This is a genomic window from Bradyrhizobium sp. LLZ17, assembly GCF_041200145.1.
Lineage (GTDB): Bacteria > Pseudomonadota > Alphaproteobacteria > Rhizobiales > Xanthobacteraceae > Bradyrhizobium.
On the sequence record NZ_CP165734.1, the window covers coordinates 4161337 to 4219007 of the forward strand.

A 57671-nucleotide genomic window follows, 5' to 3' on the forward strand; every position below is an offset into this window, starting at 1 on the left:
GGCACTGCAGTTCGGTCCACAACTCCTGCTGATGCCGTGGACTGGTTTTGCGGCCGATCACTTCAACCAGCGACGACTTCTGATCGCGACGCAGGCCACGATGGGCGTACTGGCGCTGGTCCTTGGCCTTCTCACCGTCAGTGGGTTGGTGCAGCTCTGGCATGTCTACGTGTTTGCCTTCCTGTTCGGCTGTGCCGCGGCTTTCGACGCGCCAGTGCGCCAGACATTCGTTGCGGAGCTCGTCGGCGACGGCGACCTCTCCAATGCCATCGCGCTGAACTCGACGTCCTTCAACGCCGCGCGGATGATCGGGCCCGCGATCGCAGGGGTCGTGATCGCTTCGATCGGCACCGGATGGGCGTTCCTGATCAACGCCGCATCGTTCATGGCGGTGCTCGGCTCGCTTTGTCTCCTGCGCAACTCGGAGCTTCGCCCGAACGCACGGGCTCACCGGGCCAAGGGCGGCATGACGGAGGGTTTTCGCTACGTGTGGTCGCGCGCCGATCTCAGGGCGATCATGATCATGCTGTTCCTGATCGGCACGTTTGGGCTGAACTTCCCGATCTTCATCTCGACCATGGCGGTCACCGTCTTCCACACCGATGCGCGCGGCTTCGGCCTGCTGTCCTCGACGATGGCGGTCGGCACGATCTCGGGCGCATTGCTGGCCGCAGGGCGCACCCAGCCGCGGTTCGTCTCGCTGCTGCTCGGGGCTGCAACTTTTGGAGCCGGCTGCACGCTGGCCGCGGTAGCACCCAGCTACTGGCTGTTCGCGGGCGCGCTTGTCGTGATCGGCGTTGCCGCCCTGACGGTCACCAACACCTCGAACAGCCTGATGCAACTCTCCACCGAGCCGAGGATGAGGGGACGCGTGATGGCGCTGCGCCTCGGCGCCGCGCTTGGCGGCACGCCCATCGGCGCGCCGATTGTCGGATGGGTGGCGGACAATCTGGGCCCGCGCTGGGCGCTCGGTGTCGGCGCGGCTGCCGGTTTTGCGGCAGCACTCGTGGCGGTGGGCGCGATCTATGCGCGCGCCTCGAGCGATTGCCGCGACCGATAGGCGGTCTTAAGCGATGGCAGGGCTGATTAGTTCGTCCAGCTTCGACTTGAGCACGGAGCCATCGGACAACGCCCGCAATGGCGGGCGTACGCGCAGCCAGCCTGCGTCGCCGGTCTGTGCGGCGAGAATGGCCTTGAGCGTCGCGAGGAAGGACGGGCTCTTGACCACGATGTCGACCGCGGCCTGCATGCGCGCTTCGACATCCCTGCCGTCGATCATCGCCTTGACCAGCTCCGGCGCGATGTTGGCCATGCCGCAGATCGTGCCGGCGCCGCCAGCGGCGATCGCGCGGGCGATGTCGGTTTCATTGCCGACGGTGATTGCGAGCTCGGGGCTAGCTGCGCGGAAGGCCTGGAACTGCTTGAAGTCGCCGCTGGAATCTTTCAGACCAGCAACCAGCTTGCCGTAGCGCTGGCGCAGGTTAGCTGCAACGGTTGTCGGGATCGCAACGCCCGAGATCTGGGGGATGTGATAGAGCACGGCGCGCAGACGATCATCGGCGACGCGGTCGATGATCGCGGCGAAGGCATCCTCGATGCCGGCAGGCGTCACGTTGCGATCGAAGTAGGGCGGCAGAAACAGCACGTGGCGCAGGCCAAGCCCGAGCACCGCGCGGGTCAGGGCGATGCTGTCGCTGATGGCGGGAAAGCCGCCGCCAATGCCGATGCGCTCGGCCGGGACGCCCGCCTTGAGCAAAGCCTCAACGGTCACGACGCGTTCTCCGACATTGAATGAGGCGCCTTCGCCGGTGGTGCCGAACAGCACGACGCCATCGATGCCCTTCCCGAACAGCTGCTTTGCGTGAGCGGCGAGCTTCACGGAATCCACGCTGCCGTTTGACGTCAGCGGCGTCGCCGACGCCACCCAGAACCCGCGAATTGCCTCGGTCATGACACCACCCATTGCTGCGGCTTCGGAATAAGCCCCTGATCCATAACAATCTTCAGGGCTTATCGAAGCCTTGTTTTTGCTTTACTTTTCATCTTGTACCTTACATACAAGAAGGATGCAATTCCCAGCCGCGACGGCGCGCAACAGGCGCCCGGCCAGATCTGCAAGAGGTCTCACATGGATATGGTGACCCCCGCTGGACACCCCGACCAACTGCTCGGCGCCCTGCGCGACAGGCTCGGCGCGGCCGCGGTGTTGACCGGCAGCGACGTGCCCGCGCGCAATGGCAACGACTGGAGCGCGAGCCTGCCGCAAACGCCGCTGGCGGTGATCCGGCCGCTCGATGCGCAAGGCGTGGCCGATGCGATCGCGACTTGCCGGCAGGCGAATCTGCCGTTCGTGCCGCAGGGCGGATTGACCGGGCTCTGCCGCGGCGCCTCGCCTGAGCCGGGCTGGGTCGCGATCTCGCTGGAGCGCGTGACCGGCATCGAGGAGATCGATCGCGCGTCGGCAACAATGACCGTGAAGGCCGGCACGCCGCTGGAGACGATTCAAAAAGCCGCCGACGAAGCCGGCTTCTTCTTTCCGCTCGACCTCGGCTCGCGCGGCTCCTGCGCGATCGGCGGCAATCTCTCCACCAATGCCGGCGGCAACCGCGTGATCCGCTACGGCATGACGCGCGAACTGGTGCTCGGCCTGGAGGTGGTGCTGCCGGACGGCACTATCATCACCAATCTCAACAAGCTGATGAAGAACAATGCCGGCTATGATTTGAAGCATCTCTTCATCGGTTCGGAAGGCACGCTCGGCATCATCACGCGCGTGGTGCTGCGGCTCTATCCGAAGCCGCGCTCGACCATGGCCGCACTCTGTGCGCTGAAGGATTATGCCGAGGTGATCGCATTGCTCGATGCCGCCCGAAGCGGGCTCGGGCCGCTGCTGTCGGCTTTCGAGGTGATGTGGCCCGACTATTGGGACGTCATCACGTCGCGCGCCGGGGTCAAGCCGCCGGTCGCGGCGGGCGACAGCCTCTACGTGCTGGTGGAGGCGCAGGGCACCGACGAGAACCTGGATGCGCCGCGTTTCCAGAGCTGGCTCGAACAGCTGATGGAACGCGGGCTGCTGGTCGATGCCGCCGTCGCGCAGTCGCTGGCGCAGACGCAAGCGTTCTGGCGCGTGCGCGACATCTGCGCCGAATTCGGCCAGGTGCTGGGGCCGCACATCTCCTACGACATCGGTCTTGCGGTGGCGCGGATGGACGAGTTCGTCACGCGCTGCAAGGCGGCGCTCGCCGCCAAGATCAGGGGATGCGAGAGCGTCTATTACGGTCATATCGGCGACGGCAATCTGCATCTGGTGTCCTGGGTGACGGGTCTGACCGTCGCGCAGCAGCCGAAGGAAGAGATGGATGCGATCATCTATGGTCTCGTCCGCGAGATGGGCGGCAGCGTCTCCGCCGAGCACGGCATCGGCACGCTGAAGAAGAAGTGGCTTGGACACGCGCGCAGCGAAGCCGAGATCGCGCTGATGCGGACACTGAAGGCCGCGCTCGATCCCGATCATCTGCTCAATCCCGGCAAAGTGATCTGAGCGCAGATGCGATCGCTGAAGCTCGATACGCCGAAATCGCTGTCGCAGCGGGTGATGCAACGCTTGCGTCAGGCCATCATCGACGGCGAGTTTGCGCTGGGCGCGGCGATCTCCGAAGACATGGTGGCGAATTCCTTCGGCGTCAGCCGCACGCCGGTGCGCGAGGCGATGGGCCAGTTGCAGGCGCAGGGGCTCGTGGTGATCCGGCCGCAGGTCGGCAGCTTCGTGTTCACACCTAGCGCCGGGGACATCAACGCGCTCTGCACCTTCAGGATCGCGCTGGAGCCGAAAGCCGCCGAGCTCGCCTTTCGCCATGATCGCGACGGTGCGATTGAAACGATGAACGCGGCGATCGCGGCGATGGAGCCGGCGGTTGCGGCCCGAGACAACATCGCTTATGGCCGCGCCGACGCCGCGTTTCACGAGGCCCTGTTCGCGCATTGCGGCAATCGCTATCTCGTCGAATCCTACCAGCTCGTCTCCGGGCGCGTCGCCGCGCTCCGCACCAACCTGACCTCGCCGATCGACGTGCGCACCCGCACATCCTTCGACGAGCATCGCAGGCTGCTCGATTTGTTCGGCCGCGGCGAGTTTGCCGATTTCGAAAGACTGATGACCACGCACATCACCAATTCAGGCGTGGTCTATGCCAAAGCCTTGAAGGTGGAGGCGCCGAAGGTGGATTGAGCGCGGCTATCGTTCGCCGTTCGATTCCGGCCTGTCCAGAAAATCCAGCGCGGTGTTGATCTGCTCGAGTTGGTGCTCGATCCTGTCGCGCTCCTCGATCGACCGCGTTTTTTCGAGCTGTTCCACGAGCTGCTGTTTCCGCGACAGCAAATTCTCTATGACTGTACTCACAGCTCCCCCATCGGCCGAGGCGGCAGCGGCGCCAACATCGCCATAACGGGCGCGAGCGCCCTGGATTGCGGGCGCGCGCCAACCGGGGTCCGCGTCGATCCCACGACCTGAATGTTCGCGGAGCCGATTGGTTCCGTTTGCAGCGCTCAACGCGTCGCGATGGCGCCGGCGAGTTGCACCGCTGCAACATGGACTTCCATCACAGTCCCCGGCGGAACCGCGACCTGTTCGGGCAGCGCATCCTCGGTTGTATTCGCGGGCCTGCAGGCCTATGCGTAGGCGCCATGAACACCCCAGCCATTGCCGAAACGCCCCTGATGTCGCGGTCGCCTGACATTGCGCGCAGGCCCGCGCCGTTCCTCCCGATGAGCCGCGCCGAGATGGACGCGCTCGGCTGGGACGCCTGCGACATCGTGCTGGTGACGGGCGATGCCTATGTCGACCATCCGAGCTTCGGCATGGCCATCATCGGCCGGCTGCTGGAAGCGCAGGGATTTCGCGTCGGCATCATCTCGCAACCGGACTGGCATTCGGCCGAGCCGTTCAGGGCGCTGGGCAAGCCGAAGGTGTTTTTCGGCGTCACCGGCGGCAACATGGATTCGATGGTGAACCGCTACACGGCGGACCGCCGCCTGCGCCATGACGACGCCTATACGGCGGGCGGCGAAGGCGGCAAGCGGCCGGACCGCTGCACCATCGTCTACGCGCAGCGCTGCCGCGAGGCGTTCAAGGATGTGCCGGTCGTGCTCGGCGGCATCGAGGCCTCGCTGCGCCGCATCGCGCATTACGATTACTGGTCCGACAAGGTGCGCCGCTCGGTGCTGGCCGACGCCAAGGCGGACCTGCTGCTCTACGGCAATGCCGAGCGCGCCGTCGTCGAGGTGGCCCATCGTCTGGCCACGGGCGAGGCGCCGCGCGAGCTCGACGACATCAGGGGTGTCGCGCTGTTCCGCCGCGTGCCGGAGGATTACACCGAGCTGCACGCCGACGATCTCGAGTCCGCCGACGAAGGCGCATCGCGGACGAAGGGCTTAACGGTGATCCGGCTGCCCGCGCTCGAGCAGGTCGAGCAGGACAAGGAAGCCTATGCGCGCGCATCGCGCGTGCTGCACCGGGAGAGCAATCCCGGCAATGCGCGGCCGCTGGTGCAGCGCCATGGCGATCGCGATCTCTGGCTCAACCCGCCGCCGATCCCGCTGACCAGCGAGGAGATGGACGCGGTTTACGATCTTCCTTACCGCGCGCGCCGCATCCGTCCTATGGCGAAGCAAAAATCCCCGCCTGGGACATGATCAAATTCTCGGTGACGATCATGCGCGGCTGTTTCGGCGGCTGCACCTTTTGCTCGATCACCGAGCATGAGGGCCGCATCATCCAGAACCGTTCGGAAGGCTCGATCCTGCGCGAGATCGAGAAGATCCGCGACAAGACGCCGGGCTTCACCGGCGTGATCTCCGACATCGGCGGGCCGACCGCGAACATGTACCGGATGGCGTGCAAGGATCCGAAGGTCGAGGCGGCGTGCCGGCGGCCGTCCTGCGTCTTCCCCGAGATCTGCCCGAACCTCAACACCTCGCATGACGATCTGATCCGGCTCTATCGCAAGGTGCGCGAGACCAAGGGCATCAAGAAGGTGATGGTCGCCTCCGGCGTGCGCTACGACCTCGCGGTGGAGAGCCCCGAATACATCAAGGAGCTCGTCACCCATCACGTCGGCGGTTATCTGAAGATCGCGCCGGAGCATACCGAGCGCGGCCCGCTCGACAAGATGATGAAGCCCGGCATCGGCGCCTACGACAAGTTCAAGCGTATGTTCGATGCCGCGGCCGAACAAGCCGGCAAGAAATATTATTTGATCCCCTATTTCATCGCGGCGCATCCGGGTACGACCGACGAGGACATGATGAACCTCGCGCTGTGGCTGAAGAAGAACCGCTACCGCGCCGATCAAGTGCAGACCTTCCTGCCCTCGCCGATGGCAACCGCGACCGCGATGTACCACACCGGCGTCAACCCGCTGCGCGGCGTGCGTCGCGGCGGCAGCGACAAGGTCGAGGCCATCAAGGGGCTTCGGCAACGACGACTGCACAAGGCCTTCCTGCGCTATCACGACCCCGACAATTGGCCGGTGCTGCGCGACGCGCTCAAGGAAATGGGCCGCGCCGACCTGATCGGCTCGCGTCCCGACCAGCTCGTGCCAGCACACCAGCCGCCCGGCACCGGCAAGGCCGCCGGCACACGACGACCGTTGCGCCCCGGCGACAAGCCGCAGCGGTTCACGACCAAGGGCCTGCGGGTGATGAAGTAGCGGGCCGGATGAGGTCCGGTTCAGATTGAGGCTGTCGTGCCTCTAAGACAAAGAATGTCGAAAACAACCCCATGCACAGTAGCCGGCATGAGCCGGATCAATGGCTTAGGCGCGTCGCGGAAGCGTTGATCCGCCTGATCAAAAACTCGTTGCTCCGTCGGGCAAAACAGGCGCAGGATGGCATCGTCGCGCTCATGGGGTGGGCAGCCCCGACCGCTACTCGGTATCGATATCCTCTAACGCCGATGATGTCGTCGAATAGCACGCCCTACTCGTTGCGGCGTGTTTGTCCGCCTCTGGCGCATAGCCGCGGCCGGCTTCCAAGTCTCAGCACAGCCGCGACTCGGTCAGATTAAAGCGGCCGGCGCGCAGAACCGCGATGGGACGGAAGCCACTCTCGGTCAGGAGCCGGTCATATTCCCTTTCGGTCCGTTCCCGTCCACCTGGACCGCGCAGCATGTTTAGATCGCTCATCGCGCACGACCTGCCCGCGTCATCGGTACCGGGCAATTCCGGCATCGCACGTTCGACTAATAGCAGTCTGCCTTTCTGGGGAAGCGCTTTGCGGCAGTTTCCCAGAATGATCCGGCTGCGCTCATCATCCCAGTCGTGAATAATGCTTTTCAAGATGATCGCATCGGCCACTGCGGGCACCGCATGAAAGAAATCGCCTGCAACAAAATCGACGCGGTCGGAGATTCCGAGGTGCCCGAAGCGCTGGTTGGCGGCGTCGGCGCACCTCGGCAGATCGAAAACCGTTCCTCTGATGGTTGAATATGCCCTCGCCACCGCGCCCATGAGTTCCCCGGAGCCGCCTCCGACATCCATCAAATGGGAGATCGTGCCAAGGTCGTAGGCCTGCAGTAAATCGTGCGTGACCAGCCGTGTCAGGTCTGTCATGGCTTCATTGAATATCCGCACATGCTCTGGCGAGCGCGCCATCAGGTCGAAATTGTCGTCGACGTCCTGAAGTTGGGAAGCCGTCTTGCCCGACATGATCAGATCCAGAAGGCCATCCCACCTCCTGGTCAGCATGGAGCCTTCAAAAATGACCCAGTTCTTGAATGATCGTCCCGCAGTACCGTCGAGTCCGGCCCCCAGTTCGGTTAGCAAGTAGCGGCCTTCACCGACGCGAGAGCAGATGCCGACGGTCGAGAGAGCGACGAGCAAGCGGGCAAGTGCGTCCCGATCCGCGCGGGTTCGGCTCGCAAGTTCGTCGACCGTTCGCGGTCCGTCGCGCAGCAACTCGGCGAGCCCCAGCCGGGCAGCGACATAGATCACTGCCGTCACGCGGTGCGACTGAACAAGATCCAACAACTTTTCGCGGGGATCGGTGGTCATGTGCCGCTCTAGCCTTCGATCGGGAATCCTGACGCCTTGACGATCGGTCCCCAGCGTTCGAACTCGGCGCGCTGAATATTTTTAAGTTCGTCCGATGTCGTTCCTGTCGGTTCGCACCCCATGGCATGAATCTTTGCGCGTATTTCGGGATCGCTCCCGATTGCAATGATCTCCTTTCCCAGGCGCTCAACGAACTGACGCGAGGAATGGGCAGGCGCATAGAATGCGAACCAACCGGCCGCGTCGATATCGATCCCGCTCTCCTTCAGAGTTGCGGTCTGGGGCAGGAAGGAAGATCGCGCAGCCGCTGCGGTGGCGATGATGCGTATGCCACCGCCCCCATGTTGCTCCAGGAGTTCGGAAAGAAACGCCATATACATCGGGACCCGGCCGGCCAGCACATCCGGGAGCGCAGCAGGCGTACCCCTATAGGGCGTGTGGCGCAGGTTTAGGCCTGTGATCCGGCCAAACTCGCCGCAGATGAAATGAGGTGCTGTACCTGCTCCCGGCGAGCCGTACACGGCCTGTTCGGGATTGGCCTTCATCCAATCAATGAGTTCGTGCACCGAATGGATGGGCAGCTTCCCGCTGACCGCCAGAGCCAGATCGACCGTCATCACCTGCGAAAGTGGCACAAAGTCGCGCTCCGCATCATATCCCAGGCTCCTGAACAGATGCGGCTGAAGTGTGAATTGCGAAGCGGAAGCAAACAGCACTGCCTCCTCTCCCGGTGCGGCATTCTTGACCGCCTGTGCGCCGATGCGCCCGCCAGCGCCAGCAAGGTTCTCCACAATCGCCACCTTGCCGAGCCTGGTATGAAGCTGCTCGGCAAACAGCCGGGCGATCGAATCTCCCGACCCACCAGGCGCGAATGGAAACACGATCTTCAGCGGCTGGTCGGCAGCAACAACGGGTAGCGGAAGAGCCATCGCCGAAAACCCGGCCAGTATGGCGCGACGCGAGTAAAGCTGCATGGCATTCTCCAAGTGCTTGGGACAGCAATGCGATGATCCGGCCGGCTTTCCATCTCGCTATTCTGACGCAACAGCGCTATAACCCGAAATTGCATTTTCCTATCGGTCTATAACGTGAGGTGATTGCCCATGCAGTGGGACGACCGCATCGGCCGACGCCTACGTCTCAAGGATCTGCATACGCTGCAGACCGTCGCAGAGGTCGGCAGCATGGCCAAGGCGTCTCGCCGTCTCGGGTTGTCGCAGCCGGCGATCTCCAAAGCCATCACCGATATGGAGCATGCCGTCGGAGCTGCGCTGCTGGATCGCACTTCGCGCGGAGTTGAACTGACTGATTGCGGTCGCCTTCTTGTCGCTCGCGCGCGCGTCGTTTTCGACGAAATAAAGCTAGGTGTTACCGACATTGTGCAAAGGTCAGATCCGGCGCAAGGGCTCGTTGCGATCGGCACAACCGAGCCGGTCACCGCCATCGTTACAGAAATCATCGGACATCTCGTCCGCAGATATCCAGGCATCAGGTATCATATCACGATAGGTGATCGGGATGCGCTGGAGCATGCTCTGCGGCAGCGAATGCTTGATCTGGCCATAACGCGCTGGGCGCCGTTGCCGGTCGCCGATGATTTGTCCGCGGAGGTGCTGTTTAGATCCTCCCTTGCGGTGATGGCGGAGCGACGGCATCCGCTCCTGCGATCGAGAAAGAAGTTGAAGCTCGCAGAACTTATGCAAGAGCAATGGACGCTCTCGCCGCCCGATTCTTTTTTGGGGCGTACCGGCGTCGAGCTATTTCGGCGACATAACCTGCCGCTTCCGCCAACGACCGTCACCACGATTTCAATCTACATGCGGTTGAATCTGTTGGCGAGCAGCCGGTTTATAACCCTATTGCCGATGCAGATACTCAGAATGCGATCGAGTAGCGCATGGCTGCGCGCGCTGAACGTCGATCTTGGCGATACTTCCGCCCCGATAGCCTCAATCACCTTGAAGGGACGACGGGCCGGAGGTGCCGTCAAATTATTCCAAGAGGCCAGCCGGGAGGTCTGCAAGGCGCTGGTTGGAGTGAGTTGATTGGTCCGAGCGGACTGTTCATAAGCGGACCTGACGAATTTATGAGGACGAGTTTATGAGTACGCGCCCTAGCTTGAGGCGTCACGGCTTCGTCAATCCTCGAACGCGCCATGAGCCGTCGCAAAACCCTCACCGCTCCACCGGCACCCCCGCCCCTCGGTGATACCGGCTGGAAAAGAACACCAGCGGCGTTGTATCCCCATAGTCGCCAGTGGGTTGACGTTCAGCATCATGTAACATATAAAGTTACATGAAACGAGACAGCCGACTGTCTGGCGTGCTCCACGTCCTGCTGCACATGGCGCAGCGGCCGGGCCCCTTTACGTCCGAGACCCTGGCGAAGGCCATGGAGACGAACCCCGTGGTGATCCGGCGCATCATGGCGGGCTTGCGGGATCTCGATTACGTCCGCTCCGAGAAGGGGCACGGCGGCGGCTGGACGCTGGCCTGCGATCTCTCGAAGGTGACGCTGCGCGACATTTACGCCGCGTTGGGCAGTCCACCGCTACTGGCCATGGGCAACCGGACGGAGGCGCCGGGCTGTCTGGTTGAGCGGGCCGTCAACGCCGCGCTTGATCAGGCCTTTCACGACGCAGAGGCGCTGCTGCTGTCGCGCCTCGGTAAGGTCACGCTGGCGATGCTGGGCGACGATCTGCGCAAGCGCCTCGGGACCCGAAAGACCGGCGACATTGTCGCGCATCACGTGTGATCGGCTCCATTCAGAAATGGCGATATCATGACCAGCATTCACAACGCGTTCTCCGATCCGCAAGCGGTGGCGAGCTACACAGATGGGCCGCCCCGCTTCGTTCCCGGCTATAGCGCCATGCTGGCCATGGCTGCGATTGTTCTCGCCGAACGCGTTCCCGAGAATGCGCGGGTGCTCGTGCTCGGTGCAGGCGGCGGCCTGGAGTTGAAGGCGTTTGCGCATGCGCATGCAGGATGGAGCTTCGATGGCGTGGATCCTTCGGCGGCAATGCTCAGCCTCGCAAGGCAAACGCTGGGATCGCTCGCGGCCCGAGCGCGTCTTCATCAAGGCTATATCGACGATGCCCCGGAGGGGCCATTCGATGGCGCCACTTGCCTGTTGACGCTGCACTTCGTTGACGTCGAGGAGCGGCGCCGCATCGCGTCGGAAGTCCGCCGCCGCCTCAAGCCGCGCGCGCCGTTCGTGGTGGCCCATTTGAGCGCTCCCGACGGCGAACAGGAACGCCCGCTGTGGCTATCGCGGTACTCCGCGTTCCTGGCGGCATCGGGTGTCGAGCCCGACAAGGCGGCGGCCGCGCGGGACGCCGTCACCAAACATCTGGAAATTCTCGCGCCCGCCCAGGATGAAGCGATTTTGCGCGAGGCAGGCTTCTCCGACCCAACCCTGTTCTACACCGGGCTCGCCTTCCGCGGCTGGGTGGCCTACGCCTGAGGCGCCTCGGCTTGGCCATCACTCGAACGCGCCATGAGCCGTCGCAAAACTCTCACCTTTCCACCGGCACCCCCGCCCCGCGATGATACCGGCTGGAAAAGAACACCAGCGGCGTGGTGTCGCGGTGGTCGCAGGTCGAGACTTCGGCGATGATCAGCGTGTGGTCGCTGACATCGACGTACTGGATGACCTCGCAGGCGAAATAGGCGAGGCATCCCTGAAGGCGCGGCAGGCCGTCGACGATTTCGCAATCCGGAGTGGCGCCGGTGTTCGGCTGGCTTGCGAAATGCCGCGACAGCTCCCGGCCATGGTCCGGCAGGACGTTGACGCAATAGCGTCCTGTCGCCGAGATCGCGCGGTGCACCCGTCCCGGCTTCACCGAGACCAGCACGGTCGGCGGCGACAGGCTGACGGTGACAAAGCTGTTTGCAGTCATGCCGCAGACGCGGCCGTGCTCGTCCAGCGCGGTCAGCACCGTGACCCCGGTCGCAAACCGCGACGCAGCTTCGCGAAACGACGCCGGACTGGCGCGCTGCATCTCAATCTCCGCTCGCATCGGACCTCACGCAATGGCTCTGACGGGTTCTGATGACACCGACATGCGTTCGATCCAGGCCTGGATGCGCTGCGGCGTGGAGATGCGGTCCCACTGCCGGTCCGGATAATTGAAATTCTCGGTGAACTCGTTCGCCAGCGCCGGGTTCTGGCTCATCGCGCCGATCAGCATGCCCAGCGCTTGCGTGGGCGGCTGCAGCATCACATTGGTCCAGCGCGAGGCCGCCAGCACACGATCCTGCCGTTTCAAATCGATCTTCTCGCACAGCCGCGCATCAAGCACATCGGCATTGACGATCTCCTCGCCGAGCACGAAGGCCGCATAGGAGGCGACGTTGGCGCCCTGGCCCATGATGGGATCGACGATCGCGTGAACGTCGCCGAGCGCGATCGCGCATTTGCCGTCGTCGAATTCGACCACCGTATTGCGCACCGTCGGGACCACACCGCCTTGCAGCAGATCCTGCGGCTGGGCGAGATCGAAGCGTGCCGTGTCGATCCGATCGTAGGTCGTGGGATGATGCTTCTCGAGCTTGCCCAGCAGCACCTTCAGAAAGTGCTTCGGGTTGTCGTCGTAGCTGAGCGTCGCCAATTCCTCCATGTCGCCGCCCGGCAAATTCTCCATCAGCAGCGCGCTGGCGATGCCGCCGAAGGTGATGGTCGGGATCACGATCATCTCGCCGTGCCCGGGGGAGACCGAGAGCGTGACATTCATCGGATCGGGCTGCCGCACGCCGGTGTAGAGCCCGACGCAGAGTCTGCGTTGCGGCTGCGAATAGGGCGTGTGCTCCGGACGGTAGGTGAAGAACTGGCCCAGTGGCCCCTTGCCGGTCGAGACGACCAACAGGTCGAAACGCGCGAGCAGCGGACGGATGTCGCGCTCTTCGATGCGGCGATATTCGATCCGGCCGCCGCGGCTGGTGAAATCCTGCATTAGCGCGGGAAGATAGATCCTGTAGTCGACGGCGCGGCTCGGCTTCGAGAAGTCGCCGCGAAAGCGCAGCGGCTGCGGGAAATTGAAGACGTGATCGTGGTAATAATAATGGTCCTTCGGATCGGTCCAGTGATTGACGCCGAGATCGTCCTCGCGTGCGATGGTGACGTGATGATGCGCGACGGTGTTGAGCAGCCGGATATTCCGATAGTCCTCCGGCGGCCGATCCGTAATGATCGTGGCATCCACGCCATGCTTCTGCAAATAGAGCGCGAGATGCAGACCTGCGATTCCTGCGCCGACAATTCCGATCCTGCGTGTCACGTCCTGGCCTCCCCGATGTTCTGATTTGCTTGTTTTGACGCAGCCTAGCGAGGCACCGGCTTGCCCACTACGGAATAGATGGCATATAATTTATTCCGGATAGGAATAGATCATGGACCGGATCGATTGCCTGCGCGCGTTCGTGCGCACCCTCGAGGGCGGCAGCTTCTCGGCTGCGGCCAAGGAACTCGGGATCGGCCAGCCCGCCATCAGCAAGCGCATCGCAATGCTGGAGAGCGAGTTCGGCACGCAGCTGTTCTTGCGCACGACGCGCACGCTGAAGCCGACAGCCGAGGCGCACCGGATCTACGATCTCGCGCGCCAGATCCTCGATCGCTTCGACATGGCGCGGTCGAGCGTCGAAAAGGCGGCGCCGCGCCCCACGGGCACGCTCCGCATCGGCGTGCCGTCGTCGTTCGGACGGCGCTACATGATGCCGGTCATCGCCGAATATGTGCGCAATTATCCGGAGGTTCGGGTCGACATCCGGTTCAGCGAGCGGCTTGTCAATCTGGTGCAAGAAGGCATCGAGCTTGCGCTGAGGATTGGAGATCTGGAGGCGAGCACGCTGGTGGCGCGCCGGCTCGGCACCGTGCAGCGCTATCTGGTTGCGACACCCGGCTATCTGCACGGTCGCCCGATGCCGCGGACGCCGGATGACCTCAGCTCACACCAATGCATCGTCTATTGGCGGATGTCACCGGCCCATCAATGGGCCTTCGAATCCGAGCATGGCCGCCACGTCGCATCGATCAACGGACCCATTCATGTCGACGATGCCGATGCGATGCAGGAGGCGACGATGCATCATCTCGGCATCGCCATCCTGCCGGAGTGGAATGCCGCGAACGGGCTTCGCAGCGGCGAGCTCGAGCATCTGCTTCCGGACTACGCCATCGCAGCGCTACCCCTGCATGCGGTCTATCCGGAGACGCACTGGATGTCGCTTCGTGCGCGAAGCTTTCTGGATCTGCTGGTCGAACGCGCCGAGCACTTTGCTGGTGGCTCGTTTCAAAGTCCCGGCATTGGTACAGGCAACTGACGCGACGCCCGCGCGAACCCCGGGGCATCAATACCTCGCGACCACCGGTCCGGGCGCGAACTGGTAGTTGAAGCCGGCGCGCAGGATGTGATCGTGGAACTTGACCGCGGTCTCGTTGGCTGTGCCACCGAAGTAAGTCGCCGAGCCCAGATCCAAATAGAGATACTCGAGCTTGGCTGACCAGTTGCGGTTGAATTTCTTTTCGATGCCGGCACCGGCGGTCCAGCCCAGGCGAGTCTGGCTCTCCGAGACCGCCGCACCGGTCCGGGTCACCGGCGCTCCGACGGGCGCGTTGCCGCCATCGAACAGCTGCGCGGTCAGCGTGGCCTGCGTTCCGAACTTGACCTCTCCGACCGCGAGCCCCCCGGTCGCATAGAGCAGCAGGCTGGGATCGGCCAAAACTCCGGCGCGACCGCGGAACGTTGCAAACCACGGAAAATCGGTGGTGCTGCTGGCAGTGCCGGTCACGCCGATCGAACCGATCCTAAGCGCCGTCAGCGCGTCGATCGAACGGCCGCGCTCGCCGGTGGCCTGAAGATCGGCCTCGACACCCAGGACCCATTTCGGATCGACCTGCCAGTTGTAGCCGATCTGACCGCCGCCAAGCCCGCCATCGACGTTCTGCCCGATGCCCACCGCGAACGGCGTGGTCGGCAAGACCGTCGCGTTGGAACGGCCCCAGCTATAGCCGCCGTTCAACCCCGCATAAAACCCGGTCCAATCGTAGCCGGGATCGACCATCGGCGGCGCCTTCACATAGGGCCGTGGCACGTTGGTCCCTGGCGCCAGGTCGGCAGCCGTCGCGCCGGTTGCGAGCAGCGACACCGCAGCCATTCCAATCACGATCCGATTCATCAAATCCTCCTCAGCACCAAATCCTGAAAGCAATTACTCCGCACGCTGGCGATCGAATGCACGCCACCGTGCACGTCACCACTGATAGCGCGCGATTCCCTTGCCCGCGTAGCTGCGGGTGACGCTGGAGAACTCGCCCTCGAACGTCGCCGCCGCAGACCAGCCGTTCAGCCATTTCAGCTCGGCCGCGCCCGTGAGCAGCGCGGCATTGTGCGCCTGCGCCGCGCCGTTCACGACGAAGCTCGCGCCCGGCAGGGTCTGGAACGTGGCCGAGATCGCGCGATCCGGATTGACATCGTGCGCCCACGCCGCGCGGCCGCGCAGCGTGAGGAGCGCCGTCTCCAGCGCATAGGAGCGATCGGCGCGCAGGCCGAGTTCGCCGCGCGCAGCGGTGACGTCCCTGCCGGCATAGTTCAGCGCGAAAGTGTTGGCGCCCGAGATCGCCTGCTCGCCATAGCGCGGCAGGTACAGCGTGGTGAACTGCGCCGCGGCGTAGGGCGTGATGCCCATCCAGGGCGTGGCATAGCGGTAACCGCCTTCGAGACGGCCCGACAGCGCGTTGGCATCGAACCGGGCGCGCAGATGATCGACGCCCGCGATGGTCACCGTGCGATCCGTCGTCACGTCCTGCCAGCCATAGGCGAGCGCACCGGCAACATAGGCGTTGCCCATGGTGTGGCGTGCGTACACGCCGGCCTGGAACAGGTCGGAGCTGCCGCTGCCGAGCCCATTGGCAACGCCAAAGCTGGTGCCGCCGCCGCCGAGTGCAAACCCGACCAGGGTGTTCGGCGATAGCTGATAGTCGGCGCCGGCGGCCACGCCGGCGATGCGGCTGGTCGTGGTGTTCGAACCGATCACCGCGTTGCCGTCGGTGGTCTGCGCACCGCCATAGCCGGCCGCCCACACGCTCCAGCGCTGCGCGAACGTCTCCCCGGCGCGCGCCTTGTCGATCGCCGCATAGGCGTCGCGACCGGCGTTGGTGCGCGTGGCGGCGCCGCCCTCGGCATAGTGCGACACACCGCCCGCCGGCGCGCCGCTATCGTTGCGGCCGCCAAAGAACGGATCGAGCATCGCATTGAGGAACTGGCCCATGGCATTGAAGGTGCCTTGCTGCGCGCCGGTTGCGACTTCGCCGGAGGCCTGCGTCAGCCCGTTGAGGAGGTTCTGGCCGGTTGCGTTGAACAGCTTATTGAAGCCTGATGTCATCGAGCCGCCCGCGAGCAGCGCGTTGTCGATCCCTGCGGCCACGTTCTTCTGGTTGATGTTGGCGAAGCCGGGCAGCGATGGCGACAGCAAGCCGGGGTCGAGCGTCAGCAGCTCGTTGTTGCCCGACTGGGTCACCCGCGCGTTGCGGGCGTCGGCCGGATTGCTGATCGAGATCGAACTGAACGTTCCGGTCGTGTTCGACGACGTCGCGATGACGTAGGTGGTGGTTGTCGCGACGCGGCCGGTCATGTTCACCACAAGCGTGCCGGCGAGCTGCGCCGAGCCGCTCACCACGGTCTTGCTCGCGGATGCGCCAGAGACTTCGACCATGTAGGTCGCGGCCGTGGTCAGCACGAGATTGCCCGCTACAGTGAGCGTGCCGATCGAATTGTTGCCCGGCGCCAGGATGCCGCCGTTGACCGTGGTGTCGCCGACGATGCCGGTGCCGCCCAGCGTGCCGCCGGTATTCACGCTCGTGGTGGAGCTCGCGATCGTGCCGTTCACCCACAGCGAACCGCCGGAAATCGTGGTCGGCCCGGTATAGGTGTCGTTGCCGGTGAGGATGGTGGTGCCCGACAATTGGCTGACGGCGCCGTTGCCGACGATATCAGGCGAGAACAGATAATTCGACGAGGTGTGATTGAAATTGATGGCGCCGGTGCCGGCGCCGAACTGGACGGTCGCTGCCGTCAGCGAACCCGGCGCTACCGCCACGGATCCCGGCGCCGCGCCGATGTTGAGATTACCGATCGAGCCGGCCAGCCTGGCGATCCAGAGCTGCCCATTGGCGGAAACGGTGCCGCCATTGGCGATCGTCAGCGAGCCTGTGCCTTGGTCACCGATCGAGATGTTCACCAAATTGGTCCAGGACGAACCCGCGCCATCGACGGTGACGCTGCCGTTTGAACCGCTGCCCTGTCCGATTCCCATGTTGATGTTGGTCAAGCTGCCGCCGTGCATAATCGCAAGCGAGCCGAGCGTGTTCATGCCGACAAAGAGCGTATTGACTGTCCATGACGAGCCAATCCCGTCGATTACGGCCGATCCGCCGCTGCCGCCGATTGTGCCGCCAATCGCAGCAGCGGCAGAGACGACTGTGCCGCCGTTGGTGATCGTCAGTGTTCCCCTGCCGGAGTACCCGAGGAAGAACGCGTTGGCGGTCATCCAACTCGACCCCACACCGTCGACCACAACCGAACCGGTCGCGCCTACCGCCGTGCCGACGAACCCGTTGACGTCAGCGACGGCCCCGCCATTGGTGATCGTGAGTGTTCCGTTTCCGGCTCCGCCGATTGTCAGATTGGCGTTCGACGTCAAGCCCAGACTCGAGCCTGCCCCATCGACCAGAACGCGGCCTGATGCGCCGATGCTATTTCCGATATTGATAGCGCCCGTGCTCGTCACGAGCCCGCCATTCGTGATCGTCAGCGCGCCGGTGCCGGCGTTACCCACGGTCAGGACGCCGGTGTTGATCCAGGTCGATCCCGCGCCATCCACTGAGGCAGTGCCGCTCGAACCGCCATAATAACCAAGGTAAGCGCCGCCGCTGCTGCTGACCTGACCGCCGTTCGAAACCGTCAGCTGGCCGATCCCATCCATGCCGGCGGCCAGCGTTCCCGCACTCAGGGCTGAACCGACGCCATCCACCGTGATGGCACCGTGGATGCCCGTCGCGGAGCCTATCTCGGTGGTCGTCGCGCTGAGCGAGCCGCCCTGTAGCACCTGCAAGGTGCCGCCAACGCCCAGTCCGACGACGAGGCTTGCCGCCGCCGCCGCTCCGCCATTGATGACCGCCGCGTTGGGTGACGTCGTGTCGATCGTGACCGCATCGGCCGCGTTCGGCACGCCCGACGGATTCCAGTTGCCGTTGATGAACCAGTCGCTCGAAACAGTGCCGATCCAGACCGGAGTGCCGGCACGTGCCGGGCTGATCAGCACCGGCGACACCGCCGTCAACGCGGTCGAGCCTATCAGCAACGCCGTCAACGACGCCGCGCGTGACGCAAAGCGGCCTCGCACGGGACCGAGCTGCGTAGCCGCGTCGCGGTTGAATGAAAGATGCGGCATGCATGACCTCGCACAAATCGACTATCGATCCCGCGCGAACGTCCCGGCCAGTTGGCGGGATTGAATCGCACGGAAACGTCGCGTGGCATCAATGAGGTATGCGGCGTTTTCTGTCTTGGAACGCAGCGCCATTCGCTTCACTCGCAGCGCCTTGCGAACGTAACGGCGGCGTTGTGATGCAGAACGGCCACGGGCAGAAGCGCCGTGAAAAGCAGCATCCAGCTGCGCTTTCGAATGGCACTTGTCCAATTGGACTCCAGCGCCAATCGTCGAGATTGAGGCGCTATCCCCTCGCGCCGGCCTTTCGATTCGGCGATCTCCCGCTATGGTGGGCCACCGCAATTGAAGGGGCCATCATGGATCAGGCGGGCGCGCCGAACGTCTTCGTCAACCGTTACACGGGTCCACCAAGCGGACGCGACTACGAGCGGTGGCGCGAGGAAATGTACCGGTGCACGCTAAGGGTCGACGTCCAGCCCGGTGCCGGCGACAGCATCGATTGCAAAATGCAGGTCAGCCTGCTGGGCGGCATCCTGTTGGGCACCACTGTCGGAACATCGGCTGAATTCTCGCGCACCCCCCGAAATTCTCAAGGACGGCTACGACGGAATGTGCCTCGTCATCGCCTCGTCCGGTCCCGTGCTCATATCGCACGAGCAACATTCGATCGAACTGGCGCAATCGCAAATGTGCCTCGGCGACATGAGTGTGCTCTGCGGCACGCGCATGAGCAGCGATTGCGAGGTCAAGACCATACGCATCCCGCGATCGCTGCTGCTGACGATCTGCCCCAGGGCCGAGGATCGGCTGGCTCTGGCCCTTGTCGACCAAGCTCCGATACGCGAAGCGATCGCCCGCTACCACAGCCTGGCCGCCAGCCTTGGTCCGTACACCGACGTGGTCGGCCAGCACCTGATAGCGCAGCACATGGTCGATCTGATCGGGCTGTTGCTGGGGACGGACCGCGACCGCGCAGAGCTGGCGAACAGCCGAGGCCATGCCGCCGCGCGGCTCGAGCTGATGCGCGCCGACGTCGTTGCCAATCTGAGCCGGGATAACCTCACGATCTATTCGGTCGCGCAGAAGGCCGGCCTCAGTCCGCGCCACGCGCAACGGATGTTCGAACAGACCGGCACCACGTTCACCGAATTCCTGCTCGAGCAGCGTCTGCTGCTGGTGCGCGGGCTGCTGCTCGATCCGCTCAACCGCTGGCGCAAGGTCAGCGACCTCGCGCATTCGGCCGGATTCTCCGACGTGTCCTACTTCAATCGCGTGTTTCGGCGGCGGTTCGGGGTCACGCCGTCCGACATGCGCAGCGATTGAGGGCGGGACGATGGCCGAACGCTGCTGCTGCTTTGCCTTCGGCGACGCCGAATCGACGCCACGAACCGCAGGTGATGCCGGCGCGGTGCGATTGGACTCCAGCACCAATCGTGTAGAGTGAGGCGCCAGCCACTCGCCCGGCCTCTCGCTGAGGCAATCTCCGACTATTGTGGGCTGTCGCAGGCGAAGGAAGCTTGATGCAACAAACCGACGCGCCGAATTTCATCGCCACCGGTTACTCGGGCCCGCCGCACGGACCCGATTACGAGAGGTGGCGCGAGGAATTGTGCCGGTGCACTTTCCGGGTCGACGTCCAGCCTGGCGCCGGCGACAGCATCGACTGCCAATTGGAGGCCAGCCTGCTGGGCGACATCATGATGGCCGTCGCCAGCGGATCGTCGGCTGAAATCTCGCGCACGCGCGAAACGCTGAAGGATGGCTACGACGGCCTGTCCCTCGTCATCGCCACCTCCGGCCCCATACTCCTACGGCATGAAGAGCAGTCGATCGAACTGGCGGAATCGCAAATGGGTCTCGGCGACATGGGCGTGCTGTGTGGCACGCGCGTGAGCAGCGGTTGCGAGGCCAGGGCCATTCGCATCCCGCGATCCCTGCTGCTGACGATCTGCCCCAGGGCCGAGGACCGGCTGGGCATGGTTCTCGGCGGTCAGGCGCCGATACGAGAAGCGATCGCGCGCTACCACGCGCTCGCCGCCAATGCTGGCCCGCACACGGATGTGGTCGGCCAGCACCTGATGGCGCAACACATGGTCGATCTGATCGGGCTGTTGCTGGGGACGGACGCCGACCGCACGGAATTGGCGAACAGCAGAGGGCATTCCGCCGCGCGGCTCGACCTCATGCGCGCCGACGTCGTCGCCAATCTGAGCCAGGGTGATCTGACGATCTATTCGGTCGCCCGTAAGGCCGGTCTCAGTCCGCGCCACGCGCAACGGATGTTCGAACAGACCGGGACCACGTTCACCGAATTCCTGCTCGAGCAACGCCTGCTGCTGGTGCGCAGGCTGCTGCTCGATCCGCTCAACCGATGGCGCAAGGTCAGCGACCTCGCTCATTCGGCCGGATTTCCCGACGTGTCCTATTTCAACCGTGTATTCCGGCGGCGGTTCGGCGTCACGCCCTCCGACATGCGCGGGGGTTGAGGGCGGGGCGCGAGTCATCGGCAATTGCGCGATGCTCTCGCAAACCGTGCCGATCGTCACTAGATTGCCCCCATGAAAAAGATCGGATTCCCTCGTTCGGGCACTGGACGCCCTCGCCGCAATCACAGACCCGCTCGGCCGCGGACACGCTGCTGCAATCGATCGAGCTTGCGGTCGCAGCCGAACAGCTGGGGTTGGACGGCGCCTATTTCCGCGTGCATCATTTCGCGCGGCAGCTCGCCTCGCCCTTTCCGCTGCTGGCCGTCGTCGGCGCCAAGACCAGCAAGATCGAGATCGGCACGGCGGTGATCGACATGCGCTACGAGAACCCGCTCTACATGGCGGAGGACGCCGGCAGCGCCGATCTCATCGCCGGCGGCCGGCTGCAGCTCGGCATCAGCCGTGGCTCGCCCGAGCAGGTGATCGACGGCTGGCGCTATTTTGGCTACCAGCCGGCCGAGGGCGCGAGCGACGCCGACATGGGCCGGCGTCACGCCGAGGTCTTTCTCGACATCCTGCGCGGCGAGGGTTTTGCAAAACCCAATCCGCAGCCGATGTTTCCGAACCCGCCGGGGCTGCTGCGGCTCGAGCCGCATTCCGAAGGCCTGCGCGAACGGATCTGGTGGGGCGCCGGCTCGAACGCGACTGCGGTGTGGGCCGCCGAGCACGGCATGAATCTGCAGAGCTCGACGCTGAAGAACGACGAGACCGGCGAAGCTTTCCACGTGCAGCAGGCCGCGCAAATCCGCGCCTATCGCGCCGCGTGGAAGGAAAGTGGCCACACCCGCGAGCCCCGCGTGTCCGTCAGCCGCAGCATCTTCGCGCTGATCGACGATCGCGACCGCGCCTATTTCGGCGGCGAGCGCGGCGGCGACGACCAGATCGGCTTCATCGATCCGCGCACGCGCGCGATCTTCGGACGGAGCTACGCCGCCGAGCCGGACGCGCTGGTCGAGCAGCTACGGCAGGACGAGGCGATCGCGGAGGCCGACACCTTGCTGCTGACCATCCCCAACCAGCTCGGCGTCGACTATTGCGCCCATGCGATCGAGGCGATCTTGACGCACGTCGCGCCGGCGCTGGGCTGGCGATGAGAGGCTTTCACGGCGAGCGGACCTCCAAGCAAAAGTTGTGCTCCTCCTTAAGTTGCCATCTCGTACGACAGCAGACCTCTGCTGCATGCCGCGATGCGACATTCCGTCCGTCCGCACCAACCTGGTTCGCTGATCGCGCGAACGGCGGCACGTTGACGGGATTGGCGCAAATGATACGATTCCAACGCGTCGGGTAGCCGGTCGACGAGGCGCCGAATGAAGGCGCCAGGGCCCGCCGCATCTTGTCAAGCCTATCACTTGCGTCTCGCCTTATGCGTCTTGCACACGCGAGGCGGAAACAGGCATCGATATGGCCGCCGCCTTCGCGGGGCTTAAGGGGGATGCAGCGGAGTACCGGGCGAGCCCACTTCGGCTCAGACCCCCGGCACGTCCGCGGCACGGGCTGCCGACATGAACCTTTCGTCGTTTATGGGTCCTGGCTGGGCTCCCGGTCCGCAGGTTCTCTGCGACGAGGAAGGAATTCTCCTGTGCCGAACGTCCCGCGAACCCATCGACGGAGAGCAACGCGTTGTGCTGGCCGTCGTCCCGGCGGCGGAACATTCAACACCGCAATGCCTTGATCGCCTCGCGCACGAATTTGCGCTGAAGGATGAACTGGACAGTTCCTGGGCTGCCAAGCCGCTGGAGCTTGTGCAGGATCGCAGCCGCAGCATCCTTGTCCTCGAAGATCCCGGTGGCGAGCCGCTGAGCTGGCTGATCGGCACCCCCATGGAGACGGGGAGCTTCCTGCGCATCGCCATCCAGATCGCCGCCACCCTGAGCAAGGTCCATCAGCGTGGCCTGGTGCACAAGGATATCAAACCAGCAAATATCCTGGTGAGCCAGAGCAACGGCAACGTGCATCTCACCGGCTTCGGCTTCGCCTCGCGCCGTCCGCGCGAACGGCAGTCCCTGGCCCTGCCGGAGTCGATCGCCGGCACATTCGCCTACATGTCGCCCGAGCAGACCGGCCGGATGAACCGCTCGATCGATTCCCGAAGCGACCTGTATTCGCTCGGGGTCACGCTCTATCAGATGGCCACCGGCTCGCTTCCATTCGCCGCGTCCGACCCTATGGAGTGGGTGCACTGCCACGTCGCAAGAGAGCCGGAGCCGCCGGGCAAGCGATGCGGCGACGTGCCCCCGGCGGTTTCCGATATCGTCATGAAGCTGCTCTCCAAGATGGCCGAGGAGCGCTACCAGACCGCAGCCGGCGCCCAGAGGGACCTCCAGCACTGCCTTGCGCAGTGGGAGCTTCGGCATCGTATCGACAACTTCGCCCTGGGCGAGCACGACACGCCCGACCGGCTCCTCGTTCCCGAGAAATTATACGGACGAACGCAAGAGCTCGAGCTGCTGCTCGCCTCCTTTGCGCGCATCATCGAGAACGGTGCCCCCGAGTTGGCGCTGGTGTCGGGATATTCGGGGATCGGCAAATCGTCTGTCGTGAACGAGCTCCACAAGGTGCTGGTGCCTTCGGGTGGATTGTTTGCATCGGGCAAGTTTGACCAGCACAAGCGCGACGTGCCCTACGCAACGCTCGCCAAGGCATTCCAGAGCCTCATTCGGCCCCTTCTGGGCAAGAGCGAGACCGAGCTAAGCCAGTGGCGAAATGATCTCCTCAGCGCGATCGGTCCAAACGGGCAGCTCGTTGTCGAGTTGATCCCGGAGCTGAAGGCCATCGTCGGCGAACAGCAGCCCGTTCCCGAGCTCCCGCTGCAGCAAGCGCAAAGCCGCTTTCACCGCGTGTTCGAGCAATTCATCGGGCTGTTTGCCCGGCCCGAACATCCGCTGGTGCTGTTTCTCGACGACCTGCAATGGGTCGATATGGCGACGTTCGAGCTGCTCGAGGATCTCTTGTCCCGGCCGAGCCTGAAGCACCTGATGCTGATCGGTGCTTATCGGGACAACGAAGTTGGCGCCACTCACCCGGTGATGCGCATGCGCGAGGCCGTCAAGGCACCGGGTGGACGGATCGTCGAGATCACGCTCGCGCCGCTCGGCCGCAGGCATCTCCGCCAGTTGCTTGCAGACGCGCTTCGTTGCGAACAGACGCATGCGGCGCCGCTGGCGCAGCTGGTCCATGACAAAACCGGCGGCAATCCGCTGTTTGCCATCCAGTTCATGTTTTCGCTTGTCGACGAAGGGCTGCTCGCGTTCGACCATGACGCGACGCAGTGGCGCTGGGATCTCGATCGCATCCACGCCAAGCGATACACGGACAATGTCGTCGATCTCATGCTCGGCAACCTCACCCGGCTCCCCGTCGCAACGCGCGCGGCCCTAAGCCAGATGGCCTGCCTCGGAAACACGGCCGAAATCGCTGTGATTTCGATCGTCCTCGGCGCGTCCGATGACCGGGTCCATGCGGACCTGTGGCCCGCCGTCCGTCAGGAATTCGTCGAGCCCCACGCCGGCGGCTATCGATTTGTCCATGACCGATTCCAGGAGGCGGCTTACGCGCTGATCGCGGAGGGAGAACGGGCCGCGGCTCATTTGCGTATCGGTAGACTGTTCCTGGCGCGGACCTCGCCAGAGGCAGTCGAGGAAAACGTCTTCGAGATCGTGAGCCAGCTCAACCGCGGGGCGGCCCTGATCACGGCGACTGAGGAGCGCGTGAGGGTGGCGGAGCTGAACCTGCTGGCCGGCTGGCGCGCCAAGGCAGCGACCGACTTTGCCAGTGCGCTCGTCCACTTCAGCTCTGGAGAAGAGATGCTGGCGGAGGACCGATGGGAGCAGCACCACGCCCTCAGCTTCGCCCTGGCGCTCCAGCGGGCGGAATGCGAATTCGTCGCGGGCGAGCCGACAATTGCGAAAGTGCGGCTTGCCTGGCTCGCGAACCATGCCGCCACTCTGCCCGAGCTCGCCGCCGTCACCCGGCTGCGCATGGAGCCAAGCGATCGCGACGTCGAGGTTGGGCTCGGCTATTTGCGTCGCGTCGGCATCGTATGGTCGGCGCATCCCACATCGGAGGAAGTCGGCCAGGAATACGAGCGGATGTGGCGACAGATCGGCGAGCGTCCGGTCGAGGCCCTGCTCGACCTGCCCGAGATGACCGACCCGATCGCGCGCGGAACGATGGACGTTCTCACGGTCCTTGTCTCACCGGCCTGGTACATCGACGAGAGACTGCGCCGCCTGATCATCGGGCGCATGGCCAATCTGAGCATGGAATACGGCAATTCCGATGCCTCCTGCCTCGCCTATGTCGTGCTTGGCAACGTGCTTGGCCCCGACTTCGGCGACTACGCCGCCGGGTATCGCTTCGCCCGGCTCGGCCTGGATCTGGTCGAACGACAGGGGCTGGACCGGTTCAAGGCCCGCGTCTATCTCGGCTTCGGCAGCTGGACGCGCAACGTGAGGACCGGCCGCCCGTGGCTCCGGCGGGCGTTTGACGCAGCCCAGCAGGCCGGCGACATCAACTACGCGAGCTTTACCCGGCATCATCTGCTGACGCACCTTCTCGCCTGCGGCGATCCACTCTCCGAGGTGCAGCGCGAGGCAGAGGCCGGGCTGGATTTCGCGCGCCAGGCGCGCGTTGAGCTCGCCGCCGACCGTATCGCCGGGCAGCTACAACTGGTCCGGACGCTGCGCGGTCTCACCATCCAGTTCGGCTGTTTCGATGATGCCGCGTTCAACGAGGCGGAGTTTGAACATCGTCTCGAGGCGGATCCGCGGCTTGAACAAGCGGGATTCTGGTACTGGGTCCGCAAGCTGCAGGCGCGCGTCCTCGCCGACAACCGCGGTGCGATCGCGGCGGCCGCGAAAGCCGACCAGCTGCTGTGGACGTCGAAGGCGCTGTTCGATCGCGTCGAGTTTCACTTCTACGCAGCCCTGGCGCTCGCCGCATCGGGCGAGATGCCAGTCGCCGGGGAAGCAGGGGGCAGGCTCATACGCTGAGCAGTCACTACCGCCAGCTTCGGCATTGGGCCGAGATTTCTCCTGAAGACTTTGCCGACCGTGCTGATCTCATTGCCGCGGAGATCGCGCGGATCGAAGGTCGCGAGCTCGATGCGATGCGCCTCTATGACCAGGCGATTGCTTCGGCGCGCACGAACGGCTTCCCTCAAAATGAGGCGATCGCCAACGAAATTGCCGGGCGTTTCTATGCCACGCGCGGCTTCGAGAAGATCGCCTATGCCTATCTGCGCGATGCCCAATCCGGATTTCTCCGCTGGGGAGCGGCGGCCAAGGTCACGCAGCTCGAACGTTTCTATCCTCGTCTCCACGTCGCGGACGACAGCGGTTCCGCCACCAGACCGACCGTCCAGCAAATGGACGTCGCCACGGTCGTGAAGGCGTCTCAGGCGGTATCCAGCGAAATCGAGTTGCCAAAGCTCATCGAGACATTGATGAAGATCGCGCTGCAGAACGCAGGCGCCGATCGCGGCCTGCTGATCCTGTCGCGACACGATGACTTCTGGATCGAGGCGGAGGGCCATTCGAAGGGCGGCGAGTTTGCCGTCGCTATGCGACACAGCCCGCTGTCCACGCCGCACTGTCCAGAGACATTGGTGCGTTACGTCATTCGTTCGCAGAAACCCCTTATCATCGACGATGCCACCCGGCCTGATCCGCTTTACAGCGGAGACTACCTGCATCACCGGCATCCCAAATCGATCCTCTGCCTGCCGCTGATCAAGCAGGGCAAGCTGACAGGATTGCTTTATCTCGAGAACACCCTGACCACGCATGCGTTCACGCCGAACCGTGTCGCAGTGCTGGACCTGTTGGCAGCTCAGGCCGCGATTTCGCTCGAGAACACGCTGCTCTACCGTGATCTCCAGGAACGCGAGGCTCGCATCCGTCGGCTCGTCGACTCCAACATCATCGGAATATTGTTCTGGAGCAGCGGCGGCGACATCAGCTACGCCAATGACGCCTTCCTGGGCATGACCGGATACTCCAGGCAGGAGCTGATTTCGGGAGCGATCCGCTGGAGGGACATGACTCCCGCCGAATACCGTGACGAGGACACGCAACGAATCGAACATCTCCGGCTCTCGGGGCAGACTGCACCTCGCGAGAAAGAGTTCGTCAGGAAGGACGGCAGCCGCGTTCCTGTCCTGATCGGCTCGGCCTCGATCACTGGGTCGCCCGACCAATGCATCTCGTTCGTGCTCGATCTCACCGCGCGCAAGCAGGCCGAAGAGAAGTACCGCCTGCTGATGGAGCAGGCGCGCGACGCGATTCTGGTGCTCGACCAGAACGGGCTGGTGATCGAGGCAAACCGCACGGCCGAAACCATGCTCGGCCAGCCGCGAGACCAGATCATCCGGATCCCGTTCCGGTCCGTCCTGGATCCCGCGGGGCTGATCGACTTCGACGGCCTGCTCGCGCCCGGTTCAGCCGGCCTGCTTCAACTGCGTCTGGATGGCCCGGACGGGAAAGGCCTCGACGCGGAGCTGTCCGCCGCCCACGTGTCGACCGGGGGCCAAGACCTGATCATCGTCATCGGCCGAGATATCACCCATCGCCTGCGCCTGGAGCAGCAGCTTCGCCAATCGCAAAAGATGGATGCTATCGGCCAGCTCACCGGTGGGGTGGCCCACGATTTCAACAACATCCTGACCGTCATCACGGGGACCATACAGATCCTGATCGATGGTCTTGCCGATCAGCCCGACCTCGTCGCGATCGGCCACATGATCGACAAGGCCGCCAGTCGCGGCGCTGATCTCACCCAGCAATTGCTGGCGTTCGCCCGCAAGCAGCCGCTGCAGCCACGCGACGTTGACGTCAGCAGCCTCATTGTCGAGACCGCCAAGCTGCTGCGCCCGACGCTCGGCGAGCATGTCGAGATCGGTTCGACGCTGCAAGCCGACGGCTGGCACGCGTTGATCGATCCAAGTCAGCTTTCGACCGCTTTGATCAACCTGGCGGTGAATGCCCGCGACGCAATGGCGGGCGGAGGCAAGCTCTCCTTCGGGACCGCGAATGTAACCTTCGAAGCGGACAATCCCGGCCCGGACGGAATGCTCGGCGACTTCGTCCTGGTCACCGTCAGCGATACCGGCGGCGGCATTCCGCTGGCTATCCGTGACAAGATATTCGAGCCCTTCTTCACCACCAAGGAGCTTGGCAAGGGCACGGGCCTCGGATTGAGCATGGTCTACGGCTTCATCAAGCAATCCGGCGGTCACATCAGGATCGACAGCGAGCAAGGACTGGGAACCACGGTCAGCCTGTATCTGCCGCGCTCTGCGCGGGCCGCAGCGGTTTCAGAGACTGCGACGAGAACGCAGTTACTGGGTGGCAGCGAGACCATTCTCGTTGTCGAGGACGACGAGCTGGTGCGCAATTACGTCTTGGCGCAGCTCAAGAGCTTTGGCTATCGTACGATTGCCGCGGCCAATGGTCCCGACGCGCTCGTTCTGGTGAACCAGGGCACAGCGTTTGACCTGCTGTTTACCGACGTTGTCATGCCCGGCGGGATGAACGGGCGCGAACTTGCGGAGATCGTCACCCGGCTGCGCCCGAATGTGCCTGTGCTCTACATGTCCGGATATCCGGAAGCCGCCATGATGCATGACGGTCGGCTGGACCCCGACATCACCTTGCTCAGCAAGCCCTATCGGCCGGCAGATTTGGCGCGTTCAATTCGTCAGGTGCTTGATTCCCGGACAATTCGCGACGGCACGAGTTGATGCATCACGGTCAACATTCGTTTGCCGCAGTCGCCGCGATCCCTAGTTCGCCGCCAAATGGATCACATTCCAGGAGGCCGGCTTGAGCGTGGCCTGCAAGCGTCCGTCTTCGAACGTCACGCTCTGCAGCGGGCCTGGCTTGATCTTGTGCGGCGCATCCTTGTCATTGATTGCGTTGAGGTCATCATGCCGCAGTTCAAGCCGCTCGCTCACCATGAGCCGACCGAAACTTCTGGCCTCGACACTCACCTCCATCTCCTGCTTCAGATCCCGGTTGAGCAGGAACAGCGACAGGCCGCCGTCTTCTGTCGCCACCGCCGCCATCTTGAGATAGCTCACGTTTGGCACTGGAAAGGTCTGCTCCTGGGTACCGCGGGGATCGTAGTAGGACGTGTCGTAGCTCTCCGACTCCACCTGCGCACGCAAGACGCTGCCGCGGCCGAAGCGGCTCATGTGAGCGAAAGGAAAAAAAGATGGTCTGTCGCCACGCACCTCCACCCGTCTCGGTCATGATGGGCGCGATTGCGTTGACGAGTTGCGCAAGACAGGCAACCTTGACCCGATCGGCATGATTGAGCAGTGAAATGCAGGCGCCGCCGAACGCGAGCGCATCTTCCATCGTATAGATTTCCTCGAGGATCGGCGGTGCCACCGGCCAGCCCTCCTTCACCCTGTCGCCACGGCTGCGCCGGGTCCGATACCAGACGTTCCATTCATCGAAGCTCAACATCAGGCGCTTGTCGGAACGCCGTTTGGCCGCAACCGCATCGGCTAGCGCCACGACCTCGTCGATGAATCTGTCCATCAGGTCGGCGCTCGCCAGAAACGATGCCGTGTCCCGTCGGTAGTTGTTGAGATAGGTATGCAGCGAAATGTAATCGACATGATCGAAGCTGAGATCGAGCACCGTGTCTTCCCACCGGCCATAGCTCGGCATGGTGCGCCCTGACGAACCGCACGCCGCAAGCTCGATCCTCGAATCCACCCAGCGCATCATCTTCGCGGCTTCGGCCGCCACGGCACCGTAAGCGGCGGCGCTCTTGTTTTCCATCTGCCAGGAGCCATCCATCTCATTGCCGAGGCACCACAGCTTGATGTCGTGGGGCTTGTCCCAGCCATGCGTGCGGCGAAGCTCCGACCAGGCCGTTCCGCCCGGGTGGTTGCAGTATTCGACCAGGTTGCGCGCCGCATCGGCGTCGCGGGTGCCGAGGTTGACCGCCATCATCGGCTCGACGGCGGCGGCCCTGCACCAGTCGATGAATTCATTGGTGCCGAAACTGTTCGGTTCAGTGGAGAGCCATGCCAGGTCCAGGCGCGCCGGCCTCGCTGCCAACGGGCCGACGCCGTCCTCCCAATTATATCCCGACACGAAATTGCCGCCGGGATATCGGATCAGCGTCGGGCCAAGCTCTTTCACCAACGCCAGCACGTCGGTCCGAAAACCCTTCTCGTCCGCAGTCGGATGGCCGGGCTCATAGATGCCGCCATAGACGCATCGGCCCAAATGTTCGACGAACGCACCGAACAGACGAGGATCGGTGCGACCAATGGCAAAGTCGCGGTCGATCAGAACTCTGGCTTTCCTCATGTTCTTCTCTCGGGTGCCGCGGGGCTGATGGAATCGTAGATGCCGGGAGATGCGCCACGGGCAGCATCGGCGACGTCAGGTACTAGCACGGCGTCGCGCAATTGGCGGGTATAGGAATGCCGCGGCGCGTTCAACACAGTCCTCGCGTCGCCGCTTTCGACGATGCGACCCTCCTGCATGATCATGATCCGGTCGCTAACATAATAGGCCGTGGCGAGATCATGGGTGACATAGATGATCGAGATGCCAAGGTCGTCCCGCAACGTCCTGAACAGATTGACGATGGACACGCGCAGCGACGCATCGATCATGGATACCGGCTCATCCGCCACGAGCAGCTTGGGTTCGGCCAGCAGTGCGCGGGCGATTGCAACCCTTTGCAGCTGGCCGCCGGACAGCTCGTGCGGGTATCGATGGCGCACCTGCTCGAGCGACAGCCCGACCTTGTGCAACGCCGCATCGACGGCGGCCTCAATTGTGCCCTGCCCCGCCGCGCCGGAAAACCGGCTACGCGTCACAAACAGATAACGGTCGAGCCGCTTCAGCGGGTTAAAGGAGTCAAACGGATTCTGGAAAATCGGCTGCACCTTGTGCATGAAGGCCAGGCGAGCGGCGCTGCCGGTGATGGCAGCGAGGTCGATGCCATCGAGCAACAACTTTCCGCTGGTCGGGGCTTCGATGTTCAAGATCATCCGCGCCAGCGTCGTCTTCCCGCCGCCGGATCCGCCGATGACCGACAGTATCTCCGGACGTCCGGCGACAAGCTGGAAGCTGACCTGGTTTACAGCAGCAACAGTCTGCCGCGACAATAGCCCTCCCCGGACGAAGGTCTTGCTGACCTCGCAAACGTCAAGGAGCAAATCGTTCATGCCTGAATGCCTCGCTCGACCGCAAAGCACGCGACCCGATGTCCGTTGTCGGCCTCCAGCATGGCCGGGACCTCGCGCCTGCAAATTTCGGTTGCGAGTGGGCAGCGGGGATGAAAGCGGCAGCCGGGAGGCGGGTCGGCGAGATTCGGCGGGGAGCCGACAAGCCCCGCGCGCGGCGCGTCGTCGCCGATGCGCGGAAGGCTGGAAATCAGATGCCTGGTGTAAGGGTGCAATGGATTGCGGAAAATCTCCGCGGTTGCGGCTTCTTCGACAAGACGCCCGGCATACATGATGCCGAGGCGGTCCGTCACATGCGCATGCACGCCCATGTCATGGGTCACGAGCAGGATCGACGAGCCGGTCTCCCGCTGAATGCCGCGCATCATGCCGAGCACTTCTTTCTGCACCAATACATCCAGTGCGGTCGTGGGTTCGTCGGCGATGATGAAATCAGGACGGCAAATCGTAGCGAGCGCAAGCGTGGCGCGTTGACGCATGCCCCCGGACAGCTCGTGCGGAAAGGCCGTCAGCACCGAAGGCTCGAGCCGCACGCGCGCCAGATGAGCGATCACCTGCTGCTCAAACTGCTTCCGGTGACCGCCGATATGCGGATATGCGAAATCGAGGAACGCCGATTCGACACGGCGGACCGGGTTCAGAACACTCATGGATCCTTGCACGATATAGGACAAATGCCGCCAGCGGATCCGAGCCAGCTCAGCCGGCGGCGCGCGGTGCAGTCCGCCAAAGCCGGGGAGAAATGCAAAATCCACCGTGCCGCCCACGATCTCGAGCGGGGGCCTGATCACACCCGCGATGCTCTTGATCAAGGTGGTCTTTCCGGAACTGGATTCCCCGGCAAGCCCAAAGATCTCACCGCGGCGAACAGTGAAGCTCACTCCGTCGACCGCTCTGACGCCGCGCCTGAGGCCGAGATGCGTGGTCCGGTAATGGGCCTGCAGGTCGCGAACCCTGAGGATCGGCTGAACGTCTCCGGGGGTCTCTGCCTGCTGAACGTTGGCGTGCATCAGGAGGCATCTCCGGTTGTCCAGAGGCGGCTTCGTGGGTCGATGTAGGCGCTCGCCGACACCGCGAGCAGGAACAGCCCGATAAACGCCATCACCACCGTCAGCGTCGGGAAGGCGATCCACCACCAGACTCCCGCCACCATTGCGGCGTGCTGGTTGGCCCAATAGATCATGCCACCGATGGTCGGCGTGTCGATGTCGGTGAAGCCGAGCACGGCGAGCGTGACCTCCAGCCCGATCGACCATACCATGTTGTTCATCGTCGTAGAGAACACGATCGGCAGGACGTAGGGCAGATGCTCCTCGGTCAGGATCTGTCGCGTACTCATCCCGGAGAACAGGCACGTCTGGGTGAATTCGCGCGCCCTCAGGCTCATCACCACCGAACGGATCAGCCGCGCGTCATAGGCCCAGCCGAAACAGGCCATGATCAGAGCCAGCATCAGCCAGGAGATCTGGTCGCGCATCACGAAATAGAACAGCACCAGGATCGGCAACAGTGGAATGACGATCAACGTGTCGTTGACCGACATCAGGGCGCGATCGATCCAGCCACCTTTGTAGCCGCTGATGAGACCGACCGTCAGCGCGATCACCCGGCTGGTCAGGGCCACGGTGCATCCGAACAGCAGCGTGTTTCGGATGGCGAAGCTCAATTGCCAGAACACATCCTGGCCACGCGAGGTGGTGCCGAACCAATAGGTCGCTGACGGCGGCAGATCGGGCGGGACCACATAGACGATCTCCGGCGGATAGGGCGAGATGCTGGCTAGCATGGCGAGCAACAGAACGAGGGCGATCAGCACGGCCCCGATCCGGAATTCAGGGCTGTGGCGCAGCAGGTTGCGGAGAAGAACGGCCATCAGCTGATCTTCACCCTGGGATCGAGCAGCGGATACATGAGATCGATGACGAGCACGCCGACCGACACGCCAAGGATCGAGATCGTCGTAACACCAAGGACAAGCCCGTAATCTCCGGCATAGACGGCGTCGACCAGGAGCGATCCCAAACCGGGATAGCCGAACACTTTTTCGGTGATCACGGCGCCGTTGAAGATTCCACCGAGCGACATGGCAAGCCCGGTTACCTGCGGCACGATGGCGTTACGTATCACGTAGAAGGTCAGGATGCGCCAGGGCTTCACGCCGGCAAGTTCGGCGTACAGCACGAACTCTTCCGCCAGGACATTGGATACAAGTGCGCGCATGCCCAGGAACCAGCTCCCCACACCGATCAGGATCAGCGAGAGCGCCGGCAGAATCGCGTGCTGAAGCACGCTGAGAACGAATTCGAGCGTCCATGTCTGAGGGAGATTCATCGTCGAACCGCCGGTGATCGGAAGCACCGGCCAGACGAAGCCAAACACGATCAGCAGCAGCATCGCCACGATGTAATATGGGATCGGGTGGAGGCCCATGGCGATCACCCCCATCAGCTTCAGACCTCGGTTCTGCCGGTAGTAGCCCGCAAGTCCGCCCAGCAGATTTCCGAGCCCCCAGGCGACAATGGTCGAAACCGAAAGGAGACCCACGGTCCACGGCAGCGCGCGGCCGATCAGTGTGGCAACGGGTGTCGGAAACGCCGACATCGAGGGACCGAAGTCCGCGCGAAGGATTCGTTTCCAGAACAGAAGGTACTGCTCGGAAGGCGTGCCGCTGAGACCGTAGAGGTCGCGCAGCGAGTTGCGCATCTGCTCGATTGCCCCCGGCGCGGTGTTGCCGTAGGAGCTCACCGCCGAAATCGACTGCTCGACGGGATCGATGGGTGAAGCATGGGTGATGACATACGCAACATTGATGCCGATGAAGACAACCAACAGAAACTGCCCGACACGCCGGCCGACATAGGCGGCGTAGCCGCTCATGGAAGCACCGGGGACGCCGGACGACATCGTTCAGGCAAGCCCCGGCGATGCGGTCGCGTTTGCATGATCGCGTCCTAACTGGCCGGCTTCAGCCTGACGAACATGTAGCGCGAGTTGCCCCAGTTCGGCACGGGGTTGGTATAGGGATTCTCCGAGGTCGGAAATCCGGTCCAGTAGGTCTGATCCATAGCGGTGAACACGTTGTAGGCCATCAGCGGAATGGTCGGCATCTCCTTCACGGCGAGCTTGACGTACTCCTTGCCGAGCTCGATCGATTTTGGATCATCGAATCCGATAGTGCGGATCTCCTCGATGATCTTGTCGAGCGCGGGATTGGACCAGCGCTGCCAGTTGCGGAGCGGCTGCGGCTTGCCCGGCGCGGCGACAAACTCCGAATGCCAGCTGTCGAGGAAATAGGACAGGTCCTGGTTGCCGCCCCAGGTCTCGACGCTCCAGCCGATGAACGTGTCGAAATCGCCCGCGGCCCGCCGCGTGGGCAGCGTCCCCTGTGCGACATCGATTTTGGCATCGATGCCCGCCTGCTTCCAGAGCTGCACGATCATCGTGCCGGCGCGGGTCATCACCGGGCGCAAATCGCCTTCGACCATGACACGGACGCTGAACGGCTTTCCGTCCGGCGTCATCCAGGCGCCGCCTCGCTTGGTGAATCCGGCTTTCTCGAGAAGCTCCTGCGCGGCGCGCGGATCGGTTTTCCACCAGCCCCTGCCGAACGCCTTGGCGATCTCGGCAGGATCGGACGGAATCTGCTCGCCCATGGAAGGTCGCAACATGTCGGCAATCTGTTTGCCGATCGTCGGGTCATAAGGCCTGATCTTGCGCTTGCCGGTATCGATCTCGAATGTCTTGAGCCAGTCCTCCATCGGTCCATGATAGGTCGCCGGATGGGTTCCGGTCGGCGGCACCCCGATCGCAGAGATGGTGGCGGCGCCGCGATAGGCCGCCATCGCCACCGCCTTGATGTCGATCAACAGCGCCAGCGCCCATCGCACATCCGGATTCTTGAAGTTTTCATTCTGGGTGTTGAAGATCACAGCTGGAAGCGTCGGATCGGGGTGACCGTAGGGAAAGCCCTTGAACCATGCCCGCGTCGTCTTGCTCTGCTTGGCGAGGGCAAACATGCCCTCGGGCGCGATGTCGTGAATCACGTCGAGCTCGTGGTTGAGCTGGGCGATCACCCGCTTTTCGGGCGGTCCAGGATCGACATAGGCGAGATATTTCGGACCTGGTTTGCCAAACCGCGCAAGCGTGGTGCGCTGCCAATCGTCGCGGAGTTGCCAAATGTACCACTTGCCGTCCGGATCGTAGCTATGCAGCACATAGGCGCCGAGCGAGATCGGCTTGTTGAAGTCGAACTTGACCGGATCCGCCACCTTGTCGAACACGTGTTTGGGCAGGATCCACACCGCACCCCAGCGCACGGTGAAGTTGGCATGGAAGCGTGAATTCGGTTTCTTGAGCTTGAAGATCACGGTGTGAGCATCGGGAGCGCTCACCGACGCAACGTTGCTCGCCAGCACCGCACTGAAGCGCATCGCCGGATGGTTGATCTGTGTCGTGACCGTCGAGACGACATCGTCGGCGGTGAATTCGACGCCGTCGCTCCAGAAGATGCCGCTGCGGAGCTTGACTGTCATTTCGGTGAAGTCGGCATTGTAGTGTGGCTTCTCCGCTGCCAGCGAATTATCCCAGACCCCGTCGATGCCGCTCTCGGGATCGATGTACCAGAGCGTGTCGAGGGCGACCTGCTGGAGTCCGTTGGACTGCGATCCGGCATTGATGGTCCAGATGTTGAACCAGCCTGCGTTCTTCACCGTCCCTTCGGGGTTTTCCAGGATCAGCAGATCCTTCCTCGGAATGTCTTGCGGAATACCCTGCGCCAGGCCTGGCGTCGCGAAAAGCAACGGCAGCCAGGCGACCGCACACGCAACCGCCAGCAACATACGACTGCAGCGCATCATGCCCTCCCGGTGCGGCTCTTCTCGGGCTGTATTTGCCGGGATGCTAGAGGCACCGGAGTCGATGAACAACACAAATGTTGGGTCACGGAGAACAGCGCTGCACGCACCGGCTTGCCATGTGCGTGATCGTGTTGCGGTGCGCCCGAACATCAATGACGCCGCCGACCCGAGGTGCTCCGGACGAAGATGTCGAGAGGCTTAACCCAAGGGGTCGGCTCACAGGGAGCGCGAAGGCGAGGAGACCCGACACTCGGCCGGGAAGCAAGTCGTTCTCACTTCTGCTGGGCAGGAGCCTGGGCGTTCGAATTGTTCGGATTCTGCTTGTTGGCCTCGTGGTGGCCGATGGCGCAACCGGCCGCGGCGCCGACCTTACCGTGTCCGGCCATGTGGCCGGCGATACCACCGACGATGGCCCCCTTGATGCAGCCCTTGGCGTCGGCGCCGGGCGCAAAGGCGATCGAGAGCGCAGCCGCGAAGGCCACTGCGATGGTCCATTTCATTTGCATTCTCCGGTCCTGAGTTGATCGTGAAGATCAACGCGGCGCGGGCGAACTCCGTTCCGGGCGCACGGCTTCCGTCCAAACCGGCGCTGGACCGAATGCTTCAGCGCCGACGGGCGACCCACATCCCGAACAGGAACGCGGCGAAGAGCGACTGCAGCGGGGCCTTGACGGTCATCTTGCGCAACTGGTCCGCCCAGCGGATTGCCGCATCTTGCGACGGCGACTGCTGCGCTCGCCGGCGTGGCCCGGAACTGTTCTCAGTGGCGTCGATCTCGTCGGTCAGCCCGGAGGCTTCGGTCATTGCCGAGGCTTCCTTCATATCCGTGTCCATGCGTCTCTCCCACTTGGCGGTTCAGCCCAACCGCCGGCCGGGAATGGTCGTTCCACCTGCCTGCAGCAATTGCGAGCGCCTCGCTCCGGAGCTCGCGGAACCAATCCCAAGTTCGGGATTTCAGTCCTTCACCAGAGAGGTTGCGGCACAGAGAGCGCGAAGGCCGAAGGCATGAAATGGATGCTCGTGGTCCTGGTGGGCGGCGTAACCCCGGTCAATACCGACCTGGTGTTCGACAAGTTCTCTGAATGCCTGGCGGCCGAGGAGCAGATGCGCAAGCACTATGCGGACGCATTCGAGGCTTGGGATCGATTGGCCGCCGGCAGCATCGAGCGGCGGCGGGACTACTCGAAGGCTCGCGATCTGCAGGCCAAACGGCTGTTGAGCAACATCGGCACATGCGTCCCGCACGGCGGTGGCGGCGACCAGCCCGCCGTCGCCGCGACCCAGCAGCCGGCGGCGACGCCGTCTCCGCACCCGGCCGCGCCACAGCCGTTGCCCACGCCTCAGCCCAGCCCCTGACTGCGCCGTCAACGTCGCTCCGAAAGCATGAGGGCGTAGTCGCAGTTAGGCGCTCGCTTGGACTCGCGGCTTGAAGAGGTCTCTGTCCCCTTGGTGCGGCAGACGTTGCGGGCGCCCGATCAGGTAACCTTGCATCTCGTCACACTTCATTGCCGCCAGCATAGCGAACTGCTCCTCGGTTTCGACCCCCTCCGCCAGCACTGGAATCCCGAAGCTGTGGGTCAGGCCGATCACCGCGCGAATAATCCCTATCGACTTTTCGCTGGTACCGAGGGTCGCTACGAAGCTGCGATCGATCTTGATGCGGTCGAGCGGAAACGCGTCCAGATATGACAATGAGGAGTAACCCGTCCCAAAATCATCCAGGGCAATCAAGACCCGAGTAATTTGAGTCGGTTCAGCGTTTCTCTGGCGCGGCCGACGTCCTCGATCAGTACGCCCTCTGTGATTTCCAGTTCCAGTCGGGCCGGCGCAAGTCCACTCTCTCTCAAGGCCGATTTCACCTGCCTTTCAAGATTCTCCCGGCGAAATTGAGCCGCAGAGATGTTGACCGCGATCCTCAGCGGCGTGGTCCATGAAGCCGCTGCGCGACAGGCTTCCTTGAGAACCCATTCGTCGATCTTGGCGATCAGCCCGCTCTCTTCCGCAACCGGAATGAACTCGCCCGGTGCAATGACGCCTCGGACAGGATGCTGCCAGCGCACCAGCGCTTCGTGGCCCACGATGCCGCGGACATGATCCACCTGGGGCTGGTACTCGACGAACAGCTCGCCGTTCTCCACGGCCGAGCGCAGATCGTGCTCGACGGCACGACGTTGGCGCAGCTGCTGATCCATCGCACTTGTGAACAGGCGGACGGCGCCCCGGCCGTCATGCTTGGCACGGTAGAGTGCCGCATCAGCATTGGCGAGCAGCGAGACCGCATCCTCTCCATCCCGCGGAAACACCGCAATGCCAACGCAGAGGTCGAGCTCCAGACAATGACCGTTGGTTTCGATCGGAACGGCAAACGCCTCACGCATCCTTTTGGCCAGGAGCTCGGCAGCGCCCGGCAGCGGAAGTTGTTCCGTAATGGCCATGAACTCGTCGCCCCCGACGCGGGCAACATAGGCTCCTTCGGCAGCGTGCTTCAGCCGCCGGGCCGTCTCGCGCAGGACAGCGTCTCCGACCGAATGCCCGAACAGATCATTGATGTCCTTGAAGCGATCGAGGTCGATACACAGGACGCCCACGCTGCTAGCGCTATCGCGCGCCCGGTTCATCGCGGCAGTCAGGGCTCCGTCGAGCGCGGTCCGGTTCGGCAGTTCGGTCAGGGCGTCATGGGATGCCAGATGACCGATCCTGCGTTGGCTTCGGTTGCGCTCGGTCACATCGAACGCGGCTACGACCTGCGCAAGCTTGCCTTCGTACATCAGAGAACGACGTTCGACGACCACTTCCAGTTCGTCGCCGCCGCGGGTCTTGTGAGCCGCAACGTCCTGCTCACCATCGCAGCGCCCCGCCTCGCCGCTATTCAGACCCGGCTCGGTCATCGCGAGCAACTCGTCCTGCTTGTATCCGTAATGGCTGCACATCGCGGCGTTCGCGGCGAGAAAGCGCTGCGAACCGGCCTCCGCCACCCACATCGGGATCGGGTTCTCTTCGAAAAGCAGCCTGAAGGATGCTTCGCGCCGCTTGAGCTCGGTAATATCGATGCGCACGCCGATACTGCCGCCATCCGCCGTTCGTCTTTCCTCGACGCGCAGCCACCTGTCTCCCGGAAGCCGCTGCTCATGCGAGGACTGCGGCAGGTTGTGCCAGGCGAGCCGTTCGCTGAGCCACTCGTCCTCTCTGCCCAGCGCGTCCGCGTATTGCCCGCGCCGCAGCCCCGCTCGCAGCATCTCCTCGAACCGGACACCTTCCGTGAGTGCGTGGTTGCTGGCCGAGTAGAAGTCGGTGTACTGGCGGTTCCACAGGACCAGTCGATCTTCCTTGTCGAAGACCGCAAGTCCTTCCGGAACGACGTCGAGCGCTTCCTTCAGATGCGCGTGCGCCGCTCGCGCGGCGGCTTCGGCCCGCTCTGCGGCCGCCTTCGCAGCAGCGAGCGCCTCTTCAGTCCGATATCGCTCCGTGACGTCTTCGTGGGTGGCGACCCAACCGTTATCCTCCATGGGTCGATGACGGATGCGAACGATCCGTCCATTGGCAAGCTCGACAGTCGTATCCGAGTTTCGATTGATCACATTGTCGCTCGTGCGCCAGCTCAGATACGCCTCCTCGGACATTTTCGGTGCAGTGCCGATACCGTATCGCAGCTGAACGATCTCTTGCAGGCGCATGCCGGGCGTCACGCTTTCCGGACTGAGAGCATAGATCTCGAGATATTGCCGGTTGCAGACGATGAGGCGCTGCTGCCCGTCGAAAAAGCAAAGACCCTGGGACATGTTGTTCAACGCGGTGGTGAACCGGTCCGCAAATTCGTCGGCCTTCGACTTCTCCTCGATTGCACTCTTTTCCGCGGCTCGCGCACGCCTGCCTTCTTCGGCCGAGTTAGCCTGCTCCTCGATCAGCCCTTCAAGATTGCGAAAATTGATGTTGAGCATTCGCGCCAGCAAGACCAGGAGCAGCGCCAGATTCAGCCCCAAGCAGAGCTGCAGGGGCTCACCCGAAAACAGCAGCCGCGCCGAGATCGGCACGCCCGCGATCAACATCGACAGCCGCGAGGCAGCCGGGAAGCTGCCAAGACAATACGACGTGCCGATGCAGCCCATGAACACCAGCAACGCCAAAGGCGCGCGCAGCGCCGGCTCCACGGTCTCCATCAGCGCCAATATCCAGCAGACGAATCCCGAGGTGAGAACGGCGGCAAAAATCCGCATTCGAGAGAGATTGCTGAAGGCTTCTTCGGGAGTAACCTCGCATGCGCGCATGCGCAGCCATTGCACCATTCGCACCATGCAGACCGCAACAAGAACTGCCGGCAGCGCGAACCTCAGCCAGGGTGAACACTCCCTCGGCAGGACCCAGGCCACACTGAAGCTGTCGAGCAACAGCACTGCGTAGAGGACAGGAACCTGCTTTCGGAGAACCTTGAATTGTTCCACCAGCAGCGCGCGATCGACCGGGGTCGTAAGACGCCCGACCGAGAACAAGTTCCATATTTTGCTGAGTTCCATGTGCCGCTCCGCCCGCCAAGCAGGCTAGGAGAGACTCTGGAAACATCGCGTAAATGGCGTTGGTATTCCGCGCGTTAAACGGAAATGCTGAGGTGGGCACCGGTATTTAGCACCAGCAAACTAACATATGTTAGTTTGCTGAGCATGAACCGAGGCAGGTCACGCATCGGGCACGACCTGTCGTTTTTTGAGCGTGCGCCTCTCATGGATCAAAGCACGCGGGCGATTTTGACCTGCATCGGCACAGCGACATGGCCATGCGCACCAATATCGAGATCGACAATACGCTGATGGCAGAAGCCCGGAAGGCCTCCGGGCACGCAACCAAAAAGCAAACGGTGAAAGAGGCGCTCCGTTTGATGATCAAGCTGCGAGGGCAGCATGAGGCCGGTGCAGCCTTCGGCAAACACCGCTGGCGCAGCAATCTCGCCCGCCGCCGCAAAGCAAGACAATCGACCTGCTAATCGGCACCTGGTGCATCGAGAACAGCGCGCCCCTGCTACTCAATGACAGCGATTTCCGTCCGATGGCGCGTTATCTGGGCTTGGTCGAAGTGCCGGTCACGATGTGAGAGGCCGCGCCGGAATTGCTCGCACGCTCTATGTCACGGCGATTGGCCGAAGAGTGGGCAGCAAGTTCCACGCGCGGCTGTCGGCGGCTTGATGCGGCGCTTGCGCGTCAACCGGCAATATCGTGCAAAATCGCAAATGGCGCGCCCGGAACGATCCGAACGTCCGACCCTCAGATTCGTAGTCTGATGCTCTATCCAGCTGAGCTACGGGCGCGTGTTTCGCGAACAGCGTTGGCGGGCATGGCCCGCACGCAGCCTCCGGACGGCGCCGAAGGGGTGCGAAAGAGCGCCCTGACTAACCGCTCTTGCCGCGATTGGCAAGGTCCGGGTGGGAGAGATTTTGCCGGGACATGGACAGTCTATCCCCGTCATTCCGGAGCTCGCGAAGCGAGAACCCGGAATCTCGCGCCGAAACCTCTGGATTCGGGTTCGGCGCACAGCGCCGCCCCGGAATGACGGGCAACTCGGCCGATGGCCGACTACGCCCGCGCCCGCTCGTTGCGGATCGAGAGCAGCTCCACCGGGCGATCGGGGATGACGATCCGGAAGGTGGCGCCGATGGTGCCTTCAACCAGGTGGATGTCGCCGCCATGGGCGCGGACCAGCTCGGCGGCGATGGCCAAGCCAAGGCCGCTGCCGCCGGGGCGGCCGGAGGTCTGGAACGCCTCGAACAGGTGCTCCCGGGTCTTCTGAGGAACGCCGGGGCCGGTGTCGGAGACCTCGAGGATGGCCACGGCGCCCTCGCGCTTGCCCGTGATCCTGATCTGCTGCGGGCCGCCGTCGCCGGAGGCATGGCTTTCCAGCGCCTGGGCGGCGTTGCGGACGAGGTTGAGCAGCACCCGGAACAGCTGGTCGGGATCGGCGTCGACGGCGAGCCCGCGCTCGATGGCGGCGACCCAGGCGATCGAGGCGTCGGAGGCGAGGCCCGCGGTCTCGCGCACCTCCATCACGACGGGCTCGATCAGCATCATGCGGCGGTCGGGCGCGGCCTCCTGGGCGCGGCCGTAGGACAGCGTCGACTGGCAGAAGGCGATGGCGCGCTCGAGCGAGCGCACGAGCTTTGGCGCAAAACGCTGCACCCGCGGATCGGGCACGCTGGCCAGCTGGTCCGACAACAATTGCGCCGAAGCGAGCAGGTTGCGCAGATCGTGATTGATCTTGGAGACGGCGAGGCCGAGGGCGGCGAGCCGGCTCTTCTGATGCAGCATCGACATCAAATCGCGCTGCATGTCCGACAATTCGCGCTCAGCGACCCCGATCTCGTCGCTGCGCTGGCTCGGCACGATGATCCGCGCCGAACTCTCGGGATTTTCGTGGAATCCGACCAGGCTCGCGGTCATCCGCCGCATCGGCCGCACGAACAGGTAATGCAGCGCGAGGTAGACGAGGCCCGCGGTCAGCACCGCGATGATCAGCGCGACCACCACGACGTTGCGGGAGAAGCGATACATCGATTGCCGCAGCGGCAGTTCGTCGGTGACGATTTCGATGAACTGGGCGTTGCCGACGCCGGGGCCGACGATGCGGATCGGCTGGTTGCCGGTCTCCAGCATCATCTGGAACGAGCCGGTGATCGCCTCCCACGCGGTGATGTCGCGCAGGTCGATGTCATGCTCGATCGTGGCCGGCAAATTGTCGCTGGCGAGCAACCGGCGCTGCTGTCCCATCTTGATCGCGACGGCGCGCGCGTTGATGCTTTTGAGGATCTCGCGTGACAGCGATCGGGGACCATGCCGAGCGGCGCCGCATCGAGCACCAGTGCCGCGGTGTTCGCCGCCGCGACGCGGTCGTTGAGCCGGTTGACCCAGAAGTTGGCGATGGCGGGGACATAGAGCAGGCTCGCCGCGATCATCACCAGGGGGACGGTCAGCAACAGCAGCTTGCCGGACAGACCGAGTCCCGTCGTTCCGCGCGACCGTGTTACCGGCGGGTCCGGCTGATCCATGACCCGATCGAAATCTTGGGTCGGCTGGAGGTCTGTCGCCACGAGATCCGCCCCTGCTGGCCTTGGATCTGGAGGATGCGACCCGCCCGGGAGCCGGTCAAATTACAGATCGCTCATCTGCCGAGGTCGGATGTAAGCGCTGATCCGGCGAGCCGCTACCTCAAGGGTTAAAACCCCGCCGAAACAGTGATATTCATCCGGCCTGCGCGGTCCTGCGGCGTTGACGAAGGCAGGACGCTCCCTTATAAGCCGGCCAAATTGTCCGCGATGACCCGGCGTGATGTCGGGAGCGGCTCTCTTGGGGCCGGAAATGGCCCATTTTGGGCCGCATCTTCCGGACTTTACCATCAATTCTACAGGCAAATTGCCCGGTCAGCGGAGAAAAACCCGTGAAGCGGACTTATCAACCCAGCAAACTGGTGCGCAAGCGCCGTCACGGATTCCGTGCCCGTCTCGCCACTGCCGGCGGCCGCAAGGTTCTCGCCGCCCGACGCGCGCGCGGCCGCAAGCGTCTGAGCGCCTGAGCCAGACCCCTTTTTGGGATTTCATCATGGATCGGCTGAGGCAGCGGGCGGATTTCCTCGCCGTTGCCAATGGCGCGCGGGTGAATAGTCCCGCGTTCGTCCTGCAAAGCCTTGACCGCCGAAGCCTTGACCGCCAAAGCCTTGGCGGCGACGACAGCGGCCCGATCCGGATCGGCTTCACCGTTACCAAAAAGAACGGCAACGCCCCCGAGCGCAATCGCATCCGGCGCCGGCTTCGCGAACTCGTGAAGCGGCTCGATCCGGTGTCGATGCAGCCCCATCATGATTATGTGCTGGTCGGACGCAGGGACGCGCTGTCGCGCGACTTCGCGACCATGCTCGACGATCTGCGCATAGCGTTCACAAGGCCCGCGCGGCATACGCACAAGGGGCGCGGTTCAAAGCCAGCTCCCGGCTCCGCCGCAGCCAGCCGCAAACCCGATTGATGACGAGACAATAGTGATGACCGACAATCGCAATACCATCCTCGCCGTCATTCTATCGGGCCTGGTGCTGATCGCCTGGCAGTATTTCTATAACGTGCCGGCGATGGAGAAGCAGCGCGCCCAGCAGCAGACGCAGGCCGAGCTCCAGAAGACCACGCCGCAGCCGACCGCGTCCGCGACGCCAGGCGCCACGCCGCAGTCCGGCACGTCGCCGGCGCCCGCGACGACGCCGGGCGCGAACCAGCAGGTGCAGCCGGTCGTCAGCCGCGACAGCGCGATTGCAGCCAGCCCGCGCGTGAAGATCGACACACCCCGCCTCGCCGGCAGCATTGCCCTGAAGGGCGGCCGCATCGACGACCTTGCGCTGGTGCAATTCCGCGAAACGGTCGACCCGAAGTCGCCGGCGATCATCCTCTATTCGCCCTCTGGCACCGCGGAGCCCTATTACGCCGAGTTCGGCTGGGTGGCGGCAACCGGCGTGACGGCCAAGCTGCCGGATGCCCAGACCACGTGGCAGCAGGACGGCAGCGGCAGCCTGACGCCGTCGACGCCGGTCGTGCTGAAATACGATAATGGCGAGGGCCTCACGTTCCGCCGCACCATCTCGGTCGACGACCACTATCTCTTCACCGTCAAGGACGAAGTGAGCAATGTCGGCAATACGCCGGTCAAGCTGTTTCCGTTCGCGCTGATCTCGCGCCACGGCACGCCGCATGTCTCCGGCTATTACATCCTGCATGAAGGCCTGATCGGCTATCTCGGCGACCACGGCTTGCAGGAATACGCCTACAAGAAGATCGACGAAGCCAAGCAGGTCAACTTCAAGGCCATCAATGGCTGGCTCGGCATCACCGACAAGTACTGGGCCTCGGCGCTGTTGCCCGACACCAATGCGCAGCTCGAGGCGCGGTTCTCGTCGAACCTCACCGGCAATGTGCACACCTACCAGACCGACTATCTGCTCGATCCCGTCACCGTCGCGATCGGCGGCACCGCGACCGCGAACGCACGGCTGTTCGCCGGCGCCAAGGAAGCCGGCGTGGTCGGCGTGTTCCCGTTCGCAGGCCTCGGCGGTTACAACAAGGAGCTCGGGCTCAACCATTTCGATCTCTTGATCGACTGGGGCTGGTTCTACTTCATCACGAAGCCGATGTTCCTCGGTCTCGACTTCTTCTACCGCTTCTTCGGCAATTTCGGCATCTCGATCCTGCTCGTGACCGTGATCGTGAAGCTCTTGTTCTTCCCGCTGGCGAACAAGTCCTACGCCTCGATGGCGAAGATGAAATCGATCCAGCCGCAGCTTGCGGTGCTGAAGGAGCGCTATCCCGACGACAAGGTGAAGCAGCAGCAGGAGATGATGGAGATCTACCGCAAGGAGAAGATCAATCCGGTCGCCGGCTGTCTTCCCGTGGTGATCCAGATCCCGGTGTTCTTCTCGCTCTACAAGGTGCTGTTCGTCACCATCGAGATGCGGCACGCACCGTTCTTCGGCTGGATCAAGGACCTCTCCGCGCCCGATCCGACCAACCTGTTCACCCTGTTCGGGCTGCTGCACTACGATCCGACCCAACTCCCGCTGTTCGGCCATTATCTGGCGCTCGGCATCTGGCCCATCATCATGGGCATCACGATGTGGTTCCAGATGAAGCTGAACCCGACGCCGCCGGATCCGACCCAGCAGCTGATCTTCAACTGGATGCCGCTGATCTTCACCTTCATGCTGGCAGGCTTCCCGGCGGGCCTCGTGATCTACTGGGCCTGGAACAACACGCTGTCGGTGCTCCAGCAGAGCTTCATCATGCGCCGCAACGGCGTGAAGGTGGAGCTGTTCGACAATCTCAAGGCAACGTTCGCGAGGAAGGCGACGTAGCGATCGTCATTGCGAGGAGCCAAGCGACGAAGCAATCCAGAGTCCCTTCCCGGGTGCATTTCTGGATTGCTTCGCTTCGCTCGCAATGACGAGGCAGACAATTGAAAGTCTTCGCGTGAATGACGAAACCGATGCGAAGCTGATCGAGGCCGGGCGAAAGCTGTTCACCCGCGACTGGCAGTTCATCTGGGCCTCGCCCTCGATTGCGACGCTGCCGCCGATGGCGGGGCTCGAGATCGCCTTTGCCGGCCGCTCCAATGTCGGCAAGTCGAGCCTGATCAACGCGCTCACCGGCCGCAACGCGCTCGCGCGCACCTCGCACACACCGGGCCGCACCCAGGAGCTGATCTTCTTCGAGGTCCCGGGCAAGACAGATTTGCGCCTGGTCGACATGCCCGGCTACGGCTATGCCAAGGCGCCCAAGACCCAGGTCGCGTCCTGGACCGACCTGATCCACAAATTCCTGCTGGGCCGCGCGTCACTCGCACGCGTCTACCTGCTGATCGATGCACGCCACGGGCTGAAGGACGTCGATCTCGAAATCCTGGGCACGCTCGACCGCTCGGCCGTCAGCTATCAGATCGTGCTGACCAAGGCCGACCAGGTGAAGGCCTCCGAGCTCGCCGAGCGGATTGCCGAGACCGGGGTGGTGCTCGCCAAGCATGCCGCCGCGTTTCCGGATGTGCTGACGACCTCCTCGCGCTCCGGGGCCGGAATGCCCGAGCTGCGCGCCGCGATGGCGAAGCTGCTGGAAGAGCGGAGCTCTTGATGGCGGCGTTGCGCCCGCTGATCGCGCTCGCCGGCCTGATGGGCGCGACCGGCGTCGTGCTGGCGGCCGCTTCCGCACATGGCGCCGACGCAGGCCGGCTTGCCTCCGCGAGCGCCATGCTGCTGTTTCATGCGACTGCCATTCTCGCGGCGGTCGCGCTGATCGAACGCGGACTTCTGCACGGCGGAATTGGCCTTGTAGCGGCATTTGGCTTCGTGATCGGCGCCGCGCTGTTCGCGGGCGACCTCACCGTGCGGCAATATGCCGGGCACTCGCTGTTTCCCTACGCCGCACCGACGGGCGGAACGGTGATGATCGCGAGCTGGCTGGCGGTGACGCTGGCGGCGGTGGTGCGGCGGAAGTAGTGTCCCTTTCTTCCTTCTCCCCTTGTGGGAGAAGGTGGCGCGCGTAGCCGGATGAGGGGTCTGCCTCAGCGGATAGAAACCCCTCACCCGTCTCGCCGCTGTCGCGGCGATCCACCCTCTCCCACAAGGGGAGAGGGTAAAGACTCTCACTTTGCGCGTCGTCCGCCAATCGGATAGAACGCAGGCCGCGTTTGTCCCGCCAGCGAGATCCGCCTCATGACCGAAATTTCCCCGCTCGACCAGGCCCGCATCCTGTCCGAAGCGCTGCCGCACATGCAGCAGTATGACGAAGAAACCATCGTCATCAAATATGGCGGCCATGCCATGGGCGACGAGGAGACCGCGAGGAATTTCGCCCGCGACATCGTGCTGCTCGAGCAGACCGCGATCAACCCCGTCGTGGTGCATGGCGGCGGACCGCAGATCGCGACCATGCTCAAGCGCCTCGGCATCGTCTCGGAATTCGCCGCAGGCCTGCGCATCACGGACGCGGCGACCATCGAGATCGTCGAGATGGTGCTGGCCGGATCGGTCAACAAGCAGATCGTCAGCTACATCAACGGCGCCGGCGGCAAGGCGGTGGGCCTCTGCGGCAAGGACGGCAACATGGTGACCGCAACCAAGACGACGCGGACCATGGTGGACCCGGACTCGCAGATCGAAAAGGTGGTAGATCTCGGCTTCGTCGGCGACCCCGAAAAGGTCGATCTCACGCTGCTCAACCAGCTGATCGGCTATGAGCTGATCCCGGTGTTGGCGCCGCTCGCGACTTCGCGTGACGGCCAGACGCTGAACATCAACGGCGACACCTTTGCCGGCGCGGTCGCCGGGGCGCTGAAGGCAAAGCGCCTGCTGCTGCTCACCGACGTGCCGGGCGTGCTCGACAAGTCGAAGAAGCTGATCCCGCAGCTTTCAGTGAAGGACGCACGGAAGCTGATCGCCGACGGCACCATCTCCGGCGGCATGATCCCGAAGGTCGAGACCTGCATCTACGCGCTCGAGCAGGGCGTGCAGGGCGTGGTCATCATCGACGGCAAGATGCAGCACGCTGTGCTGCTCGAGCTCTTCACCAACCAGGGCACGGGAACGCTGATCCACAAGTGATGAGCGCGCGGTCAAAGATTGTCGTCAAGCCCGGGCATGACGGAGAGAGAGCAAGGCGGCCTCGCCGCTCTCCCCTCGCGCGCTTCCTGATGACGCTGCCCGCCGCGGCCGTCTCGTTCGTGTTCTCCTCCGCGCCGGCCTTTGCCGATCTCAAGATCTGCAACCGCATGTCCTATGTCGTCGAAGCCGCGATCGGCATCGACGACAAGGCCGCGACCGCGACGCGCGGCTGGTTCAGGATCGATCCCGCCACCTGCCGCGTTGTGGCGCAGGGCACGCTGTCCGCCGACCGCATCCTGCTCAACGCCCGCGCGCTCGGGGTCTATGGCGCCTCGCCGATCCCGCAGAACGGCAACGATATGCTGTGCGTCGCGCCGGACAATTTCGTCATCGCCGCCGCGCGGCAGTGCCGCAGCGGCCAGACCCAGGCCGCCTTCACGCAAGTGACGCCGACGCAAGGCGATGACGGCAATCTCGTGGCTTATCTCGCCGAGGATTCCGAATATGACGACGAGCAGGCGCGGCTCGCCGGCATCCAGCGGCTGCTCGTCATCGCCGGCTATGATGCCGCGCCGATCGACGGCGTCGACGGGCCGAAGACGCAAGCGGCCCTTGCCGCCTTCCTGAAGAGCCGCGGGCTGCCGTCCGACATCGTGTCCTCGCCGAATTTCTTCAAGACCATGGTCGACGCCGTGCAGACACCCTCGCCGAGCGGCCTGACCTGGTGCAACGACACGCCGCACAAGGTGATGGCCGCGGTCGCCACCGACGACGGCAAGTCCGTGACGAGCCGCGGCTGGTATCGCATCGACCCCGGCAAATGCCTGCATCCGGATGTGACCGGACAGCCGAAGCAGATCTTCAGCTTCGCCGAAGCCATCGACGCCGACAACCGCAGCATCAAGCTGAAAGACAAGCCGCTGAACTGGGGCGGCGACAGGCAGCTCTGCACGCGCGAGACCAAGTTCGAGACCAACGAGCAGACCGATTGCGCGGCGCGCGGCTTCGCGGCGACCGGATTCGGCGCGGTGGACATGTCGAGCGGTGGCAAGACGCTGCGCTTTGCGGTGCCGTGATGGAGAGCGCTGTGGTCAGAACGCGCGCGCCACAAACACCAATGTCGTCCCGGCGAAAGCCGGGACCCATAGCCACCGAATTGCCTTTGGCGAAGAACGACGACCAGAGTGCCCCATTGACAGATCACGCGGTATGGGTCCCGGCCTTCGCCGGGACGACGACGGAATGTCTGGCGGCTGCCACGCCAACTGATAGAGAGCCGCAATGAAATCCACCCGCATCTTCACTCACGTCGACACCTGGGTGTTCGACCTCGACAACACGCTCTACCCGCATCACGTCAATCTGTGGCAGCAGGTCGATGCGCGGATCGGGGAGTTCGTCTGCAGCTGGCTGAACCTGAGCCCGGACCAAGCGCGCAAGATCCAGAAGGATTATTACCGGCGCTTCGGCACCACCATGCGCGGCATGATGACCCTGCATGGCGTGCGCGCCGACGATTATCTCGCTTACGTCCACAAGATCGACCACTCGCCGCTGGAGCCGAACCCGGCGCTCGGCGCTGCCATCGCAAAGCTGCCCGGACGCAAGCTGATCCTGACCAACGGCTCGGTCGACCATGTCGATGCGGTGCTGGCGCGGCTCGGCCTGGCCGCGCATTTCGACGGCGTGTTCGACATCATCGCCGCCGGCTTCGAACCGAAACCGGCGCCGCAGACCTATCAAAAATTTCTCGCGGACCATGCGGTCGATCCGGTGCGCGCCGCGATGTTCGAGGACCTCGCCCGCAACCTCACCGTCCCGCATCAGCTGGGCATGAGTACGGTGCTGGTGGTGCCTGATGATACCAAGGAGGTGGTGCGTGAAGATTGGGAGCTGGAGGGCCGCGATGCCGCCCATGTCGACCACGTCACGGATGATCTGGCGGGGTTTTTGGCCAAGCTGTCTCTTTGAGCGGTAGCCCGGATGGAGCGCGAGCGAAATCCGGGGGCTTTGTTGCGGTGAGACCGCCCCGGAATGCGCTTCGCTCCTTCCGGGCTACGGCCATCGCGGTGATGACATCGAACGAAGCTTGACTCCGTCCCCCCAAATCCCGAAAAAGCGCTGCAAATCACCGCAAATTCCCGCCCGCCTCTGAGGAAATCCCGATGTCCCTCCCCGCCCTCGAATCCACCATCAACGGCGCCTTCGAGGCGCGCGACGGCATCTCGACCTCGACCAAGGGCGAGGTGCGCGACGCGGTGGATCATGCGCTGGAGATCTTGGACAAGGGCGAAGCGCGTGTGGCCGAGCGCGGGGCTGACGGCAAGTGGAAGGTCAATCAGTGGCTGAAGAAGGCCGTGCTGCTGTCGTTCCGCCTCAACGACATGGGCGCCATTCCCGGCGGTCCGGGCAAGGCGACCTGGTGGGACAAGGTGCCCTCGAAGTTCGACGGCTGGGGCGAGAACCGTTTTCGCGACGCCGGCTTTCGCGCGGTGCCCGGCGCGATCGTGCGCCGCTCCGCTTTCATCGCCCGCAACGTCGTGCTGATGCCGTCCTTCGTCAATCTCGGCGCCTATGTCGATGAGAGCACCATGATCGACACCTGGTCGACGGTCGGCTCCTGCGCGCAGATCGGCAAGCGCGTACACATTTCCGGCGGCGTCGGTATCGGCGGCGTGCTCGAGCCGCTGCAGGCCGAGCCCGTGATCGTCGAGGACGACTGCTTCATCGGCGCGCGCTCCGAGGTCGCCGAAGGCGTCATCGTGCGCAAGGGCGCGGTGCTGGCGATGGGCGTGTTTCTGGGCGCTTCGACCAAGATCGTCGATCGCGAGACCGGCGAGATCTTCATCGGCGAGGTGCCGGAATATTCCGTAGTGGTGCCGGGCGCGCTGCCCGGCAAGCCCATGAAGAACGGCCAGATCGGCCCCAGCACCGCCTGCGCCGTGATCGTCAAGCGCGTCGACGAGCGCACGCGCTCAAAGACCAGCATCAACGAGCTGCTGCGGGATTAAGACTCTATCTTCCCCCTCTCCCCGTTCTTACGGGGAGAGGGTTGGGGTGAGGGGCTTCTCTCCGCGGATGAGATGGCCGCGAGACCTGTACCCCCTCACCCGGATCGCAAGAGCGATCCGACCTCTCCCCGCAAGCGGGGCGAGGTGACTTGCGGCACCAGCTTGCCGCATCGAACCCACCCTTCCTCAATCGCGACAAATCACCGGGCGGCCCGACCGCCCGGAGCCATTGGCATGGACTGGACCTGGTATCTCTTCCGCTTCGACGGCCGCATCAACCGCGCCCTGCTGTGGCAGGCGCTGCTGATCGTCATGCTGCTGGCAGCCGTACTCGGGACCATCGGTGAGGCTATCAACGTCTTCAACGGCCACAAATCCACCACCACCACCACCACCCTTATCTTCTCCCTCGACTTCAATCTCGACGAGCTCTTCAACGCTGTCGATCCGAGGTCGTACCGTTTGCTGAGATCCGCAGACCGCCCAACCCTGATCTTCAAGCTGTCCGCAACGCCGCTGTTTCTGTGGATTTATCTCGCAACCGCCAACAAGCGGCTGCACGATCGCAACAGGAGCGGCTGGTGGATGATCCCCTTCTTCGTCGTGCCCGGCCTGTTCGACCAGTTCTCGGACCTGTTGCCGAAGTCCAACTGGGTTGTTCCGTTCACCCTGGCAGCCTCCATCCTGTGGCTGTGGGGTCTCGTCGACATGTTCTGCCTGCGCGGCACCTCGGGCCACAACCGGTTTGGCCCCGACCCTCTGGCTGAAACCGAGGACAGCTCGGCATCCGCCTCGTCCCCTGCAAAAAGCTGGGACCAGCAGAGCGAAGTCGAAATTGTCCCGCCGAGTGCTAGCCCGCCCGGCGGCATGCATGTTAAGCGGAGCGCATGACCGATGCTCTCTCCATTGCCCGCGATCTGATCCGCTGCCCCTCGGTGACCCCGGCCGATGCCGGCGCACTCGGGGTGCTCGAAAAGGCCCTCACGGAAGCCGGCTTCGTTTGCCATCGCGTGACCTTCAGCGAGCACGGCACCGCGGACGTCGACAATCTCTATGCGCGGATCGGCAGCGAAGGGCCGCACATCACCTTTGCCGGCCACACCGACGTGGTGCCGCCGGGCGACGAGACCGCCTGGAGCGTCGGCGCGTTCTCGGGCGAGGTGAAGGATGGTTTCCTGCACGGCCGCGGCGCGGTCGATATGAAGGGCGGCATCGCCTGCTCGATTGCGGCGGTGCTGGAGCATCTCGCCGCGAATGGCGGCAAGCCGCGCAATGATGGAAAGGGCTCGATTTCCTTCCTGATCACCGGCGACGAGGAAGACGTCTCGATCAACGGCACCGTCAAGCTGCTCAAATGGACGGCCGAGCGCGGCGAGACATTCGATCATTGCGTGCTCGGCGAGCCCTCCAATGTCGAGACGCTCGGCGACACCATCAAGGTCGGCCGCCGCGGCTCGCAATCCGGCACGCTTTACGTCGACGGCGTGCAGGGCCATGTCGCCTATCCGCACCGCGCGTCCAATCCGGTGCCGGATATTTCGCGGCTGATCGTGGCGATCTCCGACGAGCCGCTCGACCATGGCAGCGCGCAGTTCCAGGCCTCCAATCTCGAATTCACCTCGGTCGACGTCGGCAACAAGGCCTACAACGTCATCCCCGGTGAGGCGCGCGCCAAGTTCAACATCCGCTACAACGACAACCACACCCAGGCGAGCCTGCGCGAGCTGGTCGAGACGCGGCTGACAAAAGCCTGCGGCAACCGCATCCGCGCCCGCATCGTCTGGGAGCCGTCGAACTCCAACGTGTTCGTCACCCAGCCCGGCCCGTTCACCGATCTTGCCGTGTCGGCGATCGAGGAGGTCACCGGACGCAAGCCGGAGCTGTCGACCTCAGGCGGCACCTCGGACGCGCGTTTCATCTCGAGCTATTGCCCGGTCATCGAATTCGGCCTGGTCGGCCAGACCATGCACCAGGTCGACGAACGCGTGCCGGTGGCGGATCTGCAGAAGCTGACGCAGGTGTATCGCGGGATTTTGCAGAGGTATTTTGGGTAGACGCGATCTTCGCGAGCCCTCCGCTGTCATCGCCCGACTTGATCGGGCGATCCAGTATTCCAGAGACGGCAGTGACTGAGCCGAGAGGCCGCGGCGTACTGGATGCCCCGGTCAAGCCGGGGCATGACAATGATGGGTGTTGCGAGAGCGCAGGCCCTCGCCCCAATCAATAATCCACCTTCATCAGATACAGCCCGTCCGGCGGAGCGACGATGCCGCAGGCGGCGCGGTTGCGGGCGGCGAGTGCCGCGGCGAGATCGTCTGCGGTCCAGCGGCCGTCGCCGACCCACACCAGCGAGCCCACCATCGAGCGCACCTGGCTGTGCAGGAACGAGCGCGCCGAGGTGACGATGGTGATCTCGCGGCCGTCGCGCAGCACATCGAGCTGATCGAGCGTCTTCTCCGGCGATTTGGCCTGGCACTCGGTGTCGCGGAACGTCGTGAAATCGTGCTTGCCGAGCAGGCGCTGCGCGGCGGCATGCATCGCGTTGCTGTCGAGCCGGCGCGGCACGCGCCAGGCGTGGCCGATATCGAGGGCGAGATTGGCGCGGGTGTTGACGATGCGGTAGCGATAGTGGCGCTTGATCGCCGAGAAGCGCGCCTCGAAGCTGTCAGGGACGATCTCGGCTTCGAGCACCGCGATCGGATGTGGGCGCAGATGTGCGTTGAGACCGTCGCGAAAACGCCCCGGCGGAAACTGCTTCTCGACGTCGACATGAGCGACCTGGCCGCGCGCATGCACGCCGGCATCGGTGCGGCCGGCACCATGCACCCGCAAATCCGCGCCGGTCATCGCCTTCACCGCCGCTTCGAGCGCGCCCTGCACCGAGGGCAGCGTCTCCTGCACCTGCCAGCCGAAGAACGGCGCGCCGTCATATTCGATGGTGAGCTTGTAGCGGGGCATCTCAATCCGGATGGTGTCATCGCCCGGCTTGACCGGGCGATCCAGTACTCCGAGACATCTCTGTTAAGCCGAGAAGCCTCGGCGTACTGGATACCCCGCCTTCGCGGGGTATGACAGTGCTAGATGAATTTGGCACCTGCTTCACCGGCACGCCGCGCAGGAAGTCGACGGCCTGCATCCGCGCCTTGCCTTCGCGCTGCAGCTCGAGAATGCGGATCGCGCCCTCGCCGCACGCGACGGTGAGCTGGTCGTCGAGCACTTCGCCCGGGGCACCTGCGCCTTTGGCAAACTCGCAGCGCAGGATTTTTACGCGCGCGTTTTCGCCGACGTCTGCGAGCTCGCTCCAGGCGCCGGGAAAAGGCGACAATCCGTGGATGTGACGCAGCACGTCGCGCGCGGGTTTGGTCCAGTCGATCCGGGCCTCGGCCTTGTCGATCTTGGCGGCGTAGGTGACGCCGTCCTCGCTCTGCTTCCTGAGCTGAAGGGCACCGCGGTCGAGCGCCGCCATGGCGCGCACCATCAGATCGGCGCCGAGCCGGGACAGGCGATCGTGCAGATCGGCTGCGGTCATGGCGTCCGTGATCGCAATGCGCTCGGCCATGGCGACGTCGCCGGTATCAAGCCCGACATCCATCTTCATCACCATCACGCCGCTCTCGGCGTCGCCGGCCATGATGGCGCGGTTGATCGGCGCGGCGCCGCGCCAGCGCGGCAGCAGCGAGGCGTGCAGATTGTAGCAGCCGAGCTTCGGCGCATCGAGAATGGCCTGCGGCAGGATCATGCCGTAGGCGACGACGACCGCAGCATCAGCGTCGAACGCGCGGAATTCGTCCAGCGCCTCCGGTGTCTTCAGCGTCTTCGGCGTCAGCACGGGAATGCCGAGCTTTCGCGCGGCTTCTTCCACCGGGGTCGGCTGCAATTGCAGGCCGCGCCGCCCGCCCGGCTTCGGCGCGCGGGTGTAGACGGCGACGATCTCGTGGCCATGCGCGACGAGCTCGAACAGCGTCGGCACGGAGAAGTCGGGCGTGCCCATGAAGATCAGGCGAAGGGGCATGTGAAAAACCTGCGAGAAACGCGATCCACTGACGATCATTCCGGGCGGCTCGAACAGCCGAACTACGGCGCGCAATTGCGCGCCTGAGAATCTCGGTTCCGGGTTCGATGCTGCGCATCGCCCCGGAATGACAGATACCCTACTCCCCGCGCTTGGCGGCTTTCTCGAACTTCTTGATCACGCGGTCGCGCTTGAGTTTGGACAGATAGTCGACGAACAGCACGCCGTTGAGATGATCGATCTCGTGCTGGATGCAGGTGGCGTAGATGCCTTCGGCGTCTTCCTCGTGCACCTTGCCGTCGAGATCGGTGAAGCGCACGCGCACCTTGGCGGGGCGTTCGACCTCCTCGTAATATTCGGGGATCGAGAGGCAGCCTTCCTCATAGACCGACAGCTCCTCGGACGAGGACAGAATTTCCGGATTGATGAAGACGCGCGGCTCCGGATTGGTCTCGCCGTTCTCGTCGCGCTTGGCGAGATCCATGGTGATGAGGCGCAGCGGCTGCGCGACCTGGATCGCCGCGAGCCCGATGCCGGGCGCGTCGTACATGGTCTCGAACATGTCGTCGGCAAGCTTGCGGATCTCCGGCGTGACCTTCTCGATCGGCTTGGAGACCAGACGCAGCTGCCTGTCGGGCAGGATGATGATTTCTCTGAGGGCCATGGCCGCGATTTAAGCTGCGCGCCCGATGCGGTCAATGCAGCGAGGAACTCCGTTAACGGTCCGCTAACCATAAAACTTGAGGCTTTGCTAACCGTAAAAATTAAGGGGCCATTAACCAGAAATGTTCGCTATTCGTTCGCGAAACCCGCCGAATCGGCTAAAAGGCGGCCATGAACGAAATCATCTTCATGCTCGGCGACTGGCCGGTGCGCACCATCGACGCGCTGATCGGCTTTTGCGCCCTCGTCCTCATCCTGCTGGCAGTGATCGCCGTCGTGATCGCGCGGTCCTCGCGGCGCGGCGCGGAACTCGCGATGGCCAATGCCATCCGCGCCGACGAGCTCGAGGAGCGCGTCAGGCAGATGCTGCACGCCCAGAGCGAGGCTTCGGGCCGGGTGGATGCCATGACCCAGGCCCTCGCCGGCCGCCAGGCCGACATGGCGCGCGCGGTGAACGAGCGGCTGGATTCGGTGACCCACCGCGTCGGCCAGTCGATGGAGAACACCACTCGCAACACCATGGACAGCCTGCGCGCACTGCACGAGCGTCTCGGCATCATCGACAGCGCGCACAAGAACCTCACCGACCTCACCACCCAGGTCACGACCTTGCGCGACGTGCTCGCCAACAAGCAGTCGCGCGGCGCGTTCGGCCAGGCGCGCATGGAGGCGATCGTCCAGGACGGCTTGCCGAAGGGCGCCTACGAGTTCCAGTTTACGCTCTCGACCGGAAAGCGGCCGGACTGCGTGGTGTTCTTGCCCGACCAGCGCCCGCTCTGCATCGACGCGAAATTTCCGCTGGAGGCGATGACCGCGCTGCACGACGCCCGCACCGACGAGGAGCGCCGGATCGCCACGCAGCGGCTGCGCGCCGACGTGATGAAGCATGTCAGCGACATCGCCGAGAAATATCTGGTCGCCGGGGAGACCCAGGAAATGGCGCTGATGTTCGTGCCGTCGGAATCGGTCTACGCCGAGATCCATGACGGTTTCGACGACGTGATCCAGAAAGCCTATCGCGCCCGCGTGGTGCTGGTGTCGCCCTCGCTGCTGATGCTCGCGATCCAGGTGATGCAGCAGATCATGAAGGACGCGCGCATGCGCGACGCCGCCGACCAGATCCGCACCGAAGTGATCAAGCTTGGCGACGACCTCGGCCGCCTCAGGGACCGCGTGCTGAAACTGCAGAAGCATTTTGCCGACGCCAACGAGGACGTGCGCCAAGTGCTGATCTCCGCCGACAAGATCGAGAAGCGAGCGGGGCGGATCGAGGAGCTCGATTTCAGCAAGACCGACGCCCCCGAAGGCCCGCATTTGGTGGCCACCGGCGCCGCCGAGCTGTTCCCACGGAAGCTGCAAGCGGGGGAGTGAGGCCCGGCACACCGTCATGCCCCGCGAAGGCGGGGCATCCAGTACGCCGCGGCGGTGGTGATTGAGCCGAGATGCCGGTGATTACTGGATCGTCCGCCTTCGCGGACGATGACAGCGAGAGGAATGCGGCATGGGGGCACGCTGCTACTACGTTTACATCCTCGCCAGCAAGATCGGCGGAACGTTGTATATCGGCGTGACGAATGATCTGATCCGCCGGGTGGCCGAGCATAAATCGAAGCTGATCGAGAGCTTCACGGAGAAGTACGATGTCGCTCGACTGGTCTATTTCGAGCAGCTCGATGACCCCGAGAACGCCATCAAACGAGAGAAGCGGCTGAAAAAATGGAAGCGCGCCTGGAAGATCGCGCTAATCGAGAAGGACAATCCGGATTGGAACGATCTTTATGCGGGGATCGCTGGTCCTCCCTAATTTCGGCCTCTGGAATACTGGG

43 protein-coding genes, 1 tRNA gene and 6 pseudogenes (1 of these 50 running past the window's edge) are annotated in these 57671 nt (G+C 63.8%); 28 read left to right on the plus strand and 22 right to left on the minus strand.

Annotation, left to right across the window (positions count from 1 at the left end):
* Positions 1 to 1060: the 3' portion of an MFS transporter gene (locus AB8Z38_RS20110; RefSeq protein ID WP_369719600.1), read on the plus strand. It extends 173 nt beyond the left edge of the window; only the last 1060 of its 1233 coding nucleotides appear in the window; its start codon lies beyond the left edge, outside the window; the stop codon is at positions 1058 to 1060.
* 6 nt (positions 1061 to 1066) lie between these two features.
* Here the strand turns inward: AB8Z38_RS20110 and AB8Z38_RS20115 are convergent, their stop codons facing one another.
* Complete coding sequence (locus AB8Z38_RS20115; protein ID WP_369719601.1) at positions 1067 to 1951, minus strand: dihydrodipicolinate synthase family protein; 885 nt, start codon at positions 1949 to 1951, stop codon at positions 1067 to 1069.
* A 177-nt stretch (positions 1952 to 2128) separates the two neighbouring features.
* Between AB8Z38_RS20115 and AB8Z38_RS20120 the strand changes: the two genes are divergently transcribed.
* Both AB8Z38_RS20120 and AB8Z38_RS20125 read left to right on the plus strand, forming a co-directional pair.
* Complete coding sequence (locus tag AB8Z38_RS20120; protein WP_369719602.1) at positions 2129 to 3541, plus strand: FAD-binding oxidoreductase; 1413 nt, start codon at positions 2129 to 2131, stop codon at positions 3539 to 3541.
* A 6-nt stretch (positions 3542 to 3547) separates the two neighbouring features.
* Positions 3548 to 4228: a GntR family transcriptional regulator gene (locus tag AB8Z38_RS20125; protein WP_369719603.1), complete on the plus strand. Its 681-nt coding sequence runs from the start codon at positions 3548 to 3550 to the stop codon at positions 4226 to 4228.
* 6 nt (positions 4229 to 4234) lie between these two features.
* Here AB8Z38_RS20125 and AB8Z38_RS20130 read toward each other — a convergent pair whose 3' ends face one another.
* Positions 4235 to 4549 (minus strand): hypothetical protein, encoded by a 315-nt coding sequence (locus AB8Z38_RS20130; RefSeq protein ID WP_369719604.1) that lies wholly within the window; start codon positions 4547 to 4549, stop codon positions 4235 to 4237.
* Positions 4550 to 4683: 134 nt separating this feature from the next.
* On the opposite strand from AB8Z38_RS20130, the pseudogene AB8Z38_RS20135 reads away from it, so the two are divergent.
* Positions 4684 to 6707: pseudogene (locus tag AB8Z38_RS20135) on the plus strand (YgiQ family radical SAM protein).
* Between the two features lie 327 nt (positions 6708 to 7034).
* On the opposite strand, the gene AB8Z38_RS20140 reads toward AB8Z38_RS20135, so the two are convergent.
* The gene (locus tag AB8Z38_RS20140) at positions 7035 to 8048 is read right to left on the minus strand and encodes a methyltransferase (RefSeq protein WP_369719605.1); all 1014 of its coding nucleotides are present in this window, start codon (positions 8046 to 8048) and stop codon (positions 7035 to 7037) included.
* Between the two features lie 8 nt (positions 8049 to 8056).
* Positions 8057 to 9022, minus strand: a complete 966-nt coding sequence (locus tag AB8Z38_RS20145; RefSeq protein ID WP_369719606.1) for a Bug family tripartite tricarboxylate transporter substrate binding protein — start codon at positions 9020 to 9022, stop codon at positions 8057 to 8059.
* A 129-nt stretch (positions 9023 to 9151) separates the two neighbouring features.
* Between AB8Z38_RS20145 and AB8Z38_RS20150 the strand changes: the two genes are divergently transcribed.
* The 3 genes from AB8Z38_RS20150 (at position 9152) to AB8Z38_RS20160 (ending at position 11513) form a co-directional block, all read left to right on the plus strand.
* Positions 9152 to 10093 (plus strand): LysR family transcriptional regulator, encoded by a 942-nt coding sequence (locus AB8Z38_RS20150; RefSeq protein WP_369719607.1) that lies wholly within the window; start codon positions 9152 to 9154, stop codon positions 10091 to 10093.
* 250 nt (positions 10094 to 10343) lie between these two features.
* Positions 10344 to 10802: an Rrf2 family transcriptional regulator gene (locus AB8Z38_RS20155; RefSeq protein ID WP_369719608.1), complete on the plus strand. Its 459-nt coding sequence runs from the start codon at positions 10344 to 10346 to the stop codon at positions 10800 to 10802.
* A 27-nt stretch (positions 10803 to 10829) separates the two neighbouring features.
* Entirely contained in the window at positions 10830 to 11513 is a 684-nt protein-coding gene (locus AB8Z38_RS20160) for a class I SAM-dependent methyltransferase (RefSeq protein WP_369719609.1), read from the plus strand.
* Between the two features lie 52 nt (positions 11514 to 11565).
* Here the strand turns inward: AB8Z38_RS20160 and styB are convergent, their stop codons facing one another.
* Together styB and styA are read right to left on the minus strand one after the other, a co-directional pair.
* Complete coding sequence (gene styB, locus AB8Z38_RS20165) at positions 11566 to 12051, minus strand: styrene monooxygenase NADH-dependent flavin reductase subunit StyB (protein ID WP_369719610.1); 486 nt, start codon at positions 12049 to 12051, stop codon at positions 11566 to 11568.
* 24 nt (positions 12052 to 12075) lie between these two features.
* A complete protein-coding gene (gene styA / locus AB8Z38_RS20170) occupies positions 12076 to 13326 on the minus strand; it encodes a styrene monooxygenase subunit StyA (RefSeq protein ID WP_369719611.1) in 1251 nt (416 codons plus the stop codon).
* A gap of 112 nt (positions 13327 to 13438) precedes the next feature.
* Between styA and AB8Z38_RS20175 the strand changes: the two genes are divergently transcribed.
* Complete coding sequence (locus tag AB8Z38_RS20175) at positions 13439 to 14368, plus strand: LysR substrate-binding domain-containing protein (protein WP_369719612.1); 930 nt, start codon at positions 13439 to 13441, stop codon at positions 14366 to 14368.
* Between the two features lie 27 nt (positions 14369 to 14395).
* Here the strand turns inward: AB8Z38_RS20175 and AB8Z38_RS20180 are convergent, their stop codons facing one another.
* Together AB8Z38_RS20180 and AB8Z38_RS20185 are read right to left on the minus strand one after the other, a co-directional pair.
* On the minus strand, positions 14396 to 15223 hold the full coding sequence (locus tag AB8Z38_RS20180; protein ID WP_369719613.1) for an outer membrane protein: 828 nt from the start codon (positions 15221 to 15223) through the stop codon (positions 14396 to 14398).
* A 75-nt stretch (positions 15224 to 15298) separates the two neighbouring features.
* Complete coding sequence (locus tag AB8Z38_RS20185) at positions 15299 to 18496, minus strand: autotransporter domain-containing protein (protein WP_369719614.1); 3198 nt, start codon at positions 18494 to 18496, stop codon at positions 15299 to 15301.
* 609 nt (positions 18497 to 19105) lie between these two features.
* Here AB8Z38_RS20185 and AB8Z38_RS20190 point away from each other — a divergent pair.
* From AB8Z38_RS20190 to AB8Z38_RS20210, 5 genes and pseudogenes are all read left to right on the plus strand, one after another.
* Positions 19106 to 19819 carry an AraC family transcriptional regulator gene (locus tag AB8Z38_RS20190; RefSeq protein WP_369719615.1) on the plus strand — a complete coding sequence of 238 codons (714 nt, stop codon included), beginning with the start codon at positions 19106 to 19108 and terminating at the stop codon, positions 19817 to 19819.
* A 197-nt stretch (positions 19820 to 20016) separates the two neighbouring features.
* Complete coding sequence (locus tag AB8Z38_RS20195) at positions 20017 to 20982, plus strand: AraC family transcriptional regulator (protein WP_369719616.1); 966 nt, start codon at positions 20017 to 20019, stop codon at positions 20980 to 20982.
* A 72-nt stretch (positions 20983 to 21054) separates the two neighbouring features.
* A pseudogene (locus tag AB8Z38_RS20200) lies at positions 21055 to 22076 on the plus strand (LLM class flavin-dependent oxidoreductase).
* 531 nt (positions 22077 to 22607) lie between these two features.
* Positions 22608 to 25976 carry an AAA family ATPase gene (locus AB8Z38_RS20205; RefSeq protein WP_369719617.1) on the plus strand — a complete coding sequence of 1123 codons (3369 nt, stop codon included), beginning with the start codon at positions 22608 to 22610 and terminating at the stop codon, positions 25974 to 25976.
* A 116-nt stretch (positions 25977 to 26092) separates the two neighbouring features.
* Complete coding sequence (locus AB8Z38_RS20210) at positions 26093 to 28723, plus strand: PAS domain S-box protein (protein WP_369719618.1); 2631 nt, start codon at positions 26093 to 26095, stop codon at positions 28721 to 28723.
* Positions 28724 to 28765: 42 nt separating this feature from the next.
* Here AB8Z38_RS20210 and AB8Z38_RS20215 read toward each other — a convergent pair.
* The 8 genes and pseudogenes from AB8Z38_RS20215 to AB8Z38_RS20250 form a co-directional block, all read right to left on the minus strand.
* A pseudogene (locus tag AB8Z38_RS20215) lies at positions 28766 to 30311 on the minus strand (alpha-N-arabinofuranosidase).
* Positions 30308 to 31120, minus strand: coding sequence for an ABC transporter ATP-binding protein (locus AB8Z38_RS20220; RefSeq protein ID WP_369719619.1), 813 nt, complete (start codon positions 31118 to 31120; stop codon positions 30308 to 30310). Before AB8Z38_RS20220 ends, AB8Z38_RS20215 begins: the two are co-directional and overlap by 4 nt.
* A gap of 56 nt (positions 31121 to 31176) precedes the next feature.
* Positions 31177 to 32208 (minus strand): ABC transporter ATP-binding protein, encoded by a 1032-nt coding sequence (locus tag AB8Z38_RS20225; protein ID WP_369726552.1) that lies wholly within the window; start codon positions 32206 to 32208, stop codon positions 31177 to 31179.
* On the minus strand, positions 32208 to 33071 hold the full coding sequence (locus tag AB8Z38_RS20230) for an ABC transporter permease (RefSeq protein WP_369719620.1): 864 nt from the start codon (positions 33069 to 33071) through the stop codon (positions 32208 to 32210). Before AB8Z38_RS20230 ends, AB8Z38_RS20225 begins: the two co-directional genes overlap by 1 nt.
* Entirely contained in the window at positions 33071 to 34075 is a 1005-nt protein-coding gene (locus AB8Z38_RS20235; protein WP_369719621.1) for an ABC transporter permease, read from the minus strand. The genes AB8Z38_RS20230 and AB8Z38_RS20235 overlap by 1 nt, the downstream gene beginning before the upstream one ends.
* 74 nt (positions 34076 to 34149) lie before the next feature.
* Positions 34150 to 36051, minus strand: a complete 1902-nt coding sequence (locus AB8Z38_RS20240) for an ABC transporter substrate-binding protein (RefSeq protein ID WP_369719622.1) — start codon at positions 36049 to 36051, stop codon at positions 34150 to 34152.
* 275 nt (positions 36052 to 36326) lie between these two features.
* Positions 36327 to 36554: a hypothetical protein gene (locus AB8Z38_RS20245; RefSeq protein WP_369719623.1), complete on the minus strand. Its 228-nt coding sequence runs from the start codon at positions 36552 to 36554 to the stop codon at positions 36327 to 36329.
* Positions 36555 to 36657: 103 nt separating this feature from the next.
* Entirely contained in the window at positions 36658 to 36888 is a 231-nt protein-coding gene (locus AB8Z38_RS20250; RefSeq protein WP_369719624.1) for a hypothetical protein, read from the minus strand.
* 171 nt (positions 36889 to 37059) lie between these two features.
* Between AB8Z38_RS20250 and AB8Z38_RS20255 the strand changes: the two genes are divergently transcribed.
* Positions 37060 to 37410 carry a hypothetical protein gene (locus AB8Z38_RS20255; protein ID WP_369719625.1) on the plus strand — a complete coding sequence of 117 codons (351 nt, stop codon included), beginning with the start codon at positions 37060 to 37062 and terminating at the stop codon, positions 37408 to 37410.
* A gap of 45 nt (positions 37411 to 37455) precedes the next feature.
* Here AB8Z38_RS20255 and AB8Z38_RS20260 read toward each other — a convergent pair.
* Positions 37456 to 40565 (minus strand): annotated as a pseudogene (locus AB8Z38_RS20260) (EAL domain-containing protein).
* A gap of 251 nt (positions 40566 to 40816) precedes the next feature.
* Here AB8Z38_RS20260 and AB8Z38_RS20265 point away from each other — a divergent pair.
* Positions 40817 to 41029, plus strand: a complete 213-nt coding sequence (locus tag AB8Z38_RS20265; RefSeq protein ID WP_369719626.1) for a type II toxin-antitoxin system VapB family antitoxin — start codon at positions 40817 to 40819, stop codon at positions 41027 to 41029.
* A gap of 244 nt (positions 41030 to 41273) precedes the next feature.
* Here the strand turns inward: AB8Z38_RS20265 and AB8Z38_RS20270 are convergent.
* A tRNA-Arg gene (locus AB8Z38_RS20270) sits at positions 41274 to 41350 on the minus strand.
* Between the two features lie 265 nt (positions 41351 to 41615).
* Positions 41616 to 43081, minus strand: a pseudogene (locus AB8Z38_RS20275) (ATP-binding protein).
* 389 nt (positions 43082 to 43470) lie between these two features.
* On the opposite strand from AB8Z38_RS20275, the gene rpmH reads away from it, so the two are divergent.
* From rpmH to dapE, 11 genes are all read left to right on the plus strand, one after another.
* On the plus strand, positions 43471 to 43605 hold the full coding sequence (gene rpmH, locus AB8Z38_RS20280) for a 50S ribosomal protein L34 (protein ID WP_008542748.1): 135 nt from the start codon (positions 43471 to 43473) through the stop codon (positions 43603 to 43605).
* Between the two features lie 26 nt (positions 43606 to 43631).
* On the plus strand, positions 43632 to 44051 hold the full coding sequence (gene rnpA / locus AB8Z38_RS20285) for a ribonuclease P protein component (protein ID WP_369719627.1): 420 nt from the start codon (positions 43632 to 43634) through the stop codon (positions 44049 to 44051).
* A gap of 16 nt (positions 44052 to 44067) precedes the next feature.
* Positions 44068 to 45921, plus strand: coding sequence for a membrane protein insertase YidC (gene yidC, locus AB8Z38_RS20290; protein WP_369719628.1), 1854 nt, complete (start codon positions 44068 to 44070; stop codon positions 45919 to 45921).
* Positions 45922 to 46036: 115 nt separating this feature from the next.
* On the plus strand, positions 46037 to 46690 hold the full coding sequence (gene yihA, locus AB8Z38_RS20295) for a ribosome biogenesis GTP-binding protein YihA/YsxC (RefSeq protein ID WP_369719629.1): 654 nt from the start codon (positions 46037 to 46039) through the stop codon (positions 46688 to 46690).
* Positions 46690 to 47055, plus strand: coding sequence for a DUF423 domain-containing protein (locus AB8Z38_RS20300; RefSeq protein ID WP_369719630.1), 366 nt, complete (start codon positions 46690 to 46692; stop codon positions 47053 to 47055). The genes yihA and AB8Z38_RS20300 overlap by 1 nt, the downstream gene beginning before the upstream one ends.
* Positions 47056 to 47271: 216 nt before the next feature.
* Positions 47272 to 48159 carry an acetylglutamate kinase gene (gene argB, locus AB8Z38_RS20305; protein WP_369719631.1) on the plus strand — a complete coding sequence of 296 codons (888 nt, stop codon included), beginning with the start codon at positions 47272 to 47274 and terminating at the stop codon, positions 48157 to 48159.
* Between the two features lie 89 nt (positions 48160 to 48248).
* Positions 48249 to 49235, plus strand: coding sequence for a DUF1036 domain-containing protein (locus AB8Z38_RS20310; RefSeq protein ID WP_369719632.1), 987 nt, complete (start codon positions 48249 to 48251; stop codon positions 49233 to 49235).
* 205 nt (positions 49236 to 49440) lie between these two features.
* A complete protein-coding gene (locus tag AB8Z38_RS20315) occupies positions 49441 to 50130 on the plus strand; it encodes a pyrimidine 5'-nucleotidase (protein ID WP_369719633.1) in 690 nt (229 codons plus the stop codon).
* A 194-nt stretch (positions 50131 to 50324) separates the two neighbouring features.
* Positions 50325 to 51170 carry a 2,3,4,5-tetrahydropyridine-2,6-dicarboxylate N-succinyltransferase gene (gene dapD, locus AB8Z38_RS20320; RefSeq protein WP_369719634.1) on the plus strand — a complete coding sequence of 282 codons (846 nt, stop codon included), beginning with the start codon at positions 50325 to 50327 and terminating at the stop codon, positions 51168 to 51170.
* Positions 51171 to 51404: 234 nt separating this feature from the next.
* Entirely contained in the window at positions 51405 to 52061 is a 657-nt protein-coding gene (locus AB8Z38_RS20325; protein ID WP_369719635.1) for a DUF805 domain-containing protein, read from the plus strand.
* On the plus strand, positions 52058 to 53224 hold the full coding sequence (gene dapE, locus AB8Z38_RS20330) for a succinyl-diaminopimelate desuccinylase (RefSeq protein ID WP_369719636.1): 1167 nt from the start codon (positions 52058 to 52060) through the stop codon (positions 53222 to 53224). The genes AB8Z38_RS20325 and dapE overlap by 4 nt, the downstream gene beginning before the upstream one ends.
* A gap of 166 nt (positions 53225 to 53390) precedes the next feature.
* On the opposite strand, the gene truA is transcribed toward dapE, so the two are convergent.
* The 3 genes and pseudogenes from truA to def all read right to left on the minus strand — a co-directional run bounded on the left by truA (position 53391) and on the right by def (position 55846).
* Positions 53391 to 54128 carry a tRNA pseudouridine(38-40) synthase TruA gene (truA, locus tag AB8Z38_RS20335; RefSeq protein WP_369719637.1) on the minus strand — a complete coding sequence of 246 codons (738 nt, stop codon included), beginning with the start codon at positions 54126 to 54128 and terminating at the stop codon, positions 53391 to 53393.
* Between the two features lie 119 nt (positions 54129 to 54247).
* Positions 54248 to 55182, minus strand: a pseudogene (gene fmt / locus AB8Z38_RS20340) (methionyl-tRNA formyltransferase).
* Between the two features lie 139 nt (positions 55183 to 55321).
* Positions 55322 to 55846 (minus strand): peptide deformylase, encoded by a 525-nt coding sequence (gene def / locus AB8Z38_RS20345; RefSeq protein ID WP_369719638.1) that lies wholly within the window; start codon positions 55844 to 55846, stop codon positions 55322 to 55324.
* Positions 55847 to 56016: 170 nt separating this feature from the next.
* Between def and rmuC the strand changes: the two genes are divergently transcribed.
* Together rmuC and AB8Z38_RS20355 are read left to right on the plus strand one after the other, a co-directional pair.
* A complete protein-coding gene (rmuC, locus tag AB8Z38_RS20350) occupies positions 56017 to 57216 on the plus strand; it encodes a DNA recombination protein RmuC (protein WP_369719639.1) in 1200 nt (399 codons plus the stop codon).
* A gap of 130 nt (positions 57217 to 57346) precedes the next feature.
* Positions 57347 to 57649, plus strand: coding sequence for a GIY-YIG nuclease family protein (locus tag AB8Z38_RS20355; RefSeq protein WP_369719640.1), 303 nt, complete (start codon positions 57347 to 57349; stop codon positions 57647 to 57649).
* Positions 57650 to 57671: the final 22 nt, after the last annotated feature.

What these genes read in the sequence shown, in the direction of transcription:
- AB8Z38_RS20115 (WP_369719601.1), bottom strand. Translation starts at nt 1,951, where the DNA reads ATGACCGAGGCAATTCGCGGGTTCTGGGTGGCGTCGGCGACGCCGCTG.
- AB8Z38_RS20120 (WP_369719602.1), top strand. Translation starts at nt 2,129, where the DNA reads ATGGATATGGTGACCCCCGCTGGACACCCCGACCAACTGCTCGGCGCC.
- AB8Z38_RS20125 (WP_369719603.1), top strand. Translation starts at nt 3,548, where the DNA reads ATGCGATCGCTGAAGCTCGATACGCCGAAATCGCTGTCGCAGCGGGTG.
- AB8Z38_RS20140 (WP_369719605.1), bottom strand. Translation starts at nt 8,048, where the DNA reads ATGACCACCGATCCCCGCGAAAAGTTGTTGGATCTTGTTCAGTCGCAC.
- AB8Z38_RS20145 (WP_369719606.1), bottom strand. Translation starts at nt 9,022, where the DNA reads ATGCAGCTTTACTCGCGTCGCGCCATACTGGCCGGGTTTTCGGCGATG.
- AB8Z38_RS20150 (WP_369719607.1), top strand. Translation starts at nt 9,152, where the DNA reads ATGCAGTGGGACGACCGCATCGGCCGACGCCTACGTCTCAAGGATCTG.
- AB8Z38_RS20155 (WP_369719608.1), top strand. Translation starts at nt 10,344, where the DNA reads ATGAAACGAGACAGCCGACTGTCTGGCGTGCTCCACGTCCTGCTGCAC.
- AB8Z38_RS20160 (WP_369719609.1), top strand. Translation starts at nt 10,830, where the DNA reads ATGACCAGCATTCACAACGCGTTCTCCGATCCGCAAGCGGTGGCGAGC.
- styB (WP_369719610.1), bottom strand. Translation starts at nt 12,051, where the DNA reads ATGCAGCGCGCCAGTCCGGCGTCGTTTCGCGAAGCTGCGTCGCGGTTT.
- AB8Z38_RS20175 (WP_369719612.1), top strand. Translation starts at nt 13,439, where the DNA reads ATGGACCGGATCGATTGCCTGCGCGCGTTCGTGCGCACCCTCGAGGGC.
- AB8Z38_RS20180 (WP_369719613.1), bottom strand. Translation starts at nt 15,223, where the DNA reads ATGAATCGGATCGTGATTGGAATGGCTGCGGTGTCGCTGCTCGCAACC.
- AB8Z38_RS20185 (WP_369719614.1), bottom strand. Translation starts at nt 18,496, where the DNA reads ATGCCGCATCTTTCATTCAACCGCGACGCGGCTACGCAGCTCGGTCCC.
- AB8Z38_RS20190 (WP_369719615.1), top strand. Translation starts at nt 19,106, where the DNA reads ATGTGCCTCGTCATCGCCTCGTCCGGTCCCGTGCTCATATCGCACGAG.
- AB8Z38_RS20195 (WP_369719616.1), top strand. Translation starts at nt 20,017, where the DNA reads ATGCAACAAACCGACGCGCCGAATTTCATCGCCACCGGTTACTCGGGC.
- AB8Z38_RS20210 (WP_369719618.1), top strand. Translation starts at nt 26,093, where the DNA reads ATGCGCCTCTATGACCAGGCGATTGCTTCGGCGCGCACGAACGGCTTC.
- AB8Z38_RS20225 (WP_369726552.1), bottom strand. Translation starts at nt 32,208, where the DNA reads ATGCACGCCAACGTTCAGCAGGCAGAGACCCCCGGAGACGTTCAGCCG.
- AB8Z38_RS20230 (WP_369719620.1), bottom strand. Translation starts at nt 33,071, where the DNA reads ATGGCCGTTCTTCTCCGCAACCTGCTGCGCCACAGCCCTGAATTCCGG.
- AB8Z38_RS20235 (WP_369719621.1), bottom strand. Translation starts at nt 34,075, where the DNA reads ATGAGCGGCTACGCCGCCTATGTCGGCCGGCGTGTCGGGCAGTTTCTG.
- AB8Z38_RS20240 (WP_369719622.1), bottom strand. Translation starts at nt 36,051, where the DNA reads ATGCGCTGCAGTCGTATGTTGCTGGCGGTTGCGTGTGCGGTCGCCTGG.
- AB8Z38_RS20245 (WP_369719623.1), bottom strand. Translation starts at nt 36,554, where the DNA reads ATGAAATGGACCATCGCAGTGGCCTTCGCGGCTGCGCTCTCGATCGCC.
- AB8Z38_RS20250 (WP_369719624.1), bottom strand. Translation starts at nt 36,888, where the DNA reads ATGGACACGGATATGAAGGAAGCCTCGGCAATGACCGAAGCCTCCGGG.
- AB8Z38_RS20255 (WP_369719625.1), top strand. Translation starts at nt 37,060, where the DNA reads ATGAAATGGATGCTCGTGGTCCTGGTGGGCGGCGTAACCCCGGTCAAT.
- AB8Z38_RS20265 (WP_369719626.1), top strand. Translation starts at nt 40,817, where the DNA reads ATGGCCATGCGCACCAATATCGAGATCGACAATACGCTGATGGCAGAA.
- rnpA (WP_369719627.1), top strand. Translation starts at nt 43,632, where the DNA reads ATGGATCGGCTGAGGCAGCGGGCGGATTTCCTCGCCGTTGCCAATGGC.
- yidC (WP_369719628.1), top strand. Translation starts at nt 44,068, where the DNA reads ATGACCGACAATCGCAATACCATCCTCGCCGTCATTCTATCGGGCCTG.
- AB8Z38_RS20300 (WP_369719630.1), top strand. Translation starts at nt 46,690, where the DNA reads ATGGCGGCGTTGCGCCCGCTGATCGCGCTCGCCGGCCTGATGGGCGCG.
- argB (WP_369719631.1), top strand. Translation starts at nt 47,272, where the DNA reads ATGACCGAAATTTCCCCGCTCGACCAGGCCCGCATCCTGTCCGAAGCG.
- AB8Z38_RS20310 (WP_369719632.1), top strand. Translation starts at nt 48,249, where the DNA reads ATGACGCTGCCCGCCGCGGCCGTCTCGTTCGTGTTCTCCTCCGCGCCG.
- AB8Z38_RS20315 (WP_369719633.1), top strand. Translation starts at nt 49,441, where the DNA reads ATGAAATCCACCCGCATCTTCACTCACGTCGACACCTGGGTGTTCGAC.
- dapD (WP_369719634.1), top strand. Translation starts at nt 50,325, where the DNA reads ATGTCCCTCCCCGCCCTCGAATCCACCATCAACGGCGCCTTCGAGGCG.
- AB8Z38_RS20325 (WP_369719635.1), top strand. Translation starts at nt 51,405, where the DNA reads ATGGACTGGACCTGGTATCTCTTCCGCTTCGACGGCCGCATCAACCGC.
- dapE (WP_369719636.1), top strand. Translation starts at nt 52,058, where the DNA reads ATGACCGATGCTCTCTCCATTGCCCGCGATCTGATCCGCTGCCCCTCG.
- truA (WP_369719637.1), bottom strand. Translation starts at nt 54,128, where the DNA reads ATGCCCCGCTACAAGCTCACCATCGAATATGACGGCGCGCCGTTCTTC.
- def (WP_369719638.1), bottom strand. Translation starts at nt 55,846, where the DNA reads ATGGCCCTCAGAGAAATCATCATCCTGCCCGACAGGCAGCTGCGTCTG.
- rmuC (WP_369719639.1), top strand. Translation starts at nt 56,017, where the DNA reads ATGAACGAAATCATCTTCATGCTCGGCGACTGGCCGGTGCGCACCATC.
- AB8Z38_RS20355 (WP_369719640.1), top strand. Translation starts at nt 57,347, where the DNA reads ATGGGGGCACGCTGCTACTACGTTTACATCCTCGCCAGCAAGATCGGC.